The sequence below is a fragment of the Amycolatopsis sp. NPDC033938 genome (genome assembly GCF_055575975.1).
In genome coordinates, this window is sequence record NZ_JBVIRO010000026.1 from 57,672 (window position 1) to 102,386 (window position 44,715).

36 protein-coding genes (1 of these 36 cut by a window edge) are annotated in these 44,715 nt (G+C 68.6%); 13 read left to right on the forward strand and 23 right to left on the reverse strand.

Annotated features, from left to right (window positions below):
- The 5 genes from ACZ5ZX_RS38230 to ACZ5ZX_RS38250 form a co-directional block, all read right to left on the reverse strand.
- Positions 1 to 217: the 5' portion of a hypothetical protein gene (locus tag ACZ5ZX_RS38230; RefSeq protein ID WP_465506873.1), read on the reverse strand. It extends 77 nt beyond the left edge of the window; 217 of the gene's 294 nt are visible here — the first part of the coding sequence; it begins with the start codon at positions 215 to 217; its stop codon lies off the left edge, out of view.
- Positions 218 to 521: 304 nt separating this feature from the next.
- Positions 522 to 2,564: a M3 family metallopeptidase gene (locus ACZ5ZX_RS38235; RefSeq protein WP_465506874.1), complete on the reverse strand. Its 2,043-nt coding sequence runs from the start codon at positions 2,562 to 2,564 to the stop codon at positions 522 to 524.
- Between the two features lie 103 nt (positions 2,565 to 2,667).
- Positions 2,668 to 3,378 (reverse strand): histidine phosphatase family protein, encoded by a 711-nt coding sequence (locus ACZ5ZX_RS38240; RefSeq protein ID WP_465506875.1) that lies wholly within the window; start codon positions 3,376 to 3,378, stop codon positions 2,668 to 2,670.
- 52 nt (positions 3,379 to 3,430) lie between these two features.
- Complete coding sequence (locus ACZ5ZX_RS38245) at positions 3,431 to 4,270, reverse strand: undecaprenyl-diphosphate phosphatase (RefSeq protein ID WP_465506876.1); 840 nt, start codon at positions 4,268 to 4,270, stop codon at positions 3,431 to 3,433.
- Positions 4,270 to 5,316 (reverse strand): LLM class F420-dependent oxidoreductase, encoded by a 1,047-nt coding sequence (locus ACZ5ZX_RS38250; protein WP_465506877.1) that lies wholly within the window; start codon positions 5,314 to 5,316, stop codon positions 4,270 to 4,272. The genes ACZ5ZX_RS38245 and ACZ5ZX_RS38250 overlap by 1 nt, the downstream gene beginning before the upstream one ends.
- Before the next feature lie 137 nt (positions 5,317 to 5,453).
- On the opposite strand from ACZ5ZX_RS38250, the gene ACZ5ZX_RS38255 reads away from it, so the two are divergent.
- The 3 genes from ACZ5ZX_RS38255 (at position 5,454) to ACZ5ZX_RS38265 (ending at position 7,764) form a co-directional block, all read left to right on the forward strand.
- Positions 5,454 to 6,419 carry an aldo/keto reductase gene (locus tag ACZ5ZX_RS38255; protein ID WP_465506878.1) on the forward strand — a complete coding sequence of 322 codons (966 nt, stop codon included), beginning with the start codon at positions 5,454 to 5,456 and terminating at the stop codon, positions 6,417 to 6,419.
- 113 nt (positions 6,420 to 6,532) lie between these two features.
- On the forward strand, positions 6,533 to 7,546 hold the full coding sequence (locus tag ACZ5ZX_RS38260) for a YncE family protein (RefSeq protein WP_465506879.1): 1,014 nt from the start codon (positions 6,533 to 6,535) through the stop codon (positions 7,544 to 7,546).
- The gene (locus ACZ5ZX_RS38265) at positions 7,543 to 7,764 is read left to right on the forward strand and encodes a DUF5703 family protein (protein WP_465506880.1); all 222 of its coding nucleotides are present in this window, start codon (positions 7,543 to 7,545) and stop codon (positions 7,762 to 7,764) included. The genes ACZ5ZX_RS38260 and ACZ5ZX_RS38265 overlap by 4 nt, the downstream gene beginning before the upstream one ends.
- A 74-nt stretch (positions 7,765 to 7,838) precedes the next feature.
- Here ACZ5ZX_RS38265 and ACZ5ZX_RS38270 read toward each other — a convergent pair whose 3' ends face one another.
- From ACZ5ZX_RS38270 to ACZ5ZX_RS38285, 4 genes are read right to left on the reverse strand one after another with little or no spacing between them, the layout of a single operon-like run.
- On the reverse strand, positions 7,839 to 8,600 hold the full coding sequence (locus tag ACZ5ZX_RS38270) for an SRPBCC family protein (protein WP_465506881.1): 762 nt from the start codon (positions 8,598 to 8,600) through the stop codon (positions 7,839 to 7,841).
- A complete protein-coding gene (locus tag ACZ5ZX_RS38275; RefSeq protein WP_465506882.1) occupies positions 8,601 to 9,197 on the reverse strand; it encodes a winged helix-turn-helix domain-containing protein in 597 nt (198 codons plus the stop codon).
- A 40-nt stretch (positions 9,198 to 9,237) separates the two neighbouring features.
- Positions 9,238 to 10,116, reverse strand: a complete 879-nt coding sequence (locus ACZ5ZX_RS38280) for an alpha/beta fold hydrolase (protein WP_465506883.1) — start codon at positions 10,114 to 10,116, stop codon at positions 9,238 to 9,240.
- Positions 10,116 to 11,438: a M20/M25/M40 family metallo-hydrolase gene (locus ACZ5ZX_RS38285; RefSeq protein ID WP_465506884.1), complete on the reverse strand. Its 1,323-nt coding sequence runs from the start codon at positions 11,436 to 11,438 to the stop codon at positions 10,116 to 10,118. Before ACZ5ZX_RS38285 ends, ACZ5ZX_RS38280 begins: the two co-directional genes overlap by 1 nt.
- Before the next feature lie 1,011 nt (positions 11,439 to 12,449).
- On the opposite strand from ACZ5ZX_RS38285, the gene ACZ5ZX_RS38290 reads away from it, so the two are divergent.
- The gene (locus ACZ5ZX_RS38290) at positions 12,450 to 13,826 is read left to right on the forward strand and encodes a glycoside hydrolase family 10 protein (RefSeq protein ID WP_465506885.1); all 1,377 of its coding nucleotides are present in this window, start codon (positions 12,450 to 12,452) and stop codon (positions 13,824 to 13,826) included.
- 96 nt (positions 13,827 to 13,922) lie between these two features.
- Here the strand turns inward: ACZ5ZX_RS38290 and ACZ5ZX_RS38295 are convergent, their stop codons facing one another.
- The 3 genes from ACZ5ZX_RS38295 to ACZ5ZX_RS38305 are packed head-to-tail and all read right to left on the reverse strand — an operon-like array spanning position 13,923 to position 20,634.
- On the reverse strand, positions 13,923 to 15,308 hold the full coding sequence (locus ACZ5ZX_RS38295) for an aspartate aminotransferase family protein (RefSeq protein WP_465506886.1): 1,386 nt from the start codon (positions 15,306 to 15,308) through the stop codon (positions 13,923 to 13,925).
- Entirely contained in the window at positions 15,305 to 19,369 is a 4,065-nt protein-coding gene (locus tag ACZ5ZX_RS38300) for a Pls/PosA family non-ribosomal peptide synthetase (RefSeq protein WP_465506887.1), read from the reverse strand. Before ACZ5ZX_RS38300 ends, ACZ5ZX_RS38295 begins: the two co-directional genes overlap by 4 nt.
- Complete coding sequence (locus tag ACZ5ZX_RS38305; RefSeq protein ID WP_465506888.1) at positions 19,366 to 20,634, reverse strand: aspartate kinase; 1,269 nt, start codon at positions 20,632 to 20,634, stop codon at positions 19,366 to 19,368. Before ACZ5ZX_RS38305 ends, ACZ5ZX_RS38300 begins: the two co-directional genes overlap by 4 nt.
- A 442-nt stretch (positions 20,635 to 21,076) precedes the next feature.
- Here ACZ5ZX_RS38305 and ACZ5ZX_RS38310 point away from each other — a divergent pair, with 442 nt between their 5' ends.
- Positions 21,077 to 21,475, forward strand: a complete 399-nt coding sequence (locus ACZ5ZX_RS38310; RefSeq protein WP_465506889.1) for a peptidase inhibitor family I36 protein — start codon at positions 21,077 to 21,079, stop codon at positions 21,473 to 21,475.
- A 118-nt stretch (positions 21,476 to 21,593) separates the two neighbouring features.
- Positions 21,594 to 22,145, forward strand: coding sequence for a hemerythrin domain-containing protein (locus ACZ5ZX_RS38315; protein ID WP_465506890.1), 552 nt, complete (start codon positions 21,594 to 21,596; stop codon positions 22,143 to 22,145).
- Between the two features lie 6 nt (positions 22,146 to 22,151).
- Here ACZ5ZX_RS38315 and ACZ5ZX_RS38320 read toward each other — a convergent pair whose 3' ends face one another.
- Complete coding sequence (locus ACZ5ZX_RS38320) at positions 22,152 to 23,336, reverse strand: MFS transporter (RefSeq protein ID WP_465506891.1); 1,185 nt, start codon at positions 23,334 to 23,336, stop codon at positions 22,152 to 22,154.
- 77 nt (positions 23,337 to 23,413) lie between these two features.
- On the opposite strand from ACZ5ZX_RS38320, the gene ACZ5ZX_RS38325 reads away from it, so the two are divergent.
- Positions 23,414 to 23,977 (forward strand): helix-turn-helix domain-containing protein, encoded by a 564-nt coding sequence (locus ACZ5ZX_RS38325; RefSeq protein WP_465506892.1) that lies wholly within the window; start codon positions 23,414 to 23,416, stop codon positions 23,975 to 23,977.
- Between the two features lie 49 nt (positions 23,978 to 24,026).
- On the opposite strand, the gene ACZ5ZX_RS38330 is transcribed toward ACZ5ZX_RS38325, so the two are convergent.
- The 7 genes from ACZ5ZX_RS38330 to ACZ5ZX_RS38360 form a co-directional block, all read right to left on the reverse strand.
- On the reverse strand, positions 24,027 to 24,803 hold the full coding sequence (locus tag ACZ5ZX_RS38330) for an MHYT domain-containing protein (protein WP_465506909.1): 777 nt from the start codon (positions 24,801 to 24,803) through the stop codon (positions 24,027 to 24,029).
- A 19-nt stretch (positions 24,804 to 24,822) separates the two neighbouring features.
- On the reverse strand, positions 24,823 to 25,410 hold the full coding sequence (locus ACZ5ZX_RS38335; protein WP_465506893.1) for a GTP-binding protein: 588 nt from the start codon (positions 25,408 to 25,410) through the stop codon (positions 24,823 to 24,825).
- On the reverse strand, positions 25,391 to 25,768 hold the full coding sequence (locus ACZ5ZX_RS38340; RefSeq protein ID WP_465506894.1) for a DUF742 domain-containing protein: 378 nt from the start codon (positions 25,766 to 25,768) through the stop codon (positions 25,391 to 25,393). The genes ACZ5ZX_RS38335 and ACZ5ZX_RS38340 overlap by 20 nt, the downstream gene beginning before the upstream one ends.
- Positions 25,765 to 26,199: a roadblock/LC7 domain-containing protein gene (locus tag ACZ5ZX_RS38345; RefSeq protein WP_465506895.1), complete on the reverse strand. Its 435-nt coding sequence runs from the start codon at positions 26,197 to 26,199 to the stop codon at positions 25,765 to 25,767. Before ACZ5ZX_RS38345 ends, ACZ5ZX_RS38340 begins: the two co-directional genes overlap by 4 nt.
- Positions 26,196 to 28,400, reverse strand: coding sequence for a HAMP domain-containing sensor histidine kinase (locus tag ACZ5ZX_RS38350; RefSeq protein WP_465506896.1), 2,205 nt, complete (start codon positions 28,398 to 28,400; stop codon positions 26,196 to 26,198). Before ACZ5ZX_RS38350 ends, ACZ5ZX_RS38345 begins: the two co-directional genes overlap by 4 nt.
- Positions 28,401 to 28,700: 300 nt before the next feature.
- The gene (locus ACZ5ZX_RS38355) at positions 28,701 to 30,668 is read right to left on the reverse strand and encodes a pentapeptide repeat-containing protein (protein ID WP_465506897.1); all 1,968 of its coding nucleotides are present in this window, start codon (positions 30,666 to 30,668) and stop codon (positions 28,701 to 28,703) included.
- A 60-nt stretch (positions 30,669 to 30,728) separates the two neighbouring features.
- A complete protein-coding gene (locus tag ACZ5ZX_RS38360; RefSeq protein WP_465506898.1) occupies positions 30,729 to 31,154 on the reverse strand; it encodes a VOC family protein in 426 nt (141 codons plus the stop codon).
- A 138-nt stretch (positions 31,155 to 31,292) separates the two neighbouring features.
- On the opposite strand from ACZ5ZX_RS38360, the gene ACZ5ZX_RS38365 reads away from it, so the two are divergent.
- From ACZ5ZX_RS38365 to ACZ5ZX_RS38390, 6 genes are all read left to right on the forward strand, one after another.
- A complete protein-coding gene (locus ACZ5ZX_RS38365; RefSeq protein WP_465506899.1) occupies positions 31,293 to 34,172 on the forward strand; it encodes a type 2 lanthipeptide synthetase LanM family protein in 2,880 nt (959 codons plus the stop codon).
- 12 nt (positions 34,173 to 34,184) lie between these two features.
- Entirely contained in the window at positions 34,185 to 34,379 is a 195-nt protein-coding gene (locus ACZ5ZX_RS38370) for a hypothetical protein (protein WP_465506900.1), read from the forward strand.
- 89 nt (positions 34,380 to 34,468) lie between these two features.
- Positions 34,469 to 37,357, forward strand: a complete 2,889-nt coding sequence (locus tag ACZ5ZX_RS38375) for a helix-turn-helix transcriptional regulator (RefSeq protein WP_465506901.1) — start codon at positions 34,469 to 34,471, stop codon at positions 37,355 to 37,357.
- A 3-nt stretch (positions 37,358 to 37,360) separates the two neighbouring features.
- Complete coding sequence (locus tag ACZ5ZX_RS38380) at positions 37,361 to 37,600, forward strand: glutaredoxin family protein (protein WP_465506902.1); 240 nt, start codon at positions 37,361 to 37,363, stop codon at positions 37,598 to 37,600.
- A complete protein-coding gene (locus ACZ5ZX_RS38385) occupies positions 37,597 to 37,800 on the forward strand; it encodes a putative acetyltransferase (RefSeq protein WP_465506903.1) in 204 nt (67 codons plus the stop codon). The genes ACZ5ZX_RS38380 and ACZ5ZX_RS38385 overlap by 4 nt, the downstream gene beginning before the upstream one ends.
- Positions 37,801 to 37,861: 61 nt before the next feature.
- Entirely contained in the window at positions 37,862 to 38,881 is a 1,020-nt protein-coding gene (locus tag ACZ5ZX_RS38390; RefSeq protein WP_465506904.1) for a YihY/virulence factor BrkB family protein, read from the forward strand.
- 9 nt (positions 38,882 to 38,890) lie between these two features.
- Here the strand turns inward: ACZ5ZX_RS38390 and ACZ5ZX_RS38395 are convergent, their stop codons facing one another.
- The 3 genes from ACZ5ZX_RS38395 to ACZ5ZX_RS38405 form a co-directional block, all read right to left on the reverse strand.
- The gene (locus ACZ5ZX_RS38395; RefSeq protein ID WP_465506905.1) at positions 38,891 to 39,331 is read right to left on the reverse strand and encodes a DUF4383 domain-containing protein; all 441 of its coding nucleotides are present in this window, start codon (positions 39,329 to 39,331) and stop codon (positions 38,891 to 38,893) included.
- 187 nt (positions 39,332 to 39,518) lie between these two features.
- Positions 39,519 to 41,855, reverse strand: coding sequence for a chitobiase/beta-hexosaminidase C-terminal domain-containing protein (locus tag ACZ5ZX_RS38400; protein WP_465506906.1), 2,337 nt, complete (start codon positions 41,853 to 41,855; stop codon positions 39,519 to 39,521).
- A gap of 124 nt (positions 41,856 to 41,979) precedes the next feature.
- A complete protein-coding gene (locus ACZ5ZX_RS38405) occupies positions 41,980 to 44,361 on the reverse strand; it encodes an ATP-binding protein (RefSeq protein ID WP_465506907.1) in 2,382 nt (793 codons plus the stop codon).
- Positions 44,362 to 44,715 lie beyond the last annotated feature (354 nt).

Genomic DNA, 44,715 nt, shown 5'->3' on the forward strand with positions numbered 1-44,715 from the left:
CCTCCAGTACGAACGCGCCCGCCGCGCGCGCCACGTCGAGGACCTGGGCGCGACGCTCGGCCGCCAGCACCGTCCCGGTCGGGTGGTGAAAGGTGGGCTGGCAGTACAAGAGCCGGGCCCCTGTCATCGCGAAGGCTTCGGCCAGCAGGTCGGGGCGGACGCCGTCTTCGTCCTGGTGCAGCCGTCGATGAAGGAATTGGGACGTTGAGCGTCCCAATTCCTTCATCGACGCGGGTCACACCCGGTTGCATCAGCAACTCTGCGACTTTGCCGAGACCCTGACCTTGAAGATAGGCAGGAGGCCTTCACGGACTACGCGATCGCTATCCGCAGCCTCAGAAACACCACCAGCCCCAGCAGTCGCGGTGGCCGCGCGTGAAGGACCCCTTCCCTCGGCTGAGCCGAGGGAAGGGGTCCTTCACGTACCGCAGAGGCGAGCAATCGTGATGGCATGGTGGGACGCGCCTCGTGAGTGGCAATGATGGTTGGAACCGTCACCACTCACGACCCCACGCCCGGGGTCAGGCCCCGGCGAGGCCGCGGCGCTTCAGCAGCGGCTCGATCTCCGGGTCACGGCCACGGAACGCGCGGAACGCGGCCATCGGGTCGACGCTCCCGCCCCGCCCGAGCAGTTCACGGCGGAAGTGGTCGCCGTTCTCCCTGGTGAGCCCGCCGTTCTCACGGAACCACTGGACGGTGTCCGCGTCGAGGACCTCGCTCCAGATGTAGGAGTAGTACCCGGCGCTGTAGCCACCGCTGAAGACATGCGCGAAGTAGGTGGTGCGGTAGCGGGGCGGCACGGCCTCCAGCGCGACACCGGCCTTCGTCAGCGCCTCGGCCTCGAACCGCTGGACGTCGTCGATGGTGTCCTCGGTGCCGAGCGCGTGCCACGCCTGGTCCAAAAGGGACGCGGCGAGGTACTCGGTAGTGGAGAACCCTTCGCCGTACTGCTGCGACGCCAGGAGCTTGTCGATCTGCTCTTGCGGCAGCGGTTCACCGGTCACGTGGTGCTTGGCGTAGTTGGCCAGTACCTCCGGCCACAGCATCCACATCTCGTTGACCTGCGAGGGGTACTCGACGAAGTCGCGCGGGACGTTGGTGCCGGAGAACATCGGGTACTCGACGTCGGAAAGCAGCGAGTGCAGGGCGTGCCCGAACTCGTGGAAGGAGGTGACGACCTCGTCGAAGGTCAGCAGGGTCGGCTCCCCCGCCGGCGGCTTGGCGACGTTGAGGACGTTCACCACGACCGTCTTGGTGCCCAGCAGCTTCGTCTGGTCGACGAAGTTGTTCATCCAGGCACCGCCGCGCTTCGAGTCGCGGGCGTAGTAGTCCATCAGGAACAGGCCGAGTTCGGCTCCGTCGGCGTCGAAGACCTCGAAGATCCGGACCTCGGGGTGGTATTTCGGCAGGTCTTCGCGCTCGGTGAAGCTCAGGCCGTACAGCTTGGACGCGGCGAAGAAGACGCCGTCGGTCAGCACGCGGTTGAGTTCGAAGTACGGGCGCAGCGCGGCGGTGTCGACCTCGAACCGGTCCTTGCGGACGCGTTCGGCGTAGAAGGCCCAGTCCCACGGCCGCAGGATCGCGCCGGGGATGTCGGCTTCGAGATAGCGCTGGAGTTCTTCGGCCTCCGCCTTGGCGTTGGCGACCGCGACCGGCGCGAGGCGTTCCAGCAGGCCGACGGCGGCCTCCGCGGTCTTCGCCGTCTCGTCCTCGATGACGTACGAAGCGTGGTCGGGGAAGCCGAGCACGGCGGCCCGCTCGGCACGCAGCCGGACGAGTTCGGCCACGATCCGGTTGTTGTCGAACTCGTTGCCCCGGTTGCCGCGGGACACCGACGCGGTGAAGATCCGCTCACGCAGCGCGCGGTCCTCCAGCGACGCCAGCGCCGCCTGCGCGGTCGGCAGGGTCAGCTTGAGGACGTACTTGCCCTCTTCACCGGCGGTCTCCGCGGCGGTGGCGATGGCGTCCTCGGTGAGCCCGGCGAGTTCCTTGACGTCGTCGACGACCACGGCGAGTTCGTTGGTGTCCTTCAGCAGGTTCTGCTGGAACCGGGTCGACAGCGTCGAGATCTGCTCGTTCAGCTCGCGCAGCCGCTTCTGGTCGGCCTCGGGAAGCCCGGCCCCGGCGCGGCGGACGTCGGTGTGGTGCCGCTCCAGCAGCCGCAGCGACTCGGCGTCGAGACCGAGTTCCTCCCGGCGCTCGAACAGGGTGTTGATCCGGGCGAACAGAGCGGGGTTCAGGTTGATGGCGTCGGCGTGCGCCGCCAGCCGCGGCGCCATCTCGGCCTGCACCCGCTGGATCTCGTCGTTCGCGTTGGACCCGGCGAGGTTGAAGAACACGCTGGAGACGCGGGACAACAGCCTGCCGGACTTCTCCAGCGCGACGATGGTGTTCTCGAAGGTCGGCGGCTCGGGCGAACCGGCGATTTCATCGATCTCCGCGGCGTGCTCGGCCAGTCCGGCTTCGAAGGCGGGCAGGAAGTGCTCGTCGGCGATCCGGTCGAACGGAGGAAGGGCGTAGGGCAGCTCACTCGGCGCGGCGAACGGGTTGTCCTGCGAGATCATCGGTGTTGCTCCCGGGTCGTCGAATCTGCTGGTCTGGCCACCTTACGGGCAGCGAGGGGCCGGTGGATGCCGTCCGTGGCGGTGACGCCGACGTCGGCGATGGTCACGCTCCGGTGGTACCGCCCACCACCGCGTCGGAACTCTGCTTTCCCTTGCCGCGCTTGACTTTGGCTTTGGGTGCCGGTGGGGCGATCCCGGCCAGGTCACCGCCGTTGTCGTTCACGCGCAACACGAACGGACGAGTTTCGGTGTAGCGGACGACCGAAACCGAGGCCGGGTCGACCACGATCCGCTGGAACGAATCGAGATGCTGGCCGAGCGCGTCGGCGAGGATCGCCTTGATCACATCGCCATGGCTGCATAGGAGCCACACCGCGTTCTCGCCGTGCTTCGCGGTGATCCGGGCGTCGTGCGCGCGGACTGCCGCGACCGCGCGGGCCTGCATCTCGGCCAGTCCTTCGCCGCCGGGGAAGACCGCGGCCGAGGGATGCGCCTGCACGACCTTCCACAGGGGTTCTTTGAACAGATCCTTGAGCGCGCGACCGGTCCATTCGCCGTAGTCCACTTCGGACAAACCGGGCTCTTTGACCTTGTCCAGACCGCGCGCCTCGACCAGTTTCGCGACCGTCTGGCGGCAGCGGAGCATCGGCGAGACCACCAGTTCGGCCAGCGGTACCGGCGCCAGCCGGTCGACCAGCGCGGCCGCCTGCGCCCGGCCGGTGTCGTCCAGGCCGACCTTGGGCGTGCGCCCGGCGAGGACGCCCGAACCGTTCGCCGTGGACTTGCCGTGGCGCAGAAGGATCACAGTACTCACGTCGCCCACCCTACGTGTCGTGCTTTGCCCGCCCTCGCGAAACGCGAGGGAGCTACAGGTGCGGGCCCTCCTGCGGGTCCAGGACGCCGGTGAAGATCAGCACGAACAGCAGGACACCGAGCACGAGCCGGTAGATCACGAACGGCACGAAGCTCTTGGTCTTGATGTAGGACATCAGCCACGCGATGACGGCGTAGCCGACGCCGAACGCGACCAGCGTCGCCAGGATCGTCGGGCCCCATTGCGCCGGGGCGCCGTCCTTGCCGATGTCCGTCAGCTTGTACAGCCCCGAGCCGAACACCGCAGGCAGCGCCAGCAGGAACGAGTACTCCGCGGCCTCCGCGCGGGTGTACCCGAGCAGCAGCCCGGCGCTGGTGGTGCCACCGGAGCGGGAGACACCCGGGATCAGCGCCAGTGCCTGCGCGAAACCGAAGCCGAGACCGTGCGGAACGGTCAGGTGGTCGAGCGTCCGCTCCTGCTTCCCGATGCGGTCGGCCACCAGGAGGATCAGGCCGAACACGATCAGCGTGGTCGCGGTGATCCGCAGGTCACGGAAGGTCTCGTCGATCGCGTCCTGCAGCAGCAGGCCCAGTACGACGATCGGCAGCGAGCCGACGATGATCAGCCAGCCCAGCCTCGCGTCGGGGTCCTGCCGCCAGTCCTTCTTGTAGATCGAGAAGAACCAGGCTCGGAGGATCTTCCCGATCTTGGCCGAGAAGTACAGGATGACCGCGAGTTCGGTGCCGATCTGGGTCACCGCGGTGAACGCCGCGCCCGGATCGTTCCAGCCCGCGAGCGCCGCGGTGATCCGCAGGTGCGCGCTGGAAGAGATCGGCAGGAACTCCGTCAGGCCCTGGACGAGACCGAGGACCAGTGCTTCGAACCATCCCATCAGGCGACACCGGCCAGTTCGATCGCCTCGGCCGCGGTCTCGAGAGCGCGTGCGGAGCTCTCGGGATCCGGCATGGACGGCGCGACGGTCAGCGTCGTGGCCCCCGCCTCGGCGAAGGCACGCATCCGTTCCGCGATGCGCTCCTTCGGTCCCAGAAGCGACGTCGCGTCGATGAACTCGAGCGGGACGGCGGCCATGGCGCCCGCGTAGTCCTTGCCGAGGTACTTCTGCTGGACGTCGGCGGCTTCGCGTTCGAAGCCCATCCGGCAGGCGAGCTGGTTGTAGAAGTTCTTCTCCCGGCTGCCCATCCCGCCGATGTACAGCGCCGCGTACCCGCGGACGGCGTCGGCGCAGGCCTTCCAGTCGTCACCGACCACGAGCGGGACGGTGGGGACGACGTCGAAGCCGTCGAGGGAACGCCCGGTCTTGTCCGCGCCCGCCTGGATCTGCTTGAGCTGCTCGCCGGCGTGCTCGGGCGAGAAGAACACCGGCAGCCAGCCGTTCGCGATCTCCCCGGTCAGTTCGAGGTTCTTCGGGCCGATGGCGGCCAGGTACAGAGGGATCTCTTCGCGCACCGGATGCACGGTCAGCGTCAGCGCCTTGCCGGGCCCACCGGGGAGCGGCAGCTGGAAGTGGTCGCCGTCGTATTTGACCCGCTCCCGGGCCAGTGCCTTGCGGACGATCTCGACGTATTCACGCGTACGGCCGAGCGGCGACGCGAACTTCACGCCGTGCCAGCCCTCGGAGACCTGGGGGCCGGAAACGCCGAGGCCGAGGCGGAACCGGCCGCCCGACAGCGTGTCCAGGGTCGCGGCGGTCATCGCGGTCATCGCCGGCGTCCGGGCGGGGATCTGCAGCACCGCGCTGCCCACGTCGATCCGTGAGGTCTGCGCCGCCACCCACGCCAGCACCGTCGGCGCGTCCGAACCGTAGGCCTCCGCGGCCCACACGACCGCGTAGTCCAGTTCGTCCGCCTTCTTCGCCAATGCCAGGTTGGCCGCGTCGTTGCCCGCGCCCCAATAGCCCAAATTCAGTCCGAGTCGCACGGCGTGAATGTATCCAGCTGGGTGTCACTCCTCCGTTCAGGGTGTTGACACCGCGGTGACCCGGCCGGTGGTACTCGAACACGACACGCTCACCTGCTCCGTGTCCCGCACTTGCCTTCCGGCTAGGCTCGCCCGTCGTGGAAAAGCGACAGCTCGGCCGGTCGGGACTGCGGGTCTCGCGGATGGCCCTCGGGACCATGACGTGGGGTGGCGACACCGACTCCGAGGAGGCGGCCAGCCAGCTGGTCGCGTTCGTCGACGCCGGGGGCACCCTGGTCGACACCGCCGACATCTACACCGAGGGCGAGAGCGAACGCGTCCTCGGCGCGCTGCTCGGCGACCTCGTGCCACGGGACGACATCGTGCTGGCCACCAAGGCCGTCGCCCGCCGCACCGACGGCCCGTTCGGCGGCGGCGCGTCGCGCGGTGCGCTGCTGAGCGCGCTCGAAGGCTCGCTGCGCCGCCTCGGCACCGACCACATCGATCTCTGGCAGCTGCACGCCTGGGACACCACCGTGCCGGTCGACGAGACCCTCGCCGCCCTCGAGTACGCCGTTTCCAGCGGCAAGGTCCGCTACGTCGGCGTCTCCAACTACTGCGGCTGGCAGCTGGCGACCGCCGCGGCCCGCAGTTCCGCCGTCGCCCCGCTGGTCTCGACGCAAGTCGAGTACTCGCTGCTGGAGCGCGGGATCGATCGCGAGGTGGTCCCGGCGGCCGAACACCACGGCATCGGCATCCTGCCTTGGGCGCCGCTCGGCCGCGGCGTGCTCACCGGCAAGTACCGCACCGGCACACCCGCCGATTCGCGTGGCGCTTCGAGTGTCTACGCCGGCTATGTCGAACATCACCGGACCGATCGCGCGGCCAGGATCGTGCAGGCGGTCGCGACCGCCGCCGACGGCCTCGGCACCTCACCGCTGGCCGTCGCGCTGGCCTGGGTCCGTGACCGGCCGGGAGTGGTCGCGCCCGTGGTCGGGGCCCGTGACACCGGTCAGCTGACCGGGTCGCTCACGGCCGAGGAGATCACGCTCCCGCCCGCCATCCGGTCCGCGCTCGACGACGTCAGCGCGATCGAGGTCGGATACCCGGAACGCGGCCTGTGAGCCGTCTCAGTGAGTGGTTTAGGTGACTGTTGAGTGACGCAGACGTGACGCGGCGGGTTCGGTGGAGGATGCTGGACAGGTCCGTTCGACAAGTAGCAGGTGGAGGCACCAACGTGGGTCGGCAGTCCGCCGTTTCCCGGATCGCGATCCCGCTCGTCGGTGCCCTGGTGCTCTCGTCGTGCGGTACGGACGACACTCCGAACGACACCCTGCAGATCGTGCAGAACCCGGTCGCGGCGACCGCGGCCGTCTCCCCCGCCGTGACGGCCAAGCCGTCAGGCTCGGTGTTCGCCGCACCGGGGGTGAAGGCGCTGGTCACCGACGGGACGAGCAAGACGCTGGTCGTCGCCGTCTCGGATCCGCCGTCGCTGCGGATCTACGACCTCGCGGCACTGGACGCCCCGAAGACGACCGTCGCCCTGCCCGGTCCGGCCGAACGGCTCACCGTGTCGGATTCGCAGGTGATCGCCAGCGTTCCGGACAAGAGTGTGCTGGCGAGGGTCTCGCTTCCCGGTGGCGCGCTCGAGACGGTCCCCGTCGCGGGTCAACCGTCCGCCGGTCTCGCCGACGGTGACGCGACGCTGGTGGCTGTCCGTGATCGCAAGGTTCTCGAGGTGCTGTCCAAGAACGCGGGCCCGAGGACCATCACCGGCCAGATCTACAGCGCCGACGACGTGCTGAACACCGGTGACGGCGTGGTCGTGCTGGACAAGCTGCGCACCGCGTTGTTCTCCGTGGATCTCACCGAGGGCAAGATCGGCGAGGGGCTGCGCGCGGGCGACGGCGCGGCCAACGCGGTCACCGACGACTTCGGGCGCGTCTTCGTCACCGACGCGCGTGCGGGCGCGTTGCTGGCGTTCTCCACGACGCCGTTGCTGCTGCGCCAGCGCTACCCGGTGCCCGGCGGGGTGTACGGCATCGCCTACGACCGCGCCCGAGGCCTCGTCTGGGTCACCCTCACCGAACGCAACGAGGTCGTCGGCTTCGACGTCCGAGGCGGCGAACCGATCGAGAAGCACCGGTTCCCGACCTTGCGGCAGCCAGATTCGGTCACCGTCGACGAGCAGAGCGGCCGCGTGGTCGTCGGCTCGGCCATCGGAGAAGGGATCCAGGTGATCACGCCATGACAGTTGTGGACGAGGCGGTGGTCGAAGGGGATTGGGAGTACCGGCGGCTGCAGTTGCCGCCCGGTGTTTCCCGGCGGGCGGCGGCGACGCAGCTGTCGATCCACGCCGAGTTCGCCGGCTGGGAACTCTCGACCGTCCGGCTCTACTCCGATGGGACGCGAAGGGTGTGGTTGCGCCGCAAGCGCACCGCCCATCCCCTGCCCGGCCTGATCACCTGAGCTGAAGGGGACTTTCCCCGCATCCGATGCGGGGAAAGCGCCCTTCACCGAACGAGATGAGGGGAAAGTCCCCTTCAGCTCCTGAACACGCTGCTCCTGAACACGCGGGCGAGCCAGTCCGCCCAGATCTTGTCCTGCCTCGCGGGGTCGACGTCGCCGAACAGGTGATGCATCGCGACCATCGGCCCCTGAAAGCCGCGCACGAACCGCAGGAACGCGTCCGCGGTCCGGATCCCGACGGTCTGCGCGTTCGCCAGGTAAACCTCGCCGTCCACAGTGGACATCGACCCGGTCGACAGCCGGACCCGGTCCCCCGTCTCCGGGCGGCCCGCCAGGCCGAGTTCCCGGCCGAGGGTCAGCCACGCGCTGTCCCAGTCCGCGATCATCGGCCCGAAGACCGTCACCGGCACGACTTTCCGCCCCGCGAAAGTGTTCAGGTACTCGACCAGCGTGCGGAAGAACAGCTCGCCACCGGCGGTCATCGCCTCGAACTCGTCTTCCCAGTCGTCCCCGGGGAGGAAGCCGCTGGTGACGGTCCTCAGCACGGTGCTGCCGCCGGAGCGGCCTTCGATCAGGAACTCGTAGGCGACGAATCGCCCGTCAGGCGCCGGCTCCGTGCCATAGACGAGGCGCTCCAGCGGATCCCACGACGTGATCCCGAACTCCGGTTCGAAGCCGCCGAACGCGGTCTTCACCGTGCCGCCGACGCCGCCGTCGACCTCGTTGCGCCCCATGAACCACGACGTGATCCCTGGCCCGGTGGCGATGGCGTCCCAGATCTGTTCCGGTGTCGCGTCGACCTCGGCGCGTTCGGTGATCTCGAATTCGTGCCCCACTCAGCGCTCCTCGGGCTCGGTTTTGACACTCGGATGGACGGCGACCACGATCCGGTGGTCGCGGCCCTGCTCGGCGCCTTCGTCGTGGTACTTGCTCACCAGGTTCGTGACCGCGATGGTGAGCTCCTCGGCGAACGCGGCCCTGTCGGCAGCGGAGGAGAACCGCACCTCGCCGTCGATCGCGAAGGTCGCGACGCGTTTGCCCGCCTTGGCCGAACCGGTGATCAGCAGGCCGACGTCGCGCACCAGCCTGCCGGCGACCGCGAGCAGCCAGCGCGCGGACAGCCGGTCCGGCGACTGGGCCGGGTCGGGCTGCACCGCGGACAACGCGGCAGGCGAGATCACGTAGGAAGACGCCGTCGCGCGCATCATCCGTTCGGTGACGTTGCCCTTGCGCCGCTCCTCGACGAGCTCGACCAGCCCGTGCTTCTCCAGCGCGCGCAGATGGTAGTTCACCTTCTGTCTCGGCAGGTCGACCCGGCCGGCCAGCATCGTGGCCGACGCCGGTTCGGCGAGTTCGGCGAGCAGCCGGGCCCGGATGGGATCCAGCGACACTTCGGCCGCTTCCGCGTCCTCGATCACCGCAACGGAGAACATGGCAAGAAGGTGCCACCGAAAAGAGAAATTGTCAAGGACGTCAGGATTGTCGGCGGGCCTGATTGGCGAGCGCCAGCAGACGGGGCACCACCTGCGGGGCCGCCTCCAGCGGGACGACGTGCCCGACCCCGGGCAGCACCACGGCCGTCCCGTTCTCCACCGCGCCTGCCAGCTCCTCGACGTCGGCCATGGGCACCAGTTTGTCGCGCTCGCCGACGATCGCGGTCACCGGAACCGGGCCGACCTGCGACAACGCCGATTCCCGTGTGTAGGCGTCCAGCGCCGGACGGAAGGCCGACACCGTCTGCGGCCAGTTGCCGCGGATCATCCGCACCGTCAGCTCGACGTCGCCGGGCACCGGGTCGTCACCGAAGAGCCACCATCGCAGCCCGGCGGTCACCGCCTTGCTCGTATGCTCCCGCACCAGCCCGATCAGCTTCGTCCCGAAGACCATTTCCAGGTCCCGGCCGAGTTTCCCGAGCGCGTTCGGCCAGATCGCGTCCGGGGTGACGCCGCCGGCCGACATGGCGAGCAGGCCGATACCCGCGACCCTGGCCGCGAAGAGCTCCGGGTGGCGTTGAGCGAGCGACAGGATCGCGAGGCCGCCCATGTCGTGACCGACGAGGACGATCCGGCCTTCGGGCAGCACCTTGTCCAGGATCTCCGCCAGATCATCGGCGAGGTGTCCCATGGTCGCCGACGCGGGCCGGACGGCCCCGGATTCGCCGTGTCCACGCTGGTCATAGGCCAGCACCGCGATCGGCTCCTCCCCCGCTTCGGCCAGTACCGGCGCGATGGCACGCCAGCTCCGCCTGTCGAGGGCGTACCCGTGAAGGAGCACCACGGTCACCGGCGCCGACGGATCACCCCAGCGCTCGAAGTGCAGGGGTGTTCCGTCGGCGGCCAGCAGACCCGGCATCAGGACGAGCGCAGGAAGCGGTCGAGCACGCGCACCCCGAACTTCAGCGCGTCGACCGGGACGCGCTCGTCGACCCCGTGGAACAGGGCCGAGAAGTCGAGGTCGGCGGGCAGCTGCAGCGGGGCGAACCCGAAGTTCCGGATCCCGAGCGACTGGAACGACTTCGCGTCCGTGCCGCCGGAGAGCATGTACGGAAGCGTGCGGGCGCCCGGATCCTCGGCGAGGACCGCGGCGGTCATCGCGTCGACGAGCGCGCCGTCGAACGTCGTCTCGACCGGTGGCAGCTCCATCCACTCCTTCTCGATGTCCGGCCCCAGGATCTCCTCCAGCTCGGCGTTGAACGCTTCGAGACGGCCGGGAAGGATCCGGCAGTCGACCGAGGCTTCCGCGACCGACGGGATGACGTTCGACTTGTACCCGGCGGTGAGCATCGTCGGATTCGCCGTGTCACGCAGGGTCGCGCCGATCATCCGGGAGATGTTGCCGAGCTTGGCGACGGAGCCCTCGATGTCGTCCTCGGGGAAGTCCCAGCCGGTGATCTCGGTGACGCCGTCCAGGAACTCGCGGACGGAGTCGGTCATGACCAGCGGGAAGCGGTGGTTGCCAAGCCGGGCGACGGCCTCGGACAGCTTGGTGACGGCGTTGTCGCGGTGGATCATCGAGCCGTGTCCGGCGGTGCCGCGCACCCGCAGCTTCATCCAGCGGATGCCCTTTTCCGCCGTCTCGATGAGGTATGCGCGGACGTTGTCCTTCAGCGTGATCGAGAAGCCGCCGACCTCGCTGATCGCCTCGGTGACTCCCTCGAACAGCTCAGGGCGGTTCTCGACCAGCCACTGCGCCCCGTACTTGCCGCCCGCCTCTTCGTCGGCGAGGAAGGCGAAGACAAGGTCGCGCGGCGGCACGATGCCGTTGATCTTGTAGTGGCGGGCCAGCGCGAGCGCCATTCCGCACATGTCCTTCATGTCGACAGCACCGCGGCCCCAGACGTAGTCGTCCTGGATCGCGCCGGAGAACGGGTGCACCGACCACTCCGAGGCGTCGGCGGGAACGGCGTCGAGATGACCGTGGATCAGGAGCCCGCCACGCGACGGATCGGCGCCCGGCAGCCGGACGATCACATTGTGCCGGTCCTTGCCGCCGGACTCCACATAGGTGATCTCATAGCCCGCGTCCGTCAGCTTCTCGGCGACGTACTCCGCCGCGGCGCGTTCGCCGACGAGCGTGTCGGGATCACCCGTGTTGGTGGTGTCGATGCGGATCAGTTCACTGGTGAGCGTGACTGCCTCTTCGGCGGCTGCTTCGATCAAATTCGGTTCGGTCACCAGGCATTCCTACCATTGGTGGAGCCGGCCGACCTGTTGCCGCCACCTCGACCACATCGTGAACAATCCCCTTCTGCGGCGGCGGCATGCCGATCCGCCCGGGAGCGGACCCCGAAGACGCCGACGGTGAGCCGCTGGGCGGGCTGCCGATCGACATCACCTGTGTCCCCGGGGCGCTCACCGTCCTCGGCTGAGCCATGAGGGCGGGAGTCGCCGCCTTGGACACCCGGCCGGAGACCTCCGAAGCCTCGGAAGTCCGTGAAGGCCTCCTTCCCTACCTTGAGAGCGGCTCCACGCACAGGACCACACCCGGCTCTTGACTGTCCACATGGGACACCGTACGAGACGAATGTGGCGCGGTCTGCGCCCGCTGCTCGTGTCGCGAAAGCCCCTTTGAGGGGCTCGCGTTTGCTTACCTACTGGTGTGGGGCTTGTGTGGGTGCCGGTGTGGTCGGGTGGGGAGGATTCCGGTCGTTGAGTGTCCGGAATCTTCCCCGCTCGGTCGCCGGTCCACCGGTCGTGATCCTTGTGCGGCCAGGCGTAGGTACGGTGGCGTCTTTGCGCGTGAAGGCCCCCTTCCCTCGGCTGAGCCGAGGGAAGGGGGCCTTCACGCGCATCAGAACCTCGTCCAGCGGCACCACTCCACCGCAGCGGTGGCAGAACCACGCCTGCAGCCGCCGGGCCGCCTTAGTGGTGGAACCCAAAACGCGTCAACGGATCGGCGCGTCCGATCGTCATCGGCATCACCTCTTCGTCCCGGCGCCGCCGCGCGGCACGAGAAGCGTCCATTGTGGATCATGAAGCCGGTTCCCGCCCCGAGGCGGACGAGGACCGAAAGTTCCTCGAAACTCTTTGCCCGGTGACGTCGCGCCGTGTTCTGCTGCTCGCAGTAGGTGAACATCATCGATTTCGTCCAGGTCACCGAAGACTTGGTTCCCGGTGCCGGCCTCGCCGGCGGGGACATGTCCCGAGGTGGGCATCCCCTGGGCGGCGCCCGGGAGGAGACCACGGATGGCAAGAAGTTCGTCGGACCTGCACGGCAGGCGGTGGTGGCGGTCATCGGCCGCGCGGATACTGGCGGGAGTGGCCAGTGTGGCCGCCACGGCCGCCGTGCTGGTGACGGCACCGGGCGCTGACGCCGCGGCCGGCACGCTGGGCGAGGCGGCCGCGCAGTCCGGCCGGTACTTCGGCACCGCGATCGCCGGCGGGAGGCTCGGCGACTCGGCCTACACCACGATCGCGGCACGCGAGTTCAACATGGTGACGGCCGAGAACGAGATGAAGCCCGACGCGACCGAGCCCAACCAGAACCAGTTCAACTTCTCGGCTGGCGACCAGATCTACAACTGGGCGGTCAGCCGTGGGCTGCGGGTCCGTGGTCACACTCTCGCCTGGCACGCGCAGCAGCCGGGGTGGATGCAGAATATGAACGGCAGCGCCCTCCGCAGCGCGATGATCAACCACATCCAGAAGGTCATGGCGCATTACCAAGGCAAACTCGCGCACTGGGACGTGGTCAACGAAGCCTTCAACGAAGACGGCAGCCGCCGTTCGTCGAATCTGCAGGGCACGGGCAACGACTGGATCGAGGTCGCGTTCCGGACGGCGCGTGCGGCCGACCCGTCGGTCAAGCTCTGCTACAACGACTACAACATAGACAACTGGAACTACGGCAAGACGCAGGGCGTGTACAACATGGTGCGGGACTTCAAGGCCCGCGGCGTGCCGATCGACTGTGTTGGCCTGCAGGCCCACTTCACCGGCGGCAGTTCGGTCCCGAGCAACTTCCAGACCACGATCTCCAGCTTCGCGGCGCTCGGCGTCGACGTGGCGCTCACCGAGGTCGACGTCACGAACGCTTCCACCTCGCAGTACACGGCGCTGACTCAGGCTTGCCTGAACGTCGCGCGCTGCGTCGGCATCACCGTGTGGGGCGTGCGTGACAGCGACTCCTGGCGTGCCAGTGAGAGTCCTCTCCTGTTCGACGGCAACGGCAACAAGAAGGCCGCCTACAACTCGGTGTTGAACGCACTCAACGCCGGAAGCCCGACCACGACACCCACCACCCCGACGAATCCCACCACACCCACCACCCCGACCACACCCACGACTCCGGGCGGGGGCGGTTGCACCGCCACGCTTTCGGCGGGGCAGGCCTGGAGCGACCGGTACAACCTGAACGTTTCGGTCAGCGGCTCCTCCACCTGGACGGTCACCATGACCGTTCCGAGCCCCGCGAGGATCAGTGCCACCTGGAACATCAACGGCACCTGGCCCAGCAGTCAGGTCCTCGTCGCCAAACCCAACGGCAACGGCTCCAACTGGGGTGTCACCATCCAGCACAACGGAAACTGGAACTGGCCCAGCGTCAGCTGCAGCACATCCTGATCCCGAGGCGAAGACAAGCCGGCCGACTCGCGTGGTCGCAAAGTGACCGGTTCGCAGGTCACTCGCCGCCGAAGATGTGGGTGATACCCGCGGGTATCACCCACATCTCGTGGTGACCGAGAATCGGACTCGCTCGATCGCGCCGAGCAGGGTTTCGCAGGCGAATTCGACTTCCTCGGCCGTCACGGTGAGCGGTGGCATCAACCGGATCACGCTGTCGTCGCGGCCGCCGAGTTCGACGATCAATCCTTGCTGCAACGCGTACGCCTGCACGGCGCGGGCGTAGCCACCCACCGCGCGGCCGTCACTCGGGTCGCTCAGCTCGATTCCCCACATCAAGCCGAGACCGCGAACCTCACGGACCCAGTCGTGAGCGCGCAAGGCGCCGAGCCGTTGTTCGAGTTGACGTCCACGCTGCCGGACATTGCCCAGCACGTCGTCGCGCCGCACGACGTGGACGGCCGCCGCGCCCGCGGCGAACGCGGCCTGATTGCCCCGGAACGTGCCGGTGTGCGCACCGGGCGCCCAGCCGTCCAGGCGCCGGTCGTAGAAGATCACCGCCACCGGAAGCCCCATCCCGCTCAACGCCTTCGAGGCGATGATCACGTCCGGTTCGATGTCGTACTGCTCGAACGCGAACCAGGTTCCGGTGCGGCCACACCCGGTCTGCACCTCGTCCACGACGAGCGGAATGTCCAGCTCCGCGGTCAGCGCGCGGACACGCCGGACGAAGTCTCGGGCCGCCGGGATGATCCCGCCTTCACCCTGCACCATTTCCAGGATCACCGCGGCGGGAAGGGGAATACCGCCGTTCGGATCCCGCAGCGAGCGCTCCAGCAAGCCAACGCAGTTGGTCTCGCAGGTGTCCGGCGAGAGCCCCACCGGGCACCGGGCGCAGTAGGAGTACGGGAAGAAATGCACGCCGGGCATCCCGTTGGCGATCGGCCGCTTCTGGGAGACGAGGCCGGTCAACGCCATCGCGGCGTGGCTCGAGCCGTGGAAGCCGCCTTGGAAGGACACCAGGTCACCACGGCCGGTCGCGGTCTTGCAGAGTTTGATCGCGGCGTCCACGGCGTTGGCCCCGCCGGGGCCGCAGAAGTGCATCCGCATCCGCGAGCGCAGATCCGGCGGCAACATGGACAGCTGGGCGTCGACGAACTCGCGTTTCGCCGGGGTCGGGAAGTCCAGTCCGTGGGTGAGCACACGCAGTTGTTCGGTGGCCGCGTGCACCAGTTCGGGATGATTGTGGCCGAGGGAGAGCACTCCCGCGCCCGCCAGGAAGTCGAGGAAGACGTTCCCGTCCATGTCCCACAGATAGCTTCCCTCTCCACCGGCGATCGCGATGGGCAGGTGGCGCGGATACGCTCGTGCGCTGGATTCCCACTGTCGCTGGTGTTCGAGGTACTCGGCCGAGCGCGGGCCCGGCAGGACGCCCTCGACGTGAGGCGCCAGTGCCGGTCTCGCCGTGGGGGTGTGCGTCATGGCAGCCTCCTTGTCGTGGTGCTCTCTTCCGCCGTGCCGAGCTCGATCGCCGGATTGGCGTGCCAGCGGGTTCCAGCCGGCACCGCCGTGCCCTTCATCAGGAAGGCGTCCGCTTCGGCGATCGCCTCCTCCCCCATCGTCACTCCATAGTGGACGAAGGCGCCGGTGCCGAGTGTGCATCCTGCGCCGATGGTGACGTGGTCGGATTTGAACGTGCCGTCCTCGAGCGAATGTCCTTGCACGACGGTGTGCTGGTTGAGCACGCAGTCGTCGCCGATGCTCACCAAGGACCGTTCCGGGATCGCGCATCCGTCGTCGAAGACCCGGCGGCCGATCCGGATGCCGAGACAGCGCAGCAGGAAGGGTTTGAACGGAGTTCCGTCGAACAACGCGAGATAACGGGCGGGGCTGAGCTTCCAGAACCGTTCGTGCCGCCAGAACGCCGGATCGTAGATCGAGCAGAACCGCGGGCGGAGCGCCCGGAAACCCTGCACGGCGAGTTCCGCCAGCATGAGGAACGCGACCGAGAACACCAGCGTCGCCACGATGCCGCCACCGACGGCGAGCGAGCCGAACCGCTCGTGCAGGACACCGGCCGCCGTGCCGATCAGCAGGACGCCGAGCAACTGCAGCCAGTGCACCAGCAGGTAGAGAAGGATCGTGACGGTGTTGTGGCGGTTCTTCGCCCGCAGGCCCCGGCTCAGGGCGTCCCCGGTCCCGAGGTGCTCGAAGCCGGTGTCCCGGCGGACGGTCCTGGGTATCTCGAACGCGGGTGACCCGAGCAGCCCGACGTTCTCCCGGACCGGCCCGTCCAGCGGGACGAGGACCTTGGTGGCCAGCAGGCAGTTCCGGCCGATCCGCGCGTCCGGCGGGAAGGCGATTTCGTTGCCCAGAAAAGCCTGTGGCGCGACGGAGGTCCGGCGCAGGCGGAACGACGAGGCGGAGAAGTCCGCGTTGAGCAGCGAAAGGCCGTCCGAGACCATCGTCCCGGTGCCGACCGTGCTGAGGAACGGTGTCTCGTGCTTGACCTCGACCCCGAAGTTGGAGCCCGTCTGCTGGATCTTCGACAGGTCGTACCCCAGCGCGCGCAGGTAGTGGACGATGTAGCTGCTGTCACCGAACAGATAGGTGAACGCCCGCAGGTTGGTCAGCCGCGCGATCAGCCGCTGGATCGCGTAATGCCTGCCGTAGAGCGGGTACACCTTCTCCGGCCGGAGACAGTGCCCGAGCAGGCGGGGGATCGTGAGGACGACCGCCAGCCCGGCGAGCAAGGCGCCGAAGTAGAGCAGCGCCGAATCGGCGATCTGGCCGCGGTAGAACACCCAGCTCGTGAAGTCCGCCGTCGACGTGGACCACCGATCGACGAACAGGCCTGCTCCGCCCATCGTCACGGGTAGCGTCACCAGCAGCAGGAGCAGCAGACTGGACACGCAGAAGGCGAACGGCCTGAGCCCGCGCCGCGCGACCGTGGCCAGCGCTCGATAGTCCACAGTGGAGGGACGGGCGGGCGATCCGTGCCAGCGTTCGCCATCTGGGACTGTCTGCCCGGTGTTCAGGGACGATGAATGGCCGAGCTGCGCGTCGTCACCGAGCGCCGTGCCGATGTCGAGCACGGTCATCTCCCCGACGAAGGCGTTGTCGCCGAGGGTGACCCGGCCGGTCTGGATGCTGCCTGCCCTGGCGCGGTAGCACGAGAAGTAGGCGTCCTTCCGGATGACCGCTCCGGCGCCGAGCCGGAGCAGATCAGTGCAGACCGGCGGATTCCGGGACAGGATCACGGCCCCCTTGCCGATGTCCGCACCGAGTGCCCGCAGGTACCACGAGTAGAGCGGCGTACCGACGAACAGCATCAGTGGACTGAACCGGATCAGTGTTTTGACCGTCCAAAAGCGCAGGTAGCCGAAACCCCACAGCGGGATCTCCCCCGGTTTCCACCGGCCGACGATCACCCACTTCGCCAGGACCGGCACCACGGAGAGAACGACGAAGACGACGAGCCCGAGTCCGACAGCGCGTGCGTAGCCCTCCACAAAGCCTGTCGCAGCGTCGATCCAGGTGAAGCCCGTGTCCAGGATCCAGCCCGAACCGGCGGCGTAGGCGAGGAACGCCAAGAGCTGGAACCCTCCGCAGAGGACATACGAGGTGGTGGACGCCCGGCGCGGCTTCTCGGCACGAGCGGCCGTGGCCCGGCCCCCGGCGGGAATCGACTCCGCGAGACCGCGAACGGTGGGATTGAGGTAAACGTCCCTCGCCGACAGCGGGCCGACGTCGCCGCGCTCGCGGACCAGGGCGCAGAACTTGGCCAGCAGCAGGGAGTCGGCGCCGTAGTCGTCGAAGAAATGCGCCGTCGCGGAGATCCGCTCGATCCCGAGGACCCGGCTCAACGACTCCGCCAGGTGGAGTTCGGTCTCAGTCGCCGGCGCCACGTATTCGACGTCGTTCCCCGCTCTTCGCGGGCCACTGGGTGCCGGAAGATGTTTGCGATCGGCTTTGCCCGCCGGGGTCAGCGGGATACGGTCGAGCCGTTCGAGATAGGCGGGCACCATGTAGCCCGGCAGCAGTTCCGCCAGGCGGCGGCGGAGTTCTCCGGGGTCGATCTCGGCCTTGTCGCGGCGCAGGCTGTAGTAGGCGACGAGTTCGGTCGCGCCGGGCTCCGGCCGGTGGGTCTCGACCACCGCCTGCGCGATTCCGGGGATCTGCAGCAGAACCGATTCGATCTCGGTGAGTTCCACTCGGTAGCCGCGGATCTTCACCTGCGTGTCGGCGCGGCCGTGGTATTCGATCTCCCCGTCCGGGGTGATCCGGCCCAGATCGCCGGTGCGGTAGATGCGGCGGGACGGGTTGTTCCCGATGCCGAGGAAGTCCGGGATGAACGCGCGCTCGGTCAGGTCGGGGCGGTTCAGGTAGCCACCGGCGAGTCCGATCCCGGCGATGCCGATCTCCCCCAGTTCGCCCGCGGCCAGTGCCCTGGGCTCGTCCGGATCGAGAATGACGACCGAATAGGTGGGCAGGGGCACCCCGATGGTCACCGGCCGATCCGGTCGCAACACCGACCACGTCGCGGTGACCGTGGCTTCCGTCGGGCCGTAGACGTTCAGGAATCGCCTGTCCGCGCGGTGCCAACGGCGTACGAGGTCTTCAGGGCACGCTTCGCCGGACACCAGCAGGAACCGCAACAGAGGCAGATCTTCGTCGAGGCTGGCCAGCAGGGTCGGGACGCAACACAACGCGGTGACCCGGTTCTCTCGCAGGAATTCGAGCAGGTCGTGGCCGACGAGGGCGCCGCCGCGGGGTTTCGGTACGAGCGTCGCGCCGCACAGCAACGGTACCCAGATCTCCTCGACCGAGAAGTCGAACGCGATCGTCATGCCCTGGTAGACCCGATCGGTGCCCTGGATACCGTAGACCTCGGCCGCGACGCGGACGAAGTTGCAGATCGAGGCGTGGTCGATCGTCACCCCTTTCGGGCGGCCGGTCGAGCCGGACGTGTAGACGACGTAACAGAGTTCGTCCGCCGGTGTGCCTTTCTCGGCCACGCTGAGCCGGCCGCCCGGCAACGCGGCGATCCGGTCCGAGTCCTCGTCGAGGCAGAGCACGCCGACACTGCCCGGCTCGAACCGGTCGCGCAGGGCGGAGTTCGACACCACCAGCCGGACGCCGGCGTCCTGGACGATCCAGGCGAGCCGGTCGTCCGGAAACCCCGCGTCCAAGGGCACATACGCCGCGTTGACCTTGAGCACGGCCAACATCGCGACGTAGGAATGGACCGGTTCGTCGAACAACAGCCCGATCCGGTCGCCGGGCCGCACCCCGCGCGCTCGCAGATGCCGGGCGAGCCGATTGGCCCGCTCATCCAACCCGGCGAAGGTGAGCTTCGTGTCCCCCGCGTCCACCGCGAGACGATCACCGAGACCGACGGCACGCAACCGGTCGCAGAGTCGCTCGTACAACCGCTCCAGCCGATCGCCCGCCTGCCAGCGAATCCGCTGTTCGTGGTTGTCACACGTCAGGACCAGGCCATCGGTGGTGAACTGCCCCGACGGCTGTCCGTACGGGCTCATCGCCCGTCCTCCGCCAAGCCGAAGGAGTCGTGCAGGGCACGGACGATCGTGTCGACGGCGTCGGCGGGGATCACGGCGGTCAAACGCGACTGCGACGTCGTCATCGACGGCACCGTGACCCGGTGGTCGGCGAGGACCCGCAGCAACTCGGGCAGGAAGCCGGGCGGTTCGAGCAGCGCGGTGCCGACCACGGAAACCGAACCGAGTTCCTCCAAAACCGTGGAACGGGCATCCAGCTCCATCGCGAATCGGCCGATCGGCGGGCCGAGCGGCTCCGGACCGCGGACGGTGAACCGCAGCTCGCCGGGATCGGGCCAGCTCAGGTTGTCCGGTCTCACCCCGCAGCCCGCCAGCGTCGCCAGCAGGCGGGCGTAATGGTCAGGGCCGGAAGGCGAAACCTGGACCCGGACCAGTCGCACGTCGCGTTCGTGCGCGATGCCGACGACGCGGGGAGTTCCTTCCAGCGCACCTTCTCCCGCCTCGACGACGGTGGAGGGGCCAGGCTCCGAGGAGTGCGCCACCCGCACCGCCACCCCGTGACGGCGCGCGAGCTCGACTGACCGGGGATGCAGCACGCGGGCCCCGAGGCCGGCGAGCTCGGCCATGGTGTCGTAGGAGATTTTCCGGACCGGCCGGGTGTCCGGGACGATCCTGGGGTCGGCCGTGCGGACACCGTGGACGTCGGTGCGGATCTCGCATTCGGCGCCGCCGAGCGCTGCCGCGAGCGCCACCGCGGTGGTGTCGGAACCACCCCGGCCCAGTGTCAACAGTTCGCCGTCGGCGTCCCGACCCTGGAACCCGGCGACCACCACGACCTGCGCGGAACGCAGGCGTGCGACGATCTTGCCTGGATCGACCCGCACGATGGTCGCCGCTCCCGGTTCGCCGCTCACCTCGATCCCCGCCTGGTCACCGGTCAACGAGACCGCCTCGACCCCACGCGCGGTGAGCGCCATGGCGAGCACCGCCGCGGAGACCTGTTCCCCGGTGGCCATCAGCTGGTCGAGCTCACGGGGAGCGGGTGGTTCGGCGAACTCTCCGGCCAACGCGATCAGCCGGTCGGTGGTGTCCCCCATCGCCGACACGACCAGGACCACCCCCGCTCCCGCTTCGGCGATCTCGGCCACCTCGTCGGCGACGTCGTTCACCAATGCCGGCGTGGCCAGCGACGAGCCACCGTACTTTCGTATGACCAGTCCCTTGCTTCGCGCCTTCGGTATAAACCGGTCCAGGCTGACATCGAGACTCGGGGAAGAATTCACCATTTTCCTTAGCGGATCGACACGCCAGCCGTTTTCACATTCGGACAGTCAGCCCGCCGCGAATCACCGCAAACGCGGTCGAGCATACGGCGGGGCGCGGAACTGCTTGCCAGGCAAGGCGTTCTGACAGGGCGACAGGTTTGAAACCTAGTGCGGCACACTTTTCACTGGTACCTCCATAAGTACGAAAGACCGGTCGTCCGTTTCTCGCAGGTCATAACACGGCGACAGTGGCGGATGTTATAGCTGCAAACAGCCGACTTCGATGGGAGTAGGTCAAAAGAATGACGCGTCCACAATGCTTTCGAATTTCAAGAGAAGGCTTACGGCAACCTTTCACCAGCCTGGAAACCCGTCAAAATGGCCATGTCGTACCGAAGGTCGAAATCCGGGCTTCGCCGGAAGCGACAGCGCAATGACAGAACGACAGGTCATACTCCGCGGCATGAACCTAACGAAGAGTCTCGTGGTCCTCGCCGGTGCGGCAGTGGCCACCGGCACGCTGCTGGCTCCGTCGGCTTCGGCCACGCAGGCGGGCGACCCGTACAGGTGCCAGGCCGGCAATGTCTGTGTGTGGGAGCACGGCAACTTCGATGGCGGCCTCGCGCAGTTCGATCTGGTGAAGCTCAACTACCAGTACGAAATCTACGACAACGGCGGCAGCGTCAACGACACGGTCAGCTCGATCCACAACCGCAGCAGCCACCCGATCAACTTCTACCGGAACTCCGGCGCGAACATCAGGGACAAATGCATCACCGTTGAGGCGTACAGCTCGATCAGCGACCTCTCCGCCTACGGCTGCGACAACACACTCAGCTCCCACTACTCGGCGAACCTCTGATCCCGACCACGTCTGACGTGACGGCGGGGAGCGAGAGGCGAACCACACCTTCGTCCCCGCGCCCGCCGTCACGCTCACTCGAGTTGCCGGACCGCAGCGGCGCGGGAATCCTCGACGCATGACCGCGCTGAAGATTCCCCGTCCTGTCGCTGGTGACGTCGTCGACCTGATCCTGGACGATCACCGTCTGTTCGAACAGCTTCTCCGTGATCTGCGGGACGCTACTGCGGACCGCGCGGGTGCCCGAGCCGCCTTGTCAGCGGCACTGATCGCGCACGGCGAGGCCGAAGAACAGGATGTCTACCCCGCGCTGCGGCGCAAGGACGCCATCGACAAGCATGAGCAGGAACACGGCGAGGAAGAACACGCCGAGGGTAACCAGGCGCTGTTGGACCTGCTGGAATGCAAGGGCACCGACACGCAGAAGTTCGATGACGCGGTCGAGAAATTGGCCGAGGCGCTGATGCATCACATCGGCGAAGAAGAGCAGACGATTCTCAACCCAGCGCGTACTGACGTGAGCGAGAAGGTCCGGCAGGAACTGGGCACGGCCTGGGCCACCCGCCGCAACGCGCTGCTCGACCAGGACTGCGGTTCGATCGAGTTCGTCAAGAAGGTGGTGGCCCGAGCCGAGAAAAAGGGCTTACTGTCCTCTGAGGACGAAGGGTAGGTCGAGTCACGACCGCCTTGGTGCCGCGGCGAGGTCGTGACGCGGTGAGCGATCGAGGATCACCAACGGGATCGTGACCAGCGCCAGTGCCGCGCCGATCCAGAACACCGCGGTGACCGAGGCGCCCAGGTTCAGCACGCCGGCGGCGAAGGCGGGAGTGAGACTGATGCCCAGTTGGAAGGCCGACACCGTGGTGGCACCGGCCAGCGTCGGCGCGGAAGCGGCGATCGCGAAGACTCGTCCGTAGAGCGCCGGGTTCAGCACGAAAGCCGCGACGCCCAGCAGGAACACCAAGGGCACGACGAGCCAGGCGGACGCGGCGAAGACGGCGAGCAGGGCCGAGAACAGGGCGATCCCGAGCGCCCCGCCGAGCAGCGCGTGGTGGGGCCGCCGGTCGGAGATCCGGCCCCCGACGGAGAGGCCGAAGAAGGCGCCGATGCCGAAAAGCGCGAGTACCGCGGGAATCCAGACGGCGGGAACGCGGGTGACGTCGGCGAGGACCGCGGCCAGGTAGTTGAAGGACACCATGTAGGCGGCGGTGCTCAGGATCGTGATCGCGTAGACAACCCAGAGGCGTGGTGTCCGCATCGCGCGCAGTTCCGCCGCGAGGCTGGGTTCCGCTGTCACCGCGGTGGCGGGCAGGCCGGAAGCGCAGGCGACCACGCCCAGCAGGGTGAGCGCGACGACGCCCCAGAAGCCGCCGGTCCAGTCCGTCAGGTTGCTGAGCAAGGTGCCGGTGGGGCCTCCGGCGACCATGGCGACACTGAGTCCGGCGACGACGACGCCGGAGGCGCGGGCGTTGCGGTCGGGGGTCACCAGGCTGATCGCGGTCACGGCGGCGACGGCGAAGAAGCCGGCGTAGGCGAGACCGGCGACGAACCTGGTCACCAGCAGGATCCAGTAGTCGTCGGCGAGCAGGCCCGTCGCGATGGCGGCGGCGAAAACGGCCTGTGTGGTCATCAGCGCGGTGCGTCGTGGCCACTTCAAGCTGAGCACGGCGAACGGCGGGCCGCCGAGGACGACACCGAGGGCGAACGCGGTGATGAGCGCGCCCGCCGACGAGAGGGACACGCCGAGGTCCGTGGCGACCGAGGGCAGGACCCCGGCCATCAGGAACTCGGCGCTCCCCATCGCGAAGAGGCTGAAAGCGAGGAGATAGACGCCGGCGGGGAGCCGGTTGGTTTCGATCATGGCGCCAGCATCGGCCGGATCTGGCTGTTTCAGCAAAGAAAGTTGCCGAAACCGGGACGAGCTGGTGATCTGGCCTCATGGAGACACAACCCGCCGTCACCGCGGCGATCGAGCTGATCGCTCCCCGGCTGCGTCGCGCCCGGGAGAAGAAGGGGACGACGCTGGTCGAGCTCAGCCGCGCCACCGGCATCTCCACCAGCACCCTGTCCCGCCTCGAATCCGGACAGCGCAAGCCCAGCCTCGAACTGATCCTGCCGGTCATCGCCACGCTGGGCCTGCGCGTCGACGAGATCGTCTCCTCACCGAGGGTGCTGGAGCCACCGCTGCCCCCGAACGGGCGAGTCCTCATCCCGCTCACCCGGCACCAGGGCGAGCCACGCGCCTACAAGATGACCATCCCGCCCGACGACGAGGCACCCCACCCGCGCACCCACACCGGATACGAATGGCTTTACGTCCTCCGGGGCAGGCTTCGGCTCGTGCTCGGCGACCAGGACGTCGTCATGGGCCCCGGAGAGGCAGCCGAGTTCGACTGCCGGACACCGCACTGGTTCGGCGCCGCCGGCCCCGAGGGCGTCGAGGTCCTCAGCCTCTTCGGCAAGCAAGGCGAGAGGATCCACGTCCGCGCCCGCACCCGGTGACCTGCGGTGATCCCGTGGCGTGGGTTCAGCCGTGTCCCTACGGTATTCGTCAAGCCGGCGGCGAAGTTCCTGCCGACTGGGTGGCCGGGCGTGGCGACTCGGTGCTCGCCGAAACCATCAGGACCGCGCAGATCGGCACCGCCAGCGCCAGCGTGGCCAGCACGAAAACCGGGAACAGGAAGGAGAAGACCTCCACCCCCGGCGGATCCGCCGCCGCCGGGTCCAGATGCAGGTTCACCGCCGCCATCCCGGTGTAGTGCATGCCGGTGACCGCCGCGCCCATCACCAGCCCCGCCGCCAGCCGGGGCAGGAGCTTGTCCAGTCCGACGGTGAACCACAGCGCGGCGGTCGCGGCGACGACCGCGATGAGCACCGAGAGCGCCACCATCGGGACGTCGTAGCCGATGCTCCCCTTGACCTGCACCGCCCACATCCCGGTGTAGTGCATGCCGTTGACCGCGAGCCCGGTGAGCAGCCCGCCGAGCAGCAGCCGCCGCCACGCGAACCGGTTGCGAACCCCGAACACCAGCAGGCCGAGGAAGACCGCGGCCACCGAAACGACCGCGGACAACGTCGTGCGGAGGATGTCGTAGCGCACCGGCAGGCCTGGCGTCGAAAAACCCAGCATCGCGATGAAGTGCATGACCCAGATGCCGACCCCGCCGATGGATACCGCGGCCAGCACGAGCCAGCCCAGCCTGCTCCTCGGGTCGGTGGTGGACCGGGCCTGCAGTGTGCAGGCGAGCCCGAGCGCGCATCCCACCACCGAAGTGAGGTACGCGAGCACGACAAGCCAGTTGCCCATCGCGAAATCGTCGTGGTCCATAGGCATTTCCGGGCTCCTGTCAGGCTTTCCGTTGATGCGGCGCGTGCAACTCGGCCAGTGCGTGCTCGGCCGCGGCGATGAGGGTCTGTTTCGTCGACTCCGGCGAGCGCGCGTCACAGGAGATCACCTGTACCGCCGCCGGGATCTTGAGCGCCTCACGCACTTGTTCGGGCGCGTGCTGGCGGGTGCCCTGGAACTGGTTGATGGCCACCAGGAACGGCAGACCGCGCGACTCGAAGAAGTCGATCGACGCGAAGCAGTCCATGAGGCGGCGAGTGTCGACCAGGACGATCGCGGCGACCGCGCCGCAGACCAGGTCGTCCCACATGAACCAGAACCGGTGCTGGCCCGGGGTGCCGAACACGTAGAGCACCAGGTCGTCGGCGAGGGTGAGGCGGCCGAAGTCCATCGCGACGGTGGTGGCGATCTTCCCCGGCACCGCCTCGATCCGGTCGACCCCGACGCTCGCGGTCGTCATCATGGCTTCGGTGCGCAGCGGGAGTATTTCCGAGACCGCGCCGACGAAGGTCGTCTTGCCGGCGCCGAACCCGCCTGCCACCACGATCTTGGCCGAGGTGATCCGTCGTTCAGAGTGCGCGTAGTCCACTGAGGACCCTTTCGAGCAGATCGTTGCGTTCGTCCCAGGAGGTGTCTTCGGTGAGCGTGTCCCGTACCGAAACCTGCCCGGTGGTGAGCAGGTCGCCGATCAGGACCCTGGCCACCCCCAGCGGCACGCTCAGATGCGCCGCGATCTCCGCTACCGACCGCTGATGCAGGCACAGCTGCGTGACCACCGCCAGCGGGTTGGTGGGGCTGTAGGGCGCCGTACGTCCCTCGGTGGTCGTCTCCACCAGCGCTTCCACCGGGAGGTCGACCGCCGGCCGGGTCCGGCCGGCGGTCCACGCGTAGGGGCGGGCCAGCGAAGCCGCGTGCCGCCCGCCTTCACGTCGCCGGGCCTCACTCACCTGGTGGCTCCCGGTGAGGCCGCACGCCGCACCGGGGTCTCGACCATCTTCCCCACCCGGTCGACCAGCAACGTCATCTCATACCCCACCAGCCCGATGTCGCAGCCGGGGTTGGCCAGCACCACCAGGTTCGAGCCGTCACCGACATTCATCAGCATCAGGAAGCCCTGCTCCATCTCGATGACGGACTGCACGACCCGGCCGGCGGTGAACAGCTCGGCCGTGCCCAGCGCGAGGCTCGACAGCCCGGACGCGATCGCCGAGAGCTGGTCTGCCCGGTCCCGTGGCAGCGTTTCGTTCGCCGCCACGAGCAGTCCGTCCGCCGAGACGAGCGCCGCGTGCGCGACTCCGGGAACGTCCTGAGTGAACGCCGACACCAGCCAGTTCCGGGACTGGTCGATCACATCCGCTCCTTCATGCCGGGTGTTCATCGCTTCTCCACCTTCGATTCGGCCGGTTCGTTCGCCACGCGATGGCGGGCCGCGCGCATGCCGCTGTAGTGCCGGGAAAGGTTGTTCCGCACCGCGGCGGGATCGCGGAACGACGTGTCCTCCACTTGCGACCGTCGCGGAGCGGCCGCGCCAGGGGCGAGCTGCGCGCCGGGTTGCCGGGTCGGCAGCCCGGACTCGGTGAATTCGAGGTCGGCCAGACCGCCGACCGCGACTTCCGCGGCCAGCCGGACCTGGTCGACGGGGGTGGCCCAGTGCTGGGCCTGGTCCGTCGCGGCCGCGACGGGTTCGTCGGTGAACCAGTGCGAAAGCGTCTGGTCGAAGATCGGGGTCGGCATCTGGGTGAGCTCCGGGTCGAAGGGCGCTGGTTCCTCGGAGGGCCATCGGGGTTCGAGCTCGTGGCGGGCGCTGCCGTTGATCGCGGGCCGGGCCGGGGGGCCGGGCCGCTGCGGCAGGTCGACCAGCACGAGCACACCGGGAACGTGCACGCTCGCGGTGATGCCCGCACTCGCGTTCCGGGTGGTCGTCGGCCGCAGCCGGACGGTGATCCCGTGCGGCGCGGCGAGCCTGCTCACCACGAACAGTCCCATGCGGCGCGTGGTTTCCGGGCTCACGGCGGCACCGGCGGACAGCCGGGCGTTCGCCGCCTCGATGTCCTCTCTGCCCATGCCGAGCCCGACGTCGACGACCTCGATCAGCACCCCGCCGTCGAACCCGCGGTCAGCGGTGAGCACGACCTGCTCTTCCGGCGGCGAGGAGCGGATGGCGTTCTCCAGCAGCTCGGCGAGGATGTGCACGACGTCGGCGGCGGCCTCGGACTGCACCGACCCGCGCGGCGCGTTCCCCAGTGAGATCCGCTGGTAGTCCTTGACCTCCGAGGTCGCGGCCCGCAACAGCTCGACCGTCGCGACCGGCCCGGTTTCCCGCCGCACCGGGCGGCCGCCGGCGAGGACCTGGAGGTTCTCGCCGTTGCGCCGCAGCCGGGTGGCGATGTGGTCGATCTGGAAGAGTTCGGCGAGCCGCTGCGGATCCTGCTCGTCGGCTTCGAGGTCTTCGATGACCGAGAGCTGCAGTTCCACCAGCGACTGGCTGCGGCGGGACAGCGTCATGAACATCTCGCTGACCTGGATGCGCATTTCCGCCTGCTCGCCGACGGCCAGCCGGACGGCTTGCCGGTGCATGTCGTCGAAGGCACGGGCGAGCTGGCCGATCTCCTCCTCGGAGTAGACCGGGAGGGTCTCGATCGCCTGCCAGTCGATCTCTTCCCCACCCCGGATCCGCTCGATCGTGCCGGGCAGCCGGTGGCGCGCGGCGTCGATCGCGGCCGCGTGCAGCCGACGGATCGGCGCGACCAGCGACCGCGCCACAGCGAGCGCGATGGCGAGGGCACTGAGCAGCGAGGCGATGATGAGCGCGGTGTCGCGAAGAGCGTCGGAACGGGCCAGGTTGGTCTGGAAGCCGACCGAGTCGGACAACGTCTTCATGTGCTCGGTCAGCAGATTCCCGAGCGCGGCGCGTTTCGCCGCCGGTCCCCCGGCGCCGGCAACGGTCGCCGCGGCGAACCGCGCGGCCTCCGCCCCCGGCGGCAACGACCGGCGGATCTGGGCGATCAGCACGGTTTCCTCGGCGGCGACCGCGATCGACGCGTCCTGTGGCTGCCTGGACAGCGCCTCCTGCACCGCGAGACTGGTCCGCAGCTGCACGAGTGCACTGGCGATGCCTGCCGAGGCGTCGAGATCCGGGCTGCCCGCCTGTCCGACCACCCCGGGGACCACTTCGCTCAGCGCGAAGATGAAATCGTGGTAGCCACCGGTTTTGACGGCGGGCGAACCGGTTTCCTGGCGCAGCCCGGCCAGCTTCCCCAGCTCGGTCTCCAGCGCCCGAGCGGTCTCTGGCGCGAGCTGCGCGAAAGCGGCGTCCTGCCGCACCGACGCCGCTTTCGCGTCCACCGCACTGGTCTGCGCGGATCCGCCGTCGTGGATCATCTCGTCGTCGACGAGCGCGCTGAGCTCGGCGATCCCCTGCAGAACAGGCATTTGATCCCGTACGGCGCTGAGCCCGCCCGCTCTGGCCAGCTCGGCCTGCACCCGAACTCCCGCCAGCAGCAACGCGACGAGCACGGGCAACAACAGCACCACGGAGATCTTGGTGCGCAGCCGCCATGTACTGGGATTCCGGTACATGGCGGCAGGACGGCGTCGAAGTGGTTCGTCTTCTTTCATCTGTGGCTTGGCTCGATTCCTACCTGTGGCCCGATGAACAATTTCAGAGCTCGTTTTTTCCTCTGAATTCAAGCCAGAGACGTAACTCCGCCACCGGGGCCGTTGTCAAGGAGCCGGACCCATTTCCCCCGTACGCATCAGCCACACAGGGTAAACGTTGCACTGCTTGGCTTTTTACCTTCGCAGAGGGTGAACTGTCCAATTCCGCGATCGCCGTGTCCGTGAATTTCCGGCGACCATTTCCCGCTCGGCTCGATTCGATCACGACCGATCCGGTGATCCCGCCACATCGTCGGACGGCACCGGGACAAGCACTCCCCACTGGCCCTCCGAGGCGACATAGGGCCGTTCGTAGGCGTCCCGGACTTCGGTTCCGGGTGGCCAGGTGCTGTCCACGCTGAGCTTCCGCCCGTCCACTCTGACCCACACGGTCTCGATACGAGGTGGTCGCGCGAAGTGCGCGTCGGTGAACGAAACCGGGCCACCGAAGCGTATGTACTTGAAGATGACGTCCCGCTCGAAGCGGGCGCGGCGGAAACCGCAGACGTCACCGAACCTCGTCCCGACCAGCTGTGCTCGCCCGTCGAACAGCGCTTCGGTGAAACCCGCTACTTCGACGAACTCCGCACTGTCGAACCACACGTCCGCGGCGAATCGGGTCCGCCGGAACTCGGCCGTCTGCTCGAAGTGGCATTCGTGGAATCGGGTGTCCCCGGCGAACGTCGCCTCGTCGAACACGGCGAGCCCGGTGAACCGGGCACCACCGAAGCCGGCCTCGCCATCGAACCGGGCGCGGGTGAACTCCACACCTTTGCCGAACTTCGCCATGCCGAACGTGGCCTCACCGGTGAACCTGGTGGTGGTGAAACCGGTCTCCCCGCCGAACTCGGTCGCGTGGAAACCGGCCTCGGCGAGCGTCGCATCGGCGAACTGGGTGACGGCCCCCTCGAACCGAGCGTCAAGGAAGTTGGCTTCAAGGGTGAACTCAGCGGCGGAGAAGTAGGTGTCATCGGCAAAGCTCGCGTTGGCGAACACTCCTCGACCGGCGAACCGCGTCTTGCCGAACTCGGCCCGGTCACCGAAACGCGCCGCGGAGAAATAGGCGTCGCCGTCGAAGTTCGCGCCGGTGAAGACCGTGCGCGAGCGGAAGTGCGCGCGCCCGAAGGTCGTCCGTCCCCTGAACTCGGCGCCGCCGAACCGGGCGTACTTGTCGAACGTCGCCCCGTCGAAACCGGCGTCGTGGTCGAACCGCGCTTCGGCGAAGCTGACTTCGCCCGCGAACCGTACTCCGGTGAACACGGCGTTCAACCCGAAGTGCGCGCTGCCGAACCAAACGTCGCCGGTGAAGGTGGCGCCGGTGAAGTCGGCCGCGTCCACCCGGCACCCGATCAGATCGGCAGGGCCGAGCAGGGCGCCGGTGAGGTCGAGGCTGATGGCGGACCAGAAGGTGTCGACCGGCTTCTCCTCGGGGCCGGTCTTGAGATGGCGGAACAGGATGACCTGCGCGGTCCGCCGGACCTGGCGCTCCTGCTCCGCTTCCGTCGACGCGCCGGCCGGGACGTCAGGGCGCGGCGAAGGCGGCGCCAACCGCAGCGTGGCCCGCTTCCGGGCAGCGGTGCCCAACAGCGGTCGCGGCACTCCGGAGCTTCGCGCCACAGGTCGTCGTGCCGGTTCACCGGATGGCGGCTCGTAAGGCATCCGCAGGTACGCGCACAGCAGATCGACGATGGTCTGCCGCTGCGCGGGGTTGTCCTGCGCGAGCCGTTCCAGCGCGTACAGCCCGGCCAGCCGGACCGGTGCCTGTGCCGACCCGAGCTGGTCGGCCGCCTTGCCGTACAGGTCGGTGATCCGGCGAGCCTCGGCGTCCGCGACGGTCGCGGCGTGCGCCGCACGCACCTGGTTCAGGCTCAGCTCCGAAGTACGCTGCCTGCGCGCGGTCAGCCACAACGCCGCCGCGCCACCGGTACCGAGCACGATCGTGCCCGCCGTCTTGATGGCGTCCAGCCGACCGGCGTGCCCACCGTCGCCGAAGGCCAGCAGCAGCCCGGCGGCGACCCCGGCACCGAGCACGATCAATGTCACCGCGGCCCAGACGATCGTCCGGTTCGACAGCACCGGCAGTTCACCCGGCGGTTCCGCCTGCGGCCGGTACACCAGCACCGACATCGGCGGCGACGTCGACGGAAGGACCGGATCGAGCGGGCCGGGAGCGGACGGCGGCGTGGTCACCCGCCCATCATGCCGTTCCCAGGACCTGGCCGGGACGAGCGGAACACCGTCGTTTCCCGGCTACGGACGCGCCGGTCCCGGTGCCCCGACAGGCTGACCGAGCGAGATCATGTTGCCCTCGCTGTCACGGAAGAACGCCCCGCGTTCCCCGGTCCCGCGACTCGGATAGTTGTTGCCGATGTCGACGATCCCGTTCACCGTGCGGAAGCCCGGGAAGTCGTACTCCTCGAATACGACCCCGCGGGCGCGCAGATCCGCGACCTCGGCTTCGATGTCGGCGACCACGAAACTCACCTGGGTGAAGGAACCATCCGAGGCGCCGGCCGAAGCGAACAGGCAGAACACCGTCGATCCGCAGCGGTAACGCAGACCGCCGGGGCGTTCGTCGACGGGTTCGAGACCGAGCTTCTCCGCGTACCAGCGCCGTGCCCGGTCGAGGTCTTTCGCGGGCAGCCGCGTTTCCACGACCGCGTCCGTCAGAGCCATCCACTCTCCTTGGCCGGTTCTTCCGCCGTGATCACAACGTAGCGGTCCACCGCGAGATCGTCACTCTCCGGGCATCTTCGTGCGTGCGCTGAATGTGGGGGTTCCGCCCCCATGTGCGGATGCGGCCCGGCTGACAGCATGAACGACGTGACGCCCCAGCCAACGGCGACGTCCCTGCCGCCACGGTGGTGGGTGCACGGCCAGACCCCGCGCGAACGGAAAGCCGCCAAGCCCGCATGGGCCGGCGTCGTCGAACGCGCCGTCACCGCGCCACTGCCGAGGCGCCCCCCAGTCGGTGACTGGCGTGTCGCCTTCGCCGGGGTCTTCAGGTCCTTCGTCGACGCCGCGTCCCGCGAAGCGGTCCCCGGTGACCTCTCCGGCGCCGACGTCGAGGCACTCCGCACCGACTTCGCGGCTCAACTCGACCAGCATCTGTTCAACCTCTCGGTTCGCACGCTGGTCCTCGAACTGCATCGAGCCCGCAAGGCCGGGGCTCTTCAGGGCGAGACGCCTGAAGAGCGCTTCGCGGACTTCGTGCGGCAGCAGTCCACCCCGGCCGGACTCGTCCGGTTGTTCAGCGAGTACCCGGTACTGGCCCGGCTTCTCGCCCAAGCCTGCCGGCACGCCGCCGAGGCCAACGCCGAGATGCTGACCCGCTTCTCCGCCGACGCCGACGCTCTGCCCGGTTCGGTCGCGGACGGCGCACTCGGCACGCTGGTGGCGGTGGCCGGTGGGATCGGCGACTCGCACGCGCGAGGACGGTCGGTCAAGCTGCTGCGGTTCTCCAGCGGTGCCAAGGTGATCTACAAGCCCCGCCCGCTGATCCTGCACGAGCGCTTCACCGAGGTCGTCGAGCGGCTCAACAAGCGGCTGCCCGGCCTTGAGCTGCGGACCGCCGACGCGTTGCCGCGCGACGGGTACGGCTGGCTCCGGTTCGTCGAGCACCGGCCCTGCGCCGACATCGCCGACGTCGACCGCTTCTACCGCCGCCAGGGCATCCTGCTGGCGCTGCTGCACGCGCTCGACGCCACCGACATCCACTACGAGAACATCATCGCCAGCGGTGACCAGCCGGTGCTGATCGACATCGAGACGCTGTTCCAGCCGTCGCCCGCCGATGCGCCGGACGGCGACCCCGCGGCCGCGATGCTGGCGCGATCCGTCCAGCGCACGCTGCTGCTTCCCCAGCTCTTCGCCGGGGAACACGGCGCCGTCGACATCTCCGGGCTCGCCGGCCGCGGCGGCAGGCTGCCCACCGACCGGGTCGAGTGGGCCGATCCCGGCACCGACCGGATGCGGCTCGTCCGCGTGCCCGGTGAACTCGCGGGCGGGAACAATCTCCCGCGGCTCGACGGCCGCGACGTCACCCCCGCCGAGCACAGCGCGGCACTGCTCGCCGGTTTCCGGCTCGGCTACGACGCGGTCTCCACCGCACGGGACGAACTCGCCGAGCACCTCAAACGCTGCGCCGAGGACCCCATCCGGGTGCTCATCCGGCCGACGAACTTCTACTTCCGCCTGCTGGACGAGACCACCCATCCGGATCTTCTGCGCGACGCCGCCGACCGCGACCGCGCGTTCGACCTGCTCGAAGAGGACTCGGCGGGCGAGGAGAAGCTGCTCCGGCTCGTGCCGCACGAGCGCGCCGACCTGTGGGCGGGCGATGTCCCGATGTTCACCTCGAGCCCCGGTTCGACGTCGCTACTGGATTCGCGCGGTGACGGTGTCGAAGGCGTGGTGGAACGGCCGTCGCTGGACACCGTGCTGGCGAAGGTCGCGGAGATGGATCCGCTCGACCAGCGCGACCAGGAATGGCTGATCTCGGCCACCCTCGCCATCAGCACGGCGAGCGTCGGCCACCACGGAGGTGGCGAAACCGCGGAAACCGCGGTGCCGAACCAGGCACCCGACGCGGAACGGCTGCTGGTCACCGCCTGCGGGATCGCCGACCACATCGTCGCCAACGCCTTCTCCGACGAGCGCCGCTCCAACTGGCTCGGGATCGAACTCGTCGACGACCGCTACTGGACCGTCCTCCCGATGGGGGCGGGCCTCGGCGAGGGCTATTGCGGTGTCGCGCTGTTCCTCGCCCAGCTCGCCGAGCTGACCGGGATCGCGCGTTACCGTGACCTCGCCGCGTACGCGATCACCCCGCTGCCCGGCCTTTTCGCCGCCCTCCGGGCCGACCGTGAGCTGGCCGCCACCGCCGGCTGCGGCGGTCTGCTCGGCCTCGGTGGCGTCGCGTACACGATCGCCAGGCTCAGCACGCTGGTCGGGCTCCCCGCCGGGGACCTCATCGAGCAGGCCGTCGACCTGATGCCCGACGCCACCGCCGAGACCCCGTCCGGGTTCACGACCGGACTCGCGGGCGGCGTCGCCTCCATGCGCTCGGTGTATGTCCAAACAGGACTGGAGACGGCGCTGATCCGGGCGGATCGCTACACCGACCAGCTGCTCGCCCGCGACCGTCCACAAGGGACAGGTTTCGCGCGCGGTTCCGCCGGGGTCGACTGGGTGCTGCGGGCGCACGACCGGACCGGCGAAGAACCGCCCGAACGGCACGGCGATCGGGCGGAAAGCACCGGCGGCTGGTGCGACGGCCTCGCCGGCGCCGTCCTAGGCCTGGCCGCCCGCCTGCCCGATCCCGCCGGCGCCCTGGAACTGGAACGGACCGTCAAACGCCTGTCCGACGGGGCACCGTTGAAGGATCTCAGCCTGTGCCACGGCGAAACCGGGGTGACCGAGGTGTTGTGCGTGCTGGCGGAGAACGGGCACACTGGCGCCGCCGCCGCGGTACGTCGCCGGACCGGTCATCTGCTCGCCGCGATCGACCAGCGCGGTGCGCGCTGCGGGACCCCTGGCGCGGTCCCCTCGCCCGGGCTGCTGAGCGGCCTGGCAGGTATCGGCTACGGCCTGCTGCGGCTGGGATTCGGCGACCGGGTCCCGTCCGCGCTGCTGCTCCGCCCCGACCGGCCGCATCCCGCGGCCACCATCGTCCCGCCGGTAAACCGAGTATGAGGAGAAATACCGATGTACGAAAGAGATCTGCCCGTCACCGAAGACGCCCTCGGCGCCGTGAACCTGCCGCGCGCGCTCGAGGTCGGCTCGCGCAACCACGCGCTGGCGGGCAGCAAGCCGCGGTTGAGCGCGAACCCGCTCGCCACCCTGTCCGGCGACCCCGGCTCGCCGTCCGTCGTCAGCGTCTTCGCGGGCGGCTGGATCTGAGACAGGGTTCACGAAGGCGGGCCCCGACGCCCGCCTTCGTGATCAACTCTTCGCCGTAGCAGGGGAATCCGCTCGCTATAGTCACGGCGGTGGGGATCCGTTCGTCGCGGGTGATCGGCCGTGACACCGAACTGGCCGAGCTCTCCGGAGCTCTCGATCGCGCCATCGCCGGCCGCGGCGGCGCGATCTTTCTCGTCGGAGAAGGCGGAATCGGAAAGTCCCGGCTCGCCATCGAAGCCGCGTCGCGGGCGGTCGCCGCGGACATCCCGGTCCTGCAGGGCAGGGCGAGTTCGATCGGCCCGCTCGTCCCGTTCCGTCCGCTGTCCCAGGCGCTGTTGTCGCATTTCCGCGGCGGCGGCCCGCCGGAAGCGGCCGAACTCGACCCGTTCGTCCCCGTGCTCGCCCAGCTCATTCCCGACTGGAGTCAGGGCGACCGCCCGCGGGAATCGGGTTCCCTGATGGTCCTCGCCGAAGCGGTATACCGGCTGCTGGCGGTCACCAGCCGCGATCGCGGCGCGCTCCTGGTCCTCGACGACCTCCAGGACGCCGACGCCGAAACGCTGTTCATCCTCGAATACCTCGTCGACAACCTGTCCGCGGCGAAGACCCTGTTCGTCGGCACGCTCCGTAACGAGCCCTCCGAGGCGCTCCGGCTGGCGACGTCCGGAGCCCAGCGGATGAGCTGCGCCGTCCTCGAACTCGGCAGGCTCGGCCTCCGCGACACCCACGCGCTCGCCGCGGCCTGCCTGGAGACGGAACCGGACCACCTGCCGTCGGCCGCGGCGGAGTTGTTGTGGCGCAACAGCGCGGGCCTGCCGTTCATCGTCGAGGAACTGCTCCACGGCATGGTGAACGACGGCCTGCTGGTCGAGAACCGCGACGGCTGGCGCGTGATCGGCGAACTCCGCGCCCGCGTACCGGCCGCGCTGGTCACGAGTATCGGCGTCCGGATGGAGCAACTCGGCGCGCAGGCGGGTGAACTGCTCTCGGTCGCCGCCGTCATCGGCCGCCGATTCCCGCTGCCGGTGGTGCAGACGGTCACCGGGATGAACGACCGGACCCTGCACAACCATCTGAGTGCCGCCGTCTCGGCGAACCTGGTCACCACCGACGACACGACACCCGGCTGGTACGCCTTCCGCCATCCGCTGACCGCGGAAGCGTTGCTGGAGCGCCAGTCCCCGGCACGGAAGGCGACGCTCGCGCGCCAAGCCGCCGACGCCGTCGAGAAGCTCTATCCCGACCTTCCTGGCGACCTGTGCGCGCTCGTCGCTTTCCTCCGGCTGACCGCGCACGACGAGCGGGCGGCGGGACGGCAATTCGCCGAAACCGGCCGCCGTGCCCTCGACGCCGGGGCCGCGGACTCCGCGGTCACGATGCTCACCAAAGCCGTCGACCTGCTCTCCGGGGCCGACCAGGGTGATCGGGCCGAGGTGCTCGAGACCCTGCTGTACGCGCTCGGGCAGACCGGCCAGTTCGACCGTGCCGTCGCGCTCTCCGCCGGATTCGGCGAGATCGGCACGCTCGAACGCGCGGCGAAACTGCACACCCAGCTGGCCTGGGCCGCCTACATCGCCGGACGGCACGACGAGTGTCTCGGCCAGATCGAACGCGCCCGCGCCCCACTCGGTTCGGCGATCTCACCGGCGCAGCAGGCCGCGCTCGACGCCGTCGAAGCGAACCTTTGGCTCGACGTCCCCGGCCGGAGCGGCAGGGCGGAACGGCTCGCACGTCAGGCGTGGAAAGTGGCCGAGGAGACCGAGCAGCCCTTCGTCGTCTGCCAAGCGCTGCAGGTGCTCGGGATGCTGGCGCTTTCGAGGGACCTCAGCGAGTCCGAGCACTACATGCAACTCGCGCGGCGCACCGCCGAAGACAACCAGCTGCATCATCTCCGGACCCAGGCGCTGGTCCGGCTCGGCGGCCATCGCGTACTGATGAACGGCGACGAGCAGACCTTGTTGCTGGCCCGCGCCGACGCCCAGCGGACCGGGGCGATCACCCTGCACTGCGCGGTCGATTCCGTGCGCACCATGCACGCGATCCTGCGGTGCGAGTTCGAGACCGCGCACGCGCTGCTGGAGGAGAACCTGGCCGTCCTCGGCAGGCTCCGCCTGACCGCGTTGCTGCAGTACGCGCATATGACCAGGGCGATGTCGGCCGGGCATCGGGCGGACCGCCCGGAGATGGAACGGGCACTCGAGGACTTCCGGGAAAGCGGCGGCGAGAACGCGCAGGAGATGGTGCTGAGCATCGGCCTGGCACGCGTCTTCTGCTCATTGCTCGAAGAGGACCTCGACCGGGCGCGCCGGGAACTCGGGCAGGTGATCGAGCTGGAGGAACGGCGGCCGAGCCGGTTCCACCTCGCCGGCCAGCACGGGCTCAGGACGCTCATCGACACCCTCGGCGGTGCCGCCTGCCCCGGGGCAGGCTCCGCGGTGAGCGGGATGCGATGGAACCGGCAGTTCGTGGAACTCGCGCACGCCGTCGAGCACGGCAGGCGAGGCGACGCGGCGGAAGCGGCGCGGGCGGTTGCCGACGCGATGGAGACCTCGGCCCCCTATCCCCTGGCCCGGCACCTCGGGCTCCGCCTGATCGCCGAACCGGCGGCCGCCGACGGCTGGGGAGATCCGGTGGGCTGGCTCACGGAGGCCGAAGAGTATTTCCACGGCAGAGGCATCCAGGCGGTCGCGGGCGCCTGCCGCAGCCTGCTCCGCAAGATCGGCGCACCCGTCCGGCAGCGTCGCGCCGGTGTCGACCGCGTCCCCGCCGACCTGCGCGCGGCCGGTATCACCGTGCGCGAGTACGAGGTGCTGGTGCTGCTCGCCGAGCGGATGGGCAACAAGGACATCGGCGCTCGCCTGCACATCTCGCCGAGGACGGTCGAGAAACACGTCGCTAGTCTGCTGGCCAAGACCGGCCTCGCCGACCGTTCCGCCCTCGCCGGACAAGCCGCCGGGCGGCGACCTGGCATGCTGTGAGCCATGAGCGACCTCACCGTGTACGGCGCCGGCTGGTGCCCCGACGTGAAACGCAGCCGTGCCCTGCTCGACGCCAAGGGAGTCGAGTACGACTACCTCGACGTCGAAGCGGACGCCGGTGCCGAGGAGACCGTGCGGGCACTGCAGAACGGTGCGCGGCGGATCCCGACCATCGTCTGGCCGGACGGAACCCATCTGGTCGAACCGAGCGACGACGAGCTCACCGCGCACCTGAACCGATGACCCTCCCGGACGTCCCGGTCGGCACGAGGGTCGTCGTGCGGTACCGGATCGAAGGCGGCTTCACCGACGCGCTCGGCTATCTGCGGTCCCGTGACGACACGGAATGCACCGTCGAGACCAAACGTGGTCTCGCGACGATCCGGCTGGCGGACATCGTCCTGGCGAAGACCGTCCCGCCACCGCCGGCGCGGTCTCGCTGAACGGAGCGCGGGTTACCGCATCTACCTCACCTGCGCCCGTTTCAGCCCGGCGAACCGGGGTATGCCAAGGGATCCCCACCAGGAGGTCCCCTTGGCAGGCAAGAAGAACAAAGGACCGGAAGGCCCCACCGATCTGCCGAAGCGATCGTGGTGGGGTGTGCTCAAGCGAACGGTCGTCCAGTTCAACCGGGACGAGCTCCTGGACCACGCGGCCGCACTGACCTACTACGGCGTGCTCTCGCTCTTTCCCGGGCTGCTGGTGCTCACCGCACTGCTGGGACTGATGGGACCTTCCGCCGAACAGGCACTGATCGACAGCGCCGGACAGATCACTCCCGGGCTGGGCCGTGACCTCCTGCTCGGCGCGACCCACGAGCTGTCCGGGTCGAGCGGTCTCGCCGGTCCGGCCGCGATAGTGGGTCTGCTGGGCGCGGTCTGGTCGGCGTCCGGCTATCTCGGCGCGTTCATCCGGGCTTCGAACGTCATCTATTCGATGCCGGAGGGTCGTCCCGTCTGGAAACTCTGGCCGTTGCGGCTCGGGCTGACCATCGCGCTGCTCGTCATCCTCGCGCTCTGCGCCCTCGGGATCGTCACGACCGGCGACGTGGCCAGGTACCTCGGCGATCTGGTGGGACTGGGCTCGACCGGGGTCCTCGTCTGGGACATCGCGAAATGGCCGGTGATCGCCTTGCTGGCCGGTCTGGCCTTCGCCGTGCTCTACTGGGCGAGCCCCAACGTCAGGCAGCCGCGCTTCCGCTGGATGACCCCGGGCGGCTTCGTCGCGGTGCTGCTCTGGGCGGCGGCGACGGCCGGATTCGCCTTCTACGTCAGCAACTTCGGCTCGTACAACAAGATCTACGGCTCCCTCGCCGGGGTGATCGTGTTCCTGATCTGGCTGTGGATCTCGAATATCGCCGTCCTGTTCGGCGCCGAACTCGACGCCGAACTCACCCGGGGAAAGGAACTCGCGGACGGCCGTCCCGCTGCGAACGAGCCCTTCCTCCCTCCTCGCGACACCCGGGCGATGGACGACGAAGAGACGGAAGAGGTCGCCGAGGCTCGCACGCGGCAGAACGACTGAGCCCGGTTTCTAACGTGTACGAGCGCTCGCGACGGGGACGACGCCCAAAATGACCATGCCGAGTCCGAGAACGAGGTGCAGCCAGTTGTCTGCGCCGTTCACCGGCACGAAGTTCGCCGCCGAACCATGGTCGATGAGCAGGCCGTACAGCCAGAGGACCAGGTAGATCACGCCGCCGCCGACGAGGAACGATCGCGCCGCCCCCGCTGTCCTGGCCATCAGGATCCCCGCGATCCCGAACGCCACGTGGACGAGATTGTGGAGGATCGAAACCTGGAAGAAGTCGAGCAGCAGCGCGCCTGAATCGTGGCCCATGCCGCCCAGCCGGTCGTAATTCGTGGTGACGCCGGGGATGAAACCCAGCACGCCGACGAGCAGGAAGACCAGCCCTACCGCCGCCGCGAAGGCCTGCCGCGGCGAACGCGCGACCCTGGTCGGTGATGCCGTCATGATGGTGCCTCCGAGTATCCGTTGGGACGGTGAACCGTCCTCGGGTACCCAGGCGCGCGCCCGTCACACCGCCGGTCCGTGCTGTTTTCACGTGGGTTGAAATGGCTCGTTGGTGCGCCGGCAGCGGAGCGCGCTCGTGAGTGGCGATTCGGGTTCTAACCCGAATCGCCACTCACGAGCGGTCGAGTTACGGGTAGCTGACCAGGTTGCTCGGCGTCGTCCCCGGCGGCGTCACCGCGCCGGCGTCGTTGATCACGTGGGTGATGGTGCCCTTGTAGTTCAGCGAAACCGTCACCAGGTTGTGGAACCGGACGCCGGAGCGGTTCGGTACCTCGAACGCGTGATACAGGTTCACCGACGGGTTGTCGTTGAAGAAGCAGTAGCTGCCAAGGCCCCACGCCTCGTGCGTGGTCACGTTGTCCCCCACCTTGTAGGCGGCGTACCCGTTGCGCCCGTTCGGACTCTTCCATCCCGCCTGATCCGGGACGTCGTAGGGGATCTCGTTCTGGAAGAAGATCGTCCTGCCGTTCTGGCCGTTCCAGATCACCTGGTACTTCTGGTAGTGCTCGACGAACAGACCGGTCGCGAGCACGTTGTCCCCGTTGACCACCAGTCCGGTGTCGCCGGTGTTGACCGTCCAGCCGTAGGTGCCCGCGTTGCCGTGGTCGGCCCGCCACGCCCAGATGTGGTCGATGATCGTGTCGCGGCTGTTGACGATCAGGCTGTTCGTCGCCTTCCCCGCGACCTGTCCGCCGATCCGGAAGAACACGTCCTGCAGTGTCGTCGGGTTGGCCGAGTGGTTCGCCGTCGAGCCCGCCGGGCCGACGGTGAGCAACGACTGCGAGTTGGTCGTGCCGGCGTCGAACAGCAGGCCCTTGAGCCGCACGCCGTCCACGTCCGCGACCCGCATCGCGTCGACGCCGTTGTCCGGCACCAGCGTCGGATACCCGACGCCGAGGACGACGGTCCCGGCCTTGCTCACGTTCAGCGTCTGGTTGAGGTGGTAGACGCCGGGCGTGAAGAACAGGTTGCAGCCCTGGGACAGCGCGGTGTTGATCGACGAGGCCGTGTCCCCCGCCTTCACGACGTAGAACTGACTCATCGGCAGCGAGCTGCCCGGGGTACTGCCGTTGGCCCAGCTCGGCCCGGAAGCGTTGGTGCGCAGGGAAGGCAGGAACACCCGGTACTTGCCGGAGCCGTCGAGGTACAGGTACGGCACGTCGCGTGACACCGGCGTGGTGCCGAGCGTCGTCTCCGGCGGATTCGGGAACGTGTTCGCCGGGGCACCGTTCGTCCCGGAGAAGACCATGTTCCAGACGCCGCCCTCCCAGCTGCCATAGCTGCTGTCGCGGGTGTACCACTGCTGCTGCGAGATCGACGCGGTCTTACCGGAGACCTTGGTGTCGGCCGTGTAGCCGCCGCTGGCGAAGCCGTAGCTGGCCGGGAAGAGGTTCAGCCCGCCGCGGATGTCCATCCGGCGGAACGGGGCGGCCTGCGCGACGGCCCAGCGGGTCGCCCCGCCGCTCGGGACGACGGCGAGATTCTCCGCCGAGCGCCAGAAGTTCTGCAGCGCCACGCCCTTGTCCGATTCGTTGAACGCGTCGACGGTCACGTCACCGTTGATCACCACGTCGCCCGGGTTCTGTCCGAGACCGGCGACGGAGGTGTAGTAGCCGACGTCGTCGTGGATCCCGCTGTACACACCCGGCTTGAACAGGTGTGCGTACCGGCGTTCGGTGAACTGCGCGGTCAGCGTGTCCTTCTGGGCGTTGAAGTCCGCGTCCAGCCGGGTCTGGATCGACGACGCGGACATGCCGGGGTCGAAGATCCGCACGTTGGGGCCGAAATCCGGGACCTCGGCCTGCGCCGGGCAGGTCGCCTGCGTCGATCCGATCGTGTAGCTCGCGGACGCCACCGTCGAGTTCGCCGAGCCGGACTTCAGCGCGATCGCGGAAATCGTCGAGGACGCCGAGACCGTGATCGGGCCGGAGTACACAGTGGACGACGCGGTCGGCGTGGATCCGTCCACTGTGTACCGGATGGTCGCGCCGGCGGTCGCGGTCGACAACGTCACCGTGCGGGCGCTCGGATAGCTCCCACCGGGTGGATCGAAGGTGGGCGCGGCGACCGCTGTGCCGCCACCACCGTGGGTGTAGCTGAAGTGCGGGGTGTCGTATTGTGGCCCGTTCTTCTCGTACGTGAACCAGTAATCGAGCACCGTGCCGGTGCTGAGCGAGCCGACGGTGTGCCGCCAGGTGCCGCCGCTCTCGGTCATGCGGACGTTCTGCTGACCGATCCCGGGCACACCGGTGTAGTGGATGTCGACGTAGCGGGCGGGCGTCGCCGGGGTGAAGGAGAACTGCGCCTGTGTCGCGTTCACGGACGTCGCGCTCTGGCTGTAGTCCTCGGCCGCGGAGGCGGTGGCGCCACCGAGACCGGTGACGATCAGGAGTGCGGAAAGACAGAGGGCGAGCGTGCCCTTCGGCCCTTTCCGCCGTTTGGGCTGCACAAGGATCCGATTCACGTCGTGACACCTCCGGCGTTGGAAATCCACGGGCGAAGCAATTCGTTGCGCGCCACAACAAAGTAACCGGCGGTGCGATCCGCCCAGATCACGCTTCGGTAACAGTGATGGTCCAAACCACTGACTACTCCGGATGGCGTTGCCGGATTCCGCTGTTCCGCTCGGCCCATACCGCCGTCTGGGTCACCCAGGCCGCGATCTGGGCCCGGGAATCGAAGTTCAGCTTCCGCAGGATGCGCTGGACGTGTCCCTCGGCGGTCCGGCGGGAGATCACCAGCCGATCGGCGATCTCCCGATTGGACAGGCCGTCGGTGATCAGGACCGCGACCTCGTGCTCCCGGTCGGTGAGGACCGTCTCGACCTCGGCGACGGGGCCGCTTTCCGCTCTCTCGACCTCGTCGAGCGCGAAAGCGACGGCCTCCTCCAAGGTGAACTCACTGCCGTGCCGCGACAGCATCGCGTACCGGCTGTCACCGAGCGCCTCACGGGTTCGCGCCTCGCAGTCGCCGTGCGGGGCACCGAAGTACTTCGAGCCGAACATCGGGTAACCGACGGACTGCCACATCCTCCGCGCGCAGCCGAGCAGGGTCGCCGATCGCTCCCACTGCCCGAGCGACGCCTCGATCCACGCGAGCACCTCGATCGACAGCACCATGCCGAGCAGGTCGTTGAACGTGCGCTTGAGGCGAAGGCAGTTGCGCGCGTAGCCGGTCGCCAGGTCGAACTCGCCCCGGTTCAGCGCCACGAGCGCCAGTACGTAGATCGCGTAGGCGTAGGCCCATTCCTCACCGTGCGCCGCGCCGATCGCGCGAGCCTCTTCGCACAACGCCGCGGCCTCTTCCAGCTCACCGAGGAAGATCGACGCGATCGCCAGCTCGATCCCGGCCAGCATCACGTTGCCGTTCATCTCGCCCAGTCGCCGATAACGGATCCGGGCGTCTTCGAACAGGTCTTTCGCATAGCCGACGTCGTCGCCGACCAGCGCGTTGCATCCCAGGCGGTGGATCGCGTAGGCGAGCGCCCGCTCGTCCTCCACCCGGCCCGCTTCCGTCCGGCACTCCCCCAGCAACGTCACCGCACGCGCGACGTCACCCTGCAGGGTCGAGACGTAGCCGTTGACCCACAGCGCTTTCAAGCGATCTTCGCCGCCGTCTGGGACGGCTTCGAGCGCACGGTCGAGCCAGTGCCGCCCCTCGCCCAGCACACCGCAACCTGCCCAGTAGAACCACAACGTGGCAGCCAGTTTCAGACCGACTTTGAACTCGGAGGGGGTGGCAAGGCAATAGTCGAGCGCGGCGCGCAGATTCGCGTGCTCGAGTTTGGTCCGCACGAAGATCTCCGCCTGCTTCGGCCCGAACCAGTCCCGCTCACTCTGCTCGGCCTGCGCCAGGTAGTAATCCCGGTGACGGCGCAGGACCACCTCCTCGTCACCCATGGCGTGGAGCTTCGACCTGCCGAACTGGCGAAGCGGCTCCAGCAGCCGATACCTCGTCCGACCACCGTCCCTCGTCCGACCACCGTCGCGTTCGACGAGCAGGACCGACTTGTCCACCAGTCCGGTCAGCTGTCCGAGCACCGATCCGGCGGGCAGCCCGTCGCCAGCGCAAACGGATTCAGCCGCGGACAGACTGAAGCCACCTCCGAACACCGACGCCCGCGCCCAGAGGAGCCGCTCGGCAGCTCCGCACAGGTCATGGCTCCATTCGACCGCGGCCAGCAAGGTCTGGTGCCGAGGCAGTCCGCCGCGCTCTCCCTTGGCCAGCAAGTGAAAGCTGTCCTCCAGCCGCCTCGCCAGCTCATCGAGCGACAACGCGCGGACACGGACCGCGGCCAGCTCGATCGCCAGCGGTATCCCCGCCAGCATCCGGCACACCCGCGCGATCAGTTCCTGGTTTTCGTCGGTGACTGCGAAACCCGGCTCGACGGCGGCCGCCCGTTCGGCGAGCAACGCCATCGCCGCATAGCCACGCCAACCGTCCGGGGGAAGCGGGACCAGCGGATCGGGCAGCGGCAACGGCGCGACCTGCCACAGGTGCTCGCCGGGGATCCCGATCCGTTCCCTGCTGGTGGCGAGGACGCGGAGCCCCGGCGCCATCCTCAGCAGCCGGTCCACCGAGGCGGCGCAAGCGTCGATCAGGTGCTCACAGTTGTCCAGGATCACCAGGATCCGGCGCTCCCGCAGGTGATCCGCGAGCACGTCCGCCTGGTTTCGGCCCGTGTCGTCGCGAACGCCCAGCGCCTCCAGCACGGTGTGGACCAGCAGGGCAGGGTCGGACAGATCCGCGAGTTCGACGAGCCAAGCGCCATCGGGGAACGCCCGGCGCAGCTCGGTGGCGGTATGGAGGGCCAGCCTCGTCTTGCCGACTCCGCCGACCCCGGTCAGTGTCACCAGCCTGGCTTTGGACAAGAGCCTTTTGACTTCGGCGACGTCCTGCTTTCGACCCACGAAACTTGTGGTCCCGGCGGGGATGTTGCCCGGCCGGCCTGCCGAGGCCGAGGTGCCCACCCCTGAACCGTACGGACGGGCTCGCCCGGGGGTCAACGGAGCCGGGGGCTCGTTCGCTCGGTCAGCCCAATCAGGTGGCCGAGGTTTCGTGAGTGGCGATTCGGATTCGAGGGATAAGGCAAAGCGTCGTGGCCGACACCTCTGACGGTGGGGCGGCCTGCGTCCGCTGCTCATGTCGCGAGAGCCACTTTCGGGACATGTGGTGTCCCTCAAAGAAGCTTCTAGGGCGTGTCCTGGGGATCTTCATCGGAGGTGGAGGTGATGCAGGCGAGGATGATCTCGGCGCGGTGATAGGCGGCTCGTTTGGCGAAACGGGTTGCCAGGCCTCGGAATTGTTTGAGCCGGTTGAAGCAT

Coding starts and splice junctions, on each gene's coding strand:
- ACZ5ZX_RS38235 (WP_465506874.1), bottom strand. CDS start 2,564: ATGATCTCGCAGGACAACCCGTTCGCCGCGCCGAGTGAGCTGCCCTAC.
- ACZ5ZX_RS38245 (WP_465506876.1), bottom strand. CDS start 4,270: ATGGGATGGTTCGAAGCACTGGTCCTCGGTCTCGTCCAGGGCCTGACG.
- ACZ5ZX_RS38265 (WP_465506880.1), top strand. CDS start 7,543: ATGACAGTTGTGGACGAGGCGGTGGTCGAAGGGGATTGGGAGTACCGG.
- ACZ5ZX_RS38275 (WP_465506882.1), bottom strand. CDS start 9,197: ATGTTCTCCGTTGCGGTGATCGAGGACGCGGAAGCGGCCGAAGTGTCG.
- ACZ5ZX_RS38280 (WP_465506883.1), bottom strand. CDS start 10,116: ATGCCGGGTCTGCTGGCCGCCGACGGAACACCCCTGCACTTCGAGCGC.
- ACZ5ZX_RS38290 (WP_465506885.1), top strand. CDS start 12,450: ATGGCAAGAAGTTCGTCGGACCTGCACGGCAGGCGGTGGTGGCGGTCA.
- ACZ5ZX_RS38295 (WP_465506886.1), bottom strand. CDS start 15,308: ATGACGCACACCCCCACGGCGAGACCGGCACTGGCGCCTCACGTCGAG.
- ACZ5ZX_RS38300 (WP_465506887.1), bottom strand. CDS start 19,369: ATGAGCCCGTACGGACAGCCGTCGGGGCAGTTCACCACCGATGGCCTG.
- ACZ5ZX_RS38305 (WP_465506888.1), bottom strand. CDS start 20,634: ATGGTGAATTCTTCCCCGAGTCTCGATGTCAGCCTGGACCGGTTTATA.
- ACZ5ZX_RS38310 (WP_465506889.1), top strand. CDS start 21,077: ATGAACCTAACGAAGAGTCTCGTGGTCCTCGCCGGTGCGGCAGTGGCC.
- ACZ5ZX_RS38315 (WP_465506890.1), top strand. CDS start 21,594: ATGACCGCGCTGAAGATTCCCCGTCCTGTCGCTGGTGACGTCGTCGAC.
- ACZ5ZX_RS38320 (WP_465506891.1), bottom strand. CDS start 23,336: ATGATCGAAACCAACCGGCTCCCCGCCGGCGTCTATCTCCTCGCTTTC.
- ACZ5ZX_RS38325 (WP_465506892.1), top strand. CDS start 23,414: ATGGAGACACAACCCGCCGTCACCGCGGCGATCGAGCTGATCGCTCCC.
- ACZ5ZX_RS38330 (WP_465506909.1), bottom strand. CDS start 24,803: ATGGACCACGACGATTTCGCGATGGGCAACTGGCTTGTCGTGCTCGCG.
- ACZ5ZX_RS38345 (WP_465506895.1), bottom strand. CDS start 26,199: ATGAACACCCGGCATGAAGGAGCGGATGTGATCGACCAGTCCCGGAAC.
- ACZ5ZX_RS38350 (WP_465506896.1), bottom strand. CDS start 28,400: ATGTACCGGAATCCCAGTACATGGCGGCTGCGCACCAAGATCTCCGTG.
- ACZ5ZX_RS38360 (WP_465506898.1), bottom strand. CDS start 31,154: ATGGCTCTGACGGACGCGGTCGTGGAAACGCGGCTGCCCGCGAAAGAC.
- ACZ5ZX_RS38365 (WP_465506899.1), top strand. CDS start 31,293: ATGAACGACGTGACGCCCCAGCCAACGGCGACGTCCCTGCCGCCACGG.
- ACZ5ZX_RS38370 (WP_465506900.1), top strand. CDS start 34,185: ATGTACGAAAGAGATCTGCCCGTCACCGAAGACGCCCTCGGCGCCGTG.
- ACZ5ZX_RS38380 (WP_465506902.1), top strand. CDS start 37,361: ATGAGCGACCTCACCGTGTACGGCGCCGGCTGGTGCCCCGACGTGAAA.
- ACZ5ZX_RS38385 (WP_465506903.1), top strand. CDS start 37,597: ATGACCCTCCCGGACGTCCCGGTCGGCACGAGGGTCGTCGTGCGGTAC.
- ACZ5ZX_RS38390 (WP_465506904.1), top strand. CDS start 37,862: ATGCCAAGGGATCCCCACCAGGAGGTCCCCTTGGCAGGCAAGAAGAAC.
- ACZ5ZX_RS38395 (WP_465506905.1), bottom strand. CDS start 39,331: ATGACGGCATCACCGACCAGGGTCGCGCGTTCGCCGCGGCAGGCCTTC.